Here is a 42,977-nt window from a genome sequence, read left to right on the forward strand (position 1 = left end):
ACACCCAGGAGGGACATTTCCTTCCGGTTCCCCACTGTATGAAAGGAACCGACGGATGGAACCTGATCCCGGAGCTTGAAAAGATTTTCGTGGAGCGCGACGCGGCGATGTATGAGAAGATCACCTTCGGATGTCCGGAGTTAGCGGAAGACCTTCTTGAGAGAAATAAGAAGACACCGATCGAGTCCATCGAGCTTGTGGGACTCTGTACGGATATCTGTGTGGTTTCAAACGCACTCCTCATCAAAGCGTTCCTCCCGGAGACCCCGGTCTTCGTGGATTCCGCATGTGCGGCAGGCGTGACGAGGGAAAGACATGAGGCGGCTTTAGAGACCATGAGAAGCTGTCAGATCGTTGTGAAGTAAGAAAATTAAAGATTTAGAGTGAAATGATGTGCAGATATGGAGATCCTTTTATGGAGGGGACCTATATCTGCACATTTTTGTATATAGGAAAATTCGAGGAATGCACTGCTATACCAGAGGACGATAACGTATCAGGAATACGCATCTGCGCGAAAATACAGACTGCTGCGGCGCGGGAATGCGTTGAGATATAGGATAGGAATCTTGCCCGCATAAATTCTCAAATTCTGTAATAAGATGGTAAAAATATCATCGAGGGGCAACCCTATGAAGGAATATATTGAAGAACGGGCGATCCAGATCGCGAACTATATTATTGACGAGAATGCGACGGTGAGACAGACGGCGAAACGGTTTGGAATCTCAAAGAGTACGGTACACAAGGATGTGACGGATCGTCTGATCCATATCGATCCGTCCCTGGCGGCACAGGCGAGAGTGGTTCTGGATATCAACAAGGCGGAGCGGCATATCCGCGGCGGGCTTGCGACGAAGGAGAAGTACGAGCATGAACATCAGCTGCAGGCCTGCAGCAGGGTGGAGATGTGAGAGGGAAATTGCTGCGGATTGCCGCGGATATTTTGAGAGAAAAAATCTCAGTATCGACAAAAGGTCTGAAAACTGTGGAAAAATCCGATTGAATTTTCGAAATACATGCGATAGAATGGGAGCAGGACTGTTTCTGCAAGGGGAAACCCGGAAAAGATTCCTTCCGGAACAGCCTTATCAGAGGCAGAAAAAGTGACATGAAAGAAACGAACGGAGGAATAAATCATGAGCAAAATAGAGGAAATGATCGAGAAAGTTAAAGCACTTATCAACGCGCCATCCTGCTGTGCGGAGGCAAAGGAAGCTGCAAACAAATGGCTTGAAGCCGTCAATACAGAGAAACAGGACGAGGCAGCAAAGGCGCTGATCGAGGAGATCGCGGCAGATATTATCCCGATCGACGGCCTGATCGCTTTTGCGGGATCTGAGGATGGGAAGAAGATCTTTGGAGAGGAAAAGGCAGCAGGAATCGAGGCTCACGCGAAGAAGATCAAGGCAGAGGGCGCGAGATTCTGCGACTGTCCGGCATGCACAGCTGTTGCTGCAATCTTAGCTGACAAAGCAGACCTCTACGCACCGACATACAGCCTCACATGGACTGTTACCGATGACATGACCGCAAAACGCATCGGCAGCGCCGGTTCCAAGATCCTCTCCACCCCGAACATGGTGGCTCTTATGGAGGACGCAGCCCTGGAACTTGCGAAATCCTACCTCGAAGAGGGACAGACGACCGTCGGCGCGGAGATCCACTGCCGCCACCTGGCACCGACACCGGTGGGAATGAAAGTGACAGCTACCGCGAAGCTCCGCAGCATCGAGAGAAGAAAGCTCTGGTTCGACATTGAAGTGAACGATGAAAAAGGCAAGTGCGGAGAAGGTTCCCACCTGCGCGTTATCGTAAACTCCAAGGCGATGAGTGAGAAGGCGGAGAAGAAAGCAGAATAATCCGACAGCAAAGGAGAGAAGACACATGGGAAAACACACCATCGATCCGCAGATCAGCGCGGAACACCTTGCGGGTGCGGTCCGCTTCGCAACCGTATCAAACGCGGACAATTCACTGACTGACTACACAAAATTTGACGCGTTCCACGAGTATTTAAAGGAAACATACCCGTTAGTACATAAACACCTGACCCTGGAACATACCGGACAGGCAGGACTTCTCTATCACTGGAAAGGAACCGGAAAATCCGGTGCCGCGCCGCTTCTCTTAATGGCGCATCAGGACGTTGTCCCGGAAGGCGACCTTGAAAAGTGGACATATCCGCCATACTCCGGAACCATCGCCGATGGAAAGATCTGGGGCCGCGGATCCAGTGACTGCAAGAGCAACCTGATCGGACAGCTGGAAGCCGTTGAGGCACTTCTGGAAAAAGGCTACGGGCCGGACTATGACCTTTACCTTTCCTACGGATACATGGAGGAGGTCGCAGGCGGAAAGATCCCGGCGGAGACACTCCGCGGAACCGGCATCCGCTTCGGCGCCGTCCTTGACGAAGGCGGCGGAGTCCGCCCGGGAAGTGATTACGGAATCGACGATAAGGGACTCTGCACCATTGGCCTCTGCGAAAAAGGATATGTGGACTTTGAACTCTCCTACACCGCAAAAGGCGGACACTCCAGCCGCCCGGGCGAGAATTTCGCGACGACCATGATTGCAAAGGCACTGATCGAGATCCAGGAGAATCCGATGCCATATCGCGTGACGGATACGATCCGACGCCGCTTCGAGGTCCTTGCGCCGTATATGGCGAAGGAAAATCCGGAGCTGGCAAAGCTGCTTGAGAAACCGGATGAGAATCTGGAAAAGCTTGTTCCGTACTTTAAGAAAGATCCGGCCCTCGACGCGATGTTCCACACCACCGTCGTTCCGACGATGCTTTCCGGATCTGCCCAGGCGAACATTCTTCCGGCGAAGGTCACCGCAGTTGTAAACAGCCGTATCCTCACGGGAGATACCGTTGAGAGCGTAAAGAAACACCTGGAAGACATCGTGCCGGATGAGGTGGAAGTGCGCGTCCTCAAAGGCAGCAACGCGTCCCCGACATCCCTGTACGACGGAGCCATCAAAGACCTTCTCGTTGAGATCAGCGGTAAGATCTATGGCGATGTGATCCCGTGTCCGGAGATGATGCTCGGCGGAACAGACGCGAGATTCGTCTACGATCTCAGCGACCGCGTATACCGCTTCTCAACGATCTACGCACGAGAAGACCATCATGTCCATGCAGCGAACGAGTTCACAGGAGTAGAAGAGCTGGCGGACAGCATCGACTTCTATATGGAACTGCTGACCAGATATGGGGAGACAGCGAAATAATTATATGAAAATCTTTTAAGCTGACCAAAACAAACTCAGAGCCAGGGATATAAGTCTCTGGCTCTTTCTGATTATTATTAATCTAAATAACTTTTCATTGCCTTTAAGGCATTTTTTTCCAGACGGGACACCTGCGCCTGACTAATTCCAACTTCCCCCGCAACCTCCGTCTGCGTCTTCCCCTCAAAAAACCTCATATCAATAATCCGCCTCTCCCTGACCGGCAGCCTCTTCATCGCCTCACTCAGAGAAAGCTGCTCCACCCAATTCTCCTCCCGGTTCTTTTTATCACTGATCTGGTCCATCACACAAAGCGGATCCCCACCATCCGTATAAACCGGCTCATAAAGACTCACCGGACTCTGGATCGCATCCATCGCATAGGTGATCTCCTCTTTCGAGATCCCCACCTCATCCGCGATCTCCATGATCGTAGGTTCCCGCAGATTCCTCTTCGTGAGAAGCTCCCGCGCTGAAAGCGCTTTATAAGCCGTATCCCTGAGCGACCTGCTCACCCGGATCGAATTATTATCTCTCAGATACCGCCGCACCTCCCCAAGGATCATCGGCACCGCATAAGTTGAAAACTTCACATTCTGCGACAGATCAAAATTATCGATGGCCTTGATAAGCCCGATGCACCCGATCTGAAACAAGTCATCCAGATTCTCACTGCTCCCTGAAAACCTCTGGATCACACTTAGAACAAGCCTCAGATTCCCCTTAATATATGTTTCTCTTGCGTCCGTATCTCCATTCTGGATCCGTCTGAAAAGGTCGGTTTTTTCCTCATTCGTCAGAAGCGGGAGCTTAGAAGTATTCACCCCGCAGATCTCAACCTTATATCCTGCCATGACAAGAACCTCCGCAAATTATTTTCATAGAAAATGATTCACGAAAACAGGACAGTTTATACATGAAAAAAACGGGAGTTATTTCCTGAGAATCATTCCTGATTTTGACATCTTATGCGGAATTTTGACATCTTGTGCAGAAAGAATTGCGGGTGGAACAGAAAAAACGTATAATAAAATCAACTATGAACCGTGGAATGGTCTGAAATTTTGCAAGTATAATCCGAAAGAACCTGTCATAAAGGGGGAAATGAATATGAGAAAGAGAAAATGGTATGAACGTATGTCCGCAGCAGTCCTGATTGCTGTCCTTCTGGTCAATCATGGCGATATGGGAATTATGGCGAATGCGGAGACGATAACTGCGCTGGAAGAAAATCTGGAAAAAGAGAATAAAAAAATCGAGGCCGAGACAGCCAGCGCGTCCAATGCGGACGAGAAGCGGGATACAACTGTGGATTCAAACGAGACGACCGAGTCCGACCTTGAGAAGGAGACCGCGACAGCATCGAATGGGAAAGAGAACCCGGCGACGAAGAGAAAAATGGCTAAGCGTGCGATGAATGCGGAGTCGGTTACGGAAGGAATATATACGATCAGCCAGCCAACAGAAGGAACGTTTCAGGTTAGTGGCGGAAGTCTGGAAAGCGATGGGATGAAGGATCTGACGGATGCGATAGATAAAATTTTGGAAAATAGTGCGAATGAGAAAGTAACGATTAATTTTGAGAATATCAATATTAGTAGCGGAGCGCCAAAACTTACAAAAGGCTGCGAATTGACTTTGAAAGGCACATATACGAGTGCAGGTGAAGCATTTATTATTGGCTCAAATGACACATTTATTATACACAATGAGGCTGATATAACAACAAGTTCGTACGTTATTCGTAGGTCGTCGAATGCTAAGAATTCTACAGCTATTTTTGAACAAAATGGCGGTACTGTTAAGTCTGTAGATGGCTTTTATATGTATGAAAATGATGTGATTTCTTTAAATGGAGGAATAATTAATGGAAATGCCAGAGGAAACGGTGGAACAGGCAGTATTAAAATAAAAGACGGTACATGGAATGGACAACTGGCACATATAAAAGATATAGATATATGTGGGGGACAACTCAATAATATAAAAGATGATACGAGTACGATTACTGCAATTAGCGAAAGCGAAGAGGTTTCTATCAGTGGTGGAAAAATTTATGCCAAGAACACTAATTCATCGGGAAGAGCTTTTGCAATTTCAATGTTAGATAAGACAAAATTATCATTATCAGATAATATTGATATATCTGCTGAAGGCGGAAATACGAATGGATCGATATATTATGGTAGTATGACTAATTCCTGTGCTACTATTGATGCTGTGAATTTAGAAACGATAAATGACTCATTCAAATTTGTGGTAAGTGACCTTGCAATGAAGGCCAGTTCTTCATTGAAAAACTGGATCAAAGGTTCATACACGAACATGGAGAAGTTAGTCAAAGGGATTCATTTAAGCATTGTCAATCATAATTCTGATAGTGGATATGCGGATCAGTATCAGAGTTACGAAGCGAGAGCTGTGGGCAACTATATCCGTATTATGGATCCAAAGGCTGAATCAAGTTTGATTCCGGCAGGAAATATTAAAAGTGCAGAAATCCAGTTACCTTCCGATACGGAAAAGTATCAGGTTAAGATTACGTATGACAAAACTGAGGATGGGACTGAGAAAGTAGAGACGGTCAAGTACACTAAAGCCGAAGTTACAGTATCCGGAATTATAGATGAAATTCTGTTGAGAAACACTGGAACGGATGGAGTAGAAATCAGTGTGGGAACAACAAAAAATCCAATTGCTGGAGATATTACAGTAGATTCAGGCAACGCTGACGATAAACCAGTTTTGCTTAAGGGAAAGATCACTGGAAAAGTAAATGTTGTTGGAACGGGAACTTTGGAATCTGAAATTAACTGCAGCGGTTTCAATGGAGAGACAAAAAGTACGATCCATATTACAGGTGGGGAGATTATTGGAACTGTGAATGCAGATAATGCGAATGAGTCTGTTATCACATTGACCTCTGCAGATCTGATTGTAGATGGTAACGCGCATATTGTAGATCAGTCCGCTTATTCTTCGCAAAATCGATATGCGATCAGTGCAATTGGTGGAGTATCAGTAACAATTAAAAATGGACTGATTGAGTCAACAAATAACACAGCTGTTTATATAAACAGACTTGGAAGCAGTGGATTACAGGAAGACCATGCTAAGTTCGAGATGACAGGGGGAACGATCAAAGGCGGAGAGTATGGCTTAAAGCATACCCAACTTAATGAAATTACCTTGTCAGGCGGAACAATTTCCGGTGGTAAGAATCAGCCGGATGTTTATATGGCTTGGGAGAAAAACAGTGTCAGCGGGACTGCAAAATTTACGGTTAAAGGAAATTTCCCGTTCGCATCTATGAAGATCGAAAGTGCATCAAAAATAAATGAGATCGATTTTACAAAGGCAACGGCAACAGGAGAAGAAAACCTTCAAATTAATCTCCCGTGGGACGGAAATGAAACAGGGGCGAACATGAAGCTTTTCAAAGCCTCGACCTCAAATTATCGGGATCTCCTTAAACATATTACACTGTCAGGCGGAAAGACTCCAATCTTTGCAGTATATAATGAGCGTATGATTTCTGAAAATCCGGAAACCACTGAGATTTATGCGTTCAGCGCACCAAATCTTTATACGGTTCACGTGAAGTATTATACTAAAAGCAGCGAAGCGGCTCCGTTTTACGATGAATATCTTCTGAATCTTGACAATAGTCATCGAAGCTATTTGAGCAATCTCGGGTTGCCAGATGGTGCGGCTTTTTCAGTATGGAGGTACAAAGAAGATTCAAACAGAAATGGTACTGCGACAGATACAACAGTAACAGTGAATCATCTTGTCGAAGATAGGTTAAATCCACAAGGTCAAATACCGGAAATTGAACTTTACGCAGGATATCAGGTTAAGTTTGACGCAGCAATATCATCTGATGATATCAAAGAGAATTTTGCGACTATAAAGGGAACTTCAGATGGAACAAAAGTATACTATACAAATTCTAATTATCAAGGATACACTGGAGAAGCGCTCAGAGCAGAAGCAAAGAAAGAGGATAGTAAGGCGAGCTTTGCAACAGTAGATGTAGAAAATGGTAAATTTTCTATTGAATTGAATAATCTCTCTGTTGATACGTCATATACATATTATCTTGTAGCAGAGAATGATAATAATGATGTGTCGGAAATGCAGACAGTCAAATTTAAGACTCTCAAACGCACGCTGACAACGGATGATTTCCAGATAGTTGGATCCACTGAATTTACCTATACACATAATGGTGATATACATGAGATAGAAGTGCGACCTGTAGAGGGAAAAGAAGGATCGTTTGGCATCGGTGCTGTTCAGTATAAGGAAAAAGTTGGTGCAGAGGATGCTGATAATTTCATCGGTGCTCCGGCGGCAGCAGGAACCTATGGAATCTATGTAAGCACCAATAGTGAAAATGGAGTTGAACGTGTTACAAATTTGCGGATTGGAGAGATAACGATCAAGAAAGCCACGTTCAATCCTGACTGGTTTCAGACTGTAACAAGCATCGACTATGGAAAAGATGAAGAGGACTACCTTAAACCGAGAATAAAGGACGCTTATTCCGTTGGCGGACATACGGTGACAGGTTATGGAGAGATCCGGTTTGAACTGTATCGTGACGCAGAGTTGACCCAGAAGGTTTCGAGAAATGCAGAAGGACATTATGAGGTCAATGCAGATCCGGATCAAGAATATGCAACTTATTATATGGGAATTACCAGCAGCGGTGGAAAGAATGTGGAAGCGCAGAAAAATCCTGTACGCATAGGGACAGATTTAAAGATCTATCGCGCTTCAAACACAATCTCCACAGTAACATGCCCGGATATCCGCTACGGAGAAACACCGAAGCCGGAGCTCACGGCAGCGGACACCACAGGAGAAATTAAATACACTTACAGTAGTACCGAAAACGGTGAATATAAGGAATGGAATGCAGAGAATAAACTTGGACGCTGGTATGTAAAGGCAGCCGTAAGCCAGAGCCGGAATTACGAGAAAGCGGAAAGCACCCCGGTCGCATTTACAGTCTCCAAAGCGCTGCTCGATCCTTCTGTAAACACCCTCCAGTCAAAGACTTATGATGGAGGTACAAAGGCTGAAGGAACGCTCACCCTCAGCTCCACTGACGGAAACCCGATCCTCTCAGAGGATGCGGTGGCATTAGAGGCAAAGGGAACCTTCACATGGACATCCAAGGACGCTGGAACAAACACTGTGAATGTTACAGGCATTGCGTTGGATTCCAAATTTGAGGATCGCTATGAACTTACAACGAGTGAACTTTCCAATGTTTCCTGCAGCGGTGCAAAGATCGAAAATGCCCAAATTAAGAATGTTTCTGTACGGCAGATGATGGAATTGACCTACAATGGAAGGGAACAGTTGCCAGAAGTCACGGCGACAGGAAGTACGATCGGTGGCACGGCTATTACCTTCCACTACGGCCTCACAGCAGAACAGGCTGCAGACGAAAATGAGTGGTTAAACTATGTACCTGCCTTCACCGATGCCGGCACCCATACGGTATACTACACCGCATCTGCAGTAAATCATGATTCCGTATACGGCAGCTTTGAAATCAAGATCAAAAATGCCTCGATCACAGGCGTCGACGCAGCCGGATATACAGGAATCTACGACGGACAGTCCCACGGAATCAAGATCACCCTTTCCGGAAACGCTGGAGACGGTGAGATCCTTTACGGTGAGTCCGAAGATAACTGCACGCTCACAGAAAGCCCTGTATACAAGAACACAGGCAGCTATACCGTATACTACACGGTGACAAAGAAAAACTTTGACACCATAAGCGGCTCCGCAACCGTTGCGATCACCCCGGCACAGCTCACTGTGACGGCAGAATCAAGAAACGTGACCTATAAGGACGAACCGCCGGTATACAGCAGCACGTTCGAAGGTTTCGTAAACGGAGAAAACGCAGAAGTCCTCGGCGGAACACTCTCCTACGAGTGCGCTTATGCGGCTGGCAGCGATGTGGACGAGTACAAGATCATCCCGTCCGGCCTCACAGTGGAAAATGGAAACTATGTGATCACATATCAGCCAGGAAAACTGACCGTATCCCAGGCGAAGCCGGAGTTCGAACTTCGAAATCTGGATCAGTTAAACCGTGTCTATGATGCGAAAAACACCGCGCCGGAGGCATGGACGGACAGCGATGGAAACGTGACCGTGACGATCAAAAAGGGCAGCGAGATCTTAACGGAAGCGCCGATGAATGCCGGAACCTACACGGTGGAAGTTCATACGGAAGCCGGAAAGAACTACGAGGCTGGAAGCCAGACATTCTCCTTTGAGATCAAAAAAGCACTACTCAGTGTAAAAGCAGTGGATCAGAATGTTACAGTTGGAGATGCGATTCCGGAGTACACAGTCCTCTACGAAGGATTTGCAGGAACAGATACCGCGGATGTGCTGAACGGCAGCCTGCAGTTTACCTGTGAATATGCGCCAGACAGCGCGGCGGGCGATTACGCGATACAGCCGTCTGGTCTGACATCTGAGAATTACGAGATCCACTTTGAGAACGGAACACTTCATGCAGTCCGCAAGGCAAGCAGTGGATCCGATGATTCCGACAATTCCGGCGGTTCCGGCAGCACAAAGAACCCGGCGGCAACGAACTTCGGAAAGAATGTTTCTAACAGCAGCTCTTCCGAAAACGATGCACAGGGAACCTGGAAACGCGATGAAAAGGGCTGGTGGTTCGAATTCAAGGACGGCACCTATCCGGCAGGAGAAAAGACCAGTGATCAGAACGGTGAAAAGCTGGGCTGGATCCAGAAAGACGGAAAATGGTGGGTTTTCGGTTCTGACGGCTATCTGAAGAGAGGATGGGCACAGGATAACGCCAGCGGAAAGTGGTATCTGATTGACGAGAACACCGGAATGCAGACAAGCTGGCATTACGATGAGTCAGACCAGCATTGGTATTATCTCGATCCGGCGAGCGGAGCGATGCTCACAGGTTGGCAGTTCATCAATGGAAAATGGTACTACTTGTCAAAGACATCCGGAGCTGTGCCGCTTGGCTCCATGTACAGAGAGATCAGGACACCAGATGGATATTATGTCGACAAAGACGGTGCATGGGATGGACTTGAAGCAAAAGAAAAATAAGACATGAACAAAAAAAATCCGCAGGATCCTAAAAATGGGAACCTGCGGATCTTCATGTTTATACGGATAATACGTAAAACGGAACGTGGAAGCTTTAACCAAAGATCCGGAAAACTCCGATAAAGGAAAGAACAACGCTCATCACGATAAAGCTGACATCCGCAAGCAGCAGCTGGTTGTAAAGCTTATCTTTGTCAACAGACTCCGGCGCACAGCCGACACAGATGCCGCCGACCGTGGACGGCGGACTGATGATGACGCCGTTTGTTCCGACGATGACACCGCAGGTATTGACGACGCTGATCATGACTCCGCAGACGGAATTAAGATCACTGATGCGTAGAACATTCCGTTCTTCCATTCAAAACGCGCATCTCCACGGTGTCGTTCAGCGATGAGCCGGATGGACTGGGTGCCTATGCCGGGGCCACTGTGCTTTGTGGAGAGAAAACGCTTTCCTTCAAGAACTGGCGGCTTTCTGCAAGGATTGTCCACCGTGATGGCTATGAGGGACGTGCCGGTCTGGCGGATATGGACCTTGATCGCGCCGCTTTCTTTGTTTTCCCGACATGCGTCCACCGCGTTTTCCAGTAAATTTCCTAAAAGCACGCAGAATTCCGGCTCCGGGACCGGTATTTCTTTTTCCATCTGAGCCTGAATCTCCAGAGTAGTACCGGCGTTTTCTGCAATCTGCGCGTAGTAGCTAAGGATCGCGTTGATGGCATGATTTTCACAGTAAGCAGGCAGCCATTCCGGCATCATATGTTTCCGGAAGGACGCGAGATAGTCTGAGATCGCGTCAAGATCTTTGTTCGCCGCGTATCCCGAGAGCACCGTGAGATGCTGCCGGAGGTCATGGCGGACGATCCGTGTCTCGTCGATGGAGCGCTGGAGATTGCGGTACTGGGCGCTCTGGAGCTGCAGGAGCTCATTTTCCCTCAAAAGTCTCGTATTCTGATTCATCTCCGATGCCATCAGGTAGAACATAAAATAGAAGAGCAGGAGGAATGTCAGGAGCGCCAGAATTAAAATCGGGTAAAACTTCATGACCCGGTTCGTGTAGAGCGTCTCATAGTAGCGCGGACGAATCAGGCGGTTCAGCAGAAAGAATGCCGCCGGGAATACCCAGAATATATACCAGGTCTTCGCCATTTCGATATCGTCCACCAGCCATTTTGCGGCATGGGTTGCCGGATACCATACGATGGCCACGATGAGAACGGAGAGCAGCAGGTGAATCCCCGAGCCCGGAAGCGTGAACAGACCGGAGGTGTTCGTCCGGTCAATGAGGGCATCCGCGAAGAGCGTCAGGTTTGTGATGCAGGAGAAGACCGCGCAGACGGAGAGCAGGATACTGAACGGCTTCCAGAGGGCAAGATCACAGACCCGATGGAAGAATACTGCAAACAGGATAAAGGACGGCAGGATCCAGAAGTCTCTCGGAATCCCGAAATCTGCGCAGACGAGGCCTCCGGCGAAAGCCCAGAGGAGCGAGAGCGGGATACCGGTGAGAAAAAGGTTCAGTGGTTTTCTACGAAGCCGGTCCTGGACCGGAAGAAAGCAGAGAACCGCGCAGGGCACCATGGAAAAAAACTCCAGAAAATACCGCATGACAAGGGACCAGAATGGGCTGTTCATACTCAACATTCTCCTCTCGTTTCTATATGGTCCATTATAACAAAGTTTTACTGTCTGGAAAGTACAACTCATGCAGAATTTTGACATCTTGTGCAGGGATGAGAAGTTTTAGGATACACAGAAAAAACGTCTGTAATGGATCAGGCAGATCCTTGTCAATGAGGCAGGAGTCTTATATGGATGAGATAAAATCTGCGGCAGAAATCCGGTGAGTGGAATATCATCGGATTCTGCCGCAGATTTTTTCAATATGGAACGTTTAATTTATTAGTGGAACGCCTCTTTCGCATACTGCTCCAGCTCATCCCTGAAATCCGGGTGCGCGATCGCGATCATGGACTCGGCGCGCTCTCTTAAGGTTTTTCCAGAGAGGTTCGCGATGCCGTACTCGGTCGCAACGCTCTGGATCATGGTACGCGGTGCGGAGACAGTGGAGCCGCCCGGAATGAACGGGACGATGTTGGACTTTAAGGTTCCGTCCTTTGTTTTTCTCGCAGAGTTGATGCAGATGTATCCCTTTCCTCCAACGGAACGGTAAGCGCCCTCAAGGAAATCCATCTGGCCACCGATGCCGGAGAGCTGGCGGGTTCCTGCGGACTCAGCATTCTCCTGACCCATCAGGTCAAGCTGCACGCCGCCATTGATGCTGATGACGTTCTTCATGGTTCCGATGCGCTGCGGATCATGGGCATAATCGAGATCAGCCGGGTGGAAAAGTTTCGGATTCTCCGCGATCCAGTCATAGAACTCCTGGGAGCCCATCGCGAGATTCCAGGTGGAGAGACCGGTATCGAATTCTTTCTTCGCGTTTGTGAGCTTTCCGGCTTTCCAGAGGTTTAAGTAAGCGTCACTGATGGTTCCGGTATGACAGCCAAGGTCTTTTAGGTCAGACTCTGCCAACATATTTGCAACGGTGAACGGAACGCCGCCGACGCCGAGAGAGAGAACCGCGCCGTCCGGAATCTCGTTTACGACGAGCTTTGCGATCTGGATATCTGTCTCAGACGGAGCTTTGTAGGTTCTTACCGGAAGCGGCTCATGAGCGCCCTCCACAATATAATCCGCCTCGGAGAGATGGACACGGTGGGAACCGTCCACACCCTGAAGCTTCGGATAATGTTCATTGATCTCAAAGATCACAGTTCTTGCACTCTCAAACATGGTTCTCCATGCGAAGTTTGAGATGCCGAGACCGCAGTAGCCGTTCTCATCCGGTGCGGATACCGGGACGAAGGCAACATCTGTCCGGATATAGCGCTGGCGGTAGAGCGTCGGGAGAAGGCGGAGTACCACAGGCATGAATTTTACGAGACCGCGGGTCTGGAGTTTCCGTTCGTAGTCACCGATATGCCAGCTGTAGTAGGAGAAGCTTTCCTGTTCCGGGTCAGCCTCAACGACCTCGATGCGCGGACGGATCACGAGACCGCCGCGGATCTTAACATCCCTCAAATGCCCTTTTCTTGCAGCAAGTGCTTTATCAAGAAGTTCCGGGAATCCGCCGCCGAATCCATAATCGACCCAGTCGCCATCTTTTACGGCTGCCGCAACGGCAGCTTCCGCAGTTACGATCTTGCTCTTGTAATTTTCCATATGAATCCTCACTCAATATAAATTTTTTTTTACGCGAAAATTTTTCGATTGCACCACACATGCTCATTATAGAAGGTTTTTGGGTTTAAAACAAGAAGATTATCAGGAGTTGAGATATGGAATCGATATAGATTGTATCAGAAATTAGTATATGTTATACTGAAATTGCTGCCGAACCTCCAGCAGAAAGGAGGTGGGTCGTATGGAAGATATTCTTTTCACATTTCTTGTCTCTGTTTTAGCAGGTGTAGTTAGCTGCTACATATGCAAATGGCTGGACAGGGATAATTAGGCAGCAGCAGCCTGAACGGAATAGCTCACCGTGAAGAGCGAGAAAACCCCAGAGGATGACGGCCTCTGGGGTTTTCGTTTTGTCGCATGGGATCTTTTCACATTCCTTAGCTGATTACATCATATTCTATTTAGTCAAAATTGTCAATATACATGTGAGGGAACTAAATGGGTGTTTGAGAGGAAATAACTTTATTTTTCATTAGAAATGTAATATAATGAACCTATCTTACTGGTGGCTGGAATTATATTTTCCGCCCCGGAAAATAATGCATGAGGGGAGTCAAAACATGAAGGATTACATGAAGATCTACCAGGAATGGCTTGCCAATCCGTACTTTGACGATAAGACAAAAGAAGAGCTTCGGGCAATTGCGAACGATGAAAACGAAATTAAGGAACGTTTCTATATGGATCTGGAATTTGGTACTGCGGGACTTCGCGGAATCATTGGAGCCGGAATCAACCGTATGAATATCTATACAGTCCGCCGCGCGACTCAGGGACTTGCGAACTATATTATCAAACAGGGTGGAGCCGACAAGGGCGTTGCGATCGCTTTCGATTCCCGCCATATGTCCCCGGAATTTGCCATGGAGGCGGCAATGACTCTGGCTGCAAACGGCATTAAGGCGTATAAATTTGAATCCCTTCGCCCGACACCGGAGCTGTCCTTCGCAGTCCGTGAATTAGGCTGTATCGCCGGTATCAACATCACCGCGAGCCATAACCCGCCGGAATATAACGGATATAAAGTATACTGGGAGGACGGCGCGCAGTTCACACCGCCGCACGACAAAGGTGTGACAGCCGAAGTTCTTGCAATTGAAGATCTTTCTACCGTTAAGACAACGACGGAAGAAGAAGCTTTAAAGAGCGGAAAATTCCAGGTTATCGGAAAAGAGATCGATGACAGATATATCGCCCAGGTAAAAGCACAGGTCGTTAACCAGGAAGCGATCAACCGCATGCAGAAAGACATCACGATCATTTACACTCCGCTTCACGGAACCGGAAATATCCCGGCCCGCCGCGTGATGAAGGAGATCGGCTTCGAGAACGTCTATGTTGTGCCGGAGCAGGAACTCCCAAACGGCGATTTCCCGACCGTCAGCTACCCGAACCCGGAAGCGGCCGAGGCATTTGAGCTTGGCTTAAAGCTTGCGAAGGAGAAGAACGCGGACCTCGTTCTCGCTACAGACCCGGATGCTGACCGTCTCGGCGTCTATGTAAAAGATACAAAGTCCGGCGAATATATCCCGCTGACCGGAAATATGTCCGGCTCTCTGTTATGTGACTATGTGTTAAGCCAGAAACAGGCAGCAGGAAAGATCCCGGCTGACGGCGAGGTCGTAAAGTCCATCGTTACCACAAATCTGGTTGATGCCGTCGCAAAACACTACGGCTGCAAGCTCGTCGAGGTCCTGACAGGATTCAAATATATCGGTCAGCAGATCTTAAAAGAAGAGACAACCGGCAAGGGAACCTACATGTTCGGTATGGAGGAGAGCTACGGCTGCCTGATCGGTACATATGCCCGTGATAAGGATGCGATCTCCGCGACTGCTGCCCTCTGTGAGGCTGCTGCTTACTATAAGGAAAAGGGCATGACCTTATGGGATGCGATGGTTGCCATGTATGAGAAGTACGGTTACTACAAGGATACCGTAAAATCCATCGGCTTAAAGGGCATTGAGGGACTTGCGAAGATCCAGGAGATCATGGAGAACTTCCGCAAGAATCCGCCGAAGGCGCTTGGCGGCTACGAGGTAACTTCTGTCCGCGATTACAAGAAGAACACGATCACAGACGTCGCGACGGGCGAAGTAAAGGAGACAGGTCTTCCGGAGTCCAATGTTCTCTACTATGATATGAATGACGGCGCATGGCTCTGCATCCGTCCGTCCGGAACCGAGCCGAAGATCAAATTCTACTATGGCGTTAAGGGAACCTCCCTTGATGATGCTGAGGTGAAGTCCAAAGCCGTCGGTGATGAGCTGATGGGCATGGTGGATAAGATGATGTGAGATTCCCGGATGTGGGGATAAAGGCAGAGGATATCAGAACGATGTGAAAGATATGAAATGAATCATTGTCTGGACTGGCTGTGTAAAAACAGCCGTCCGGGCGGACATAGAAAAGCTCCCGGAGAGACTGCAGATCAAAAGCAGTTTTTCTGAGAGCTTTTTAGCTTCCGGGTATTTTTTAGAAACTCGCCTAAAGGGCGATTCGTTACTGTTCACGCCTTGCGCAAACAGTAACTGATTTTGCCGATGCTTCGCATTCCAAATCGGCAAAATCCACTACCACCACTGTACTGTACGGAATTTTCAGTTCAGAAAATTCCTACCCGTGTGCAGTAACGGCGATCCTGCAGATTTCAACGAAACAATTCTACAAGCTTTTGTTCTTCGAACATTCTTCCTCATACCCTGAATCCGGACCGTAAAACTGTTCCAGAAACGTGATATACGCCCTGGCTGCCTTCGGCAGCTGGATACCTTTCTGGAAGATATAGGCGCTGATAAAATCGCCATACCGGTCGGCTTCCGGCCGCATCCAGTCCGGGAGCGGGAATGAGACGATATTATAGTTTTCCACCTGCTCCCGCATCGGGATCATTCCGATTCCGAGATAGTCGGAGCGCTGGATCACGTTGTGGAGCAGGGCGCGGCTGTTGACATAGATGACCTGGGAGATCCTGTTCCAGTGGATGAGCTGCAGTGTTTCGTCATTGTAAACGCTCTCGGCGGCCCGGGTCTTTGTGCTCTCACTTGGGTAGAGGACGAAGTTGTACTGATACAGCTTTTCCGGTGTCAGGTTATCCAGTTCCTTTAGAATCGGATGTCCGACCCGGCAGAAAAACTGTGTCGGGGACTGGAACAGCGGGCGCGCTTCCAGATGGCGGAAGGTGAGAAGCTCCTGGATCTTGTCTGCTTTATGGGCCGGATACATAATAAAGCCGATGTCGGCGCGGTTCGTGTAGACATCCTCGATGACTTCATTTCCGGTCATTTCCCGGTAGAAAAAACGGAACGGCGTGTCCGCAAGAGAGTTCACCATGCGGATAAAGGCATCGCTGGAGTGGGAACAGCTGCTGGAGGAGACCCGCAGGCGGTAAGCTTCCGAATGTTCCTTAAAGGTGGTCTTAAAATGTTTCGCGTGCTCGATGAGGTCCCGGCTCATGTCGAGAAAGAGACGCCCGGATTCCGTCGGGATAATTCCGTTTTTTCCGCGGGTAAAGATTGTGAGCCCGTATTCTTTTTCCGTCTCCCTGAGGACCTTGCTGAGATAGGGCTGGGTCACGAAGAGGCGTTTCGCGGCGGCGGAGATGGAACCGCAGTTTGAGATCTCGATGAGGTATTCCATGTTCTGAAGATTCATAGGGGATAGTCTCCTTTCTGAAATAAAAGCCAGCCGCCCTGTGGATGTAATCCGGGAACATGATCTATAATATCACGGATATATCACAGCCCGGATAAATACTGACTTATAACGTTTCAGTTATAACGTGATGAAAACGGGAAATTTGTAAAACTCTGTAGAAATAGTATAATCAAGTGTATACCAATCAACCGGATATGTCAAACCAAACAGATATAGAAACTGGCGAGTGATCTGTAACTATTGCATTCCGGGCTATACATAAGGAGGAATCACTATGAGTACGCATCTGCAGTTAGCAAACAGTACGACGATGGCAATTCTCTGTGGAATCACCATCCTGATCGTTCTTCTCCAGCCGGTGATCTTTATGATCGTGGCATTCAAACGCGGAAAAGAACTGAACATGACAGACCAGGAAATGAAGGAAGCCGCACGAAGCAGCGCGATCTTCTCTATTATCCCGTCACTCCCGATCATCGTGAGTTACCTGCTCCTGGTTCCGTCCCTGGGCCGTTATTTCCCGTGGCTCCGCTTAAGCGTTGTAGGTTCCGCAGCATATGAGACCATGGTCGCGAATATGGCGGCAGAGGCGCTGGGCCTGGAATCCATCACCGTCCCGGACATCCCGGCTGATACTTTTGTGTTTATTCTGTTTGTTGTAACAATTGGAATTCTTGGCGGAAATATCTTCAATGTTTTCTTCTTAAAGGCATACGACAAGAAAGTCGAGTCCATCAAGAACAGCAACGCGAAGCTCGTTCCGATCATCACGACAGCAATGTTCCTCGGTCTCTATGGAACCATGGCAGCTCCGCATTTCACAAATATCGCGAACATTCCGGCGGTTGCAGCGATCCTGGTTGCCGGTATCACATCGATCTTCGTAAACAAGTTTGCGGCGAACCACAAGAAGTTGAAAGAGTTCGCATTCCCGCTCAGCATGATCGTTGGAATGCTCGGTGCATGTGTAGCGAATCTGCTTATTTAGGAGGAAAAACGATATGAAAGATAACAGCTTTTATAATAAGATCCACAGACTTGGAAGAATCACCGTCGTCTGTGCCCTGATCAGTTTCATGGCGGTTCCTTTCGGACTTGCCGCAACAAATGGAATTTCCATGAATATTCCGGAAATTCTGAAAAATGCGATCCCGCTTCTCCTGACATTCAGCATCAGCGGTATCTGTGAGAACCTGTCCTTCATGCCGATCATCGGAAGCGGCGCGCTCTATATGTCCTGCGTTACCGGTAATGTCAGCAATATGAAGGTTCCGGCGGCGGTCAACGCTATGGAAGTTGCAGGATACACAGCCGGAAGCGACCGCGCCGATGTCGTTGCGATCATCGCCGTTGCGGCATCCACATTCGTGACAACAGCCATTGTATTCCTGGGAATGCTGTTCTTAGCTCCGCTCTTTGAACCGATCTACAACAACGCGTTCTTACAGCCGGCATTCCAGAACATGGTTCCGGCACTTATGGGTGCCCTGTTGTTCCCGTTCATCTTAAAGGCCCCGAAGCAGGCCATCATTCCGATCGCGCTTCCGATCATCGCGATCTTAGTGATCGGCCGCAAGGTGTTCTCTTCAAACCAGAGCTATATTATGGTGGGTGTGATCATTTTGTCAGTGATCTACTCCCTGGCACTTTATAAAAAGGGAAAGATCAGCGCGTAAAGGGAAAATAAGCGTCCTGGCCGGTGGAAAATATGAAAACGTGCGGTACAGGCGCAATTTCCTGATAAATTTAGGAAAGGAAGATCCGGAAATTCGGACAAATAATATGGATAAAAAAGAATTTGTCTTAAAAGCAGTTGCAGATAAAAAGGCTCTGATCGTTGATGTCAGCGACAAAATTTTCGACTACGCAGAGGTCGGATTCCATGAATTCAAGACCGCGAAGCTCTACGAGGAAGTCCTGAAAAAAGAGGGATTCCAGGTGGAGATGGGAGTCGGCGGCATGCCGACGGCGTTCAAGGCTGTATACGGAAGCGGAAAGCCGGTGATCGGTTTCCTCGCCGAGTATGACGCCCTGCCGGAGCTGTCCCAGGAAGGCGGCTGTACGATGCGAAAGAAAGCCGCAGGGGACAACCCGGATGGACATGGATGCGGACATAACCTCCTCGGCGCGGGTGCCATGGCGGCAGCGCTTGCTGTAAAAGCTTATATCGAGGAACACCCGGAAGCGGGAACTGTGATCCTTTTTGGATGCCCGAGTGAGGAAAAGGGAGACGGAAAGGCAATCATGGCACGAGAAGGTGTATTTGACGGTGTGGATGCTGCTTTTACATGGCATCCGGGCGATAAGAATGCGATCTGGTCCGAGTCTACACTGGCGAATGTCAGCGTGTTCTTCAACTTCAAGGGTGTGACCTCCCACGCGGCGGCAGCTCCGGAACTTGGACGTTCCGCACTGGACGCTGCGGAGCTCATGAGCGTCGGCGTCAACTACCTGCGGGAGCACATTATCTCCGACGCAAGAGTCCACTACGCGTACCGCGATGTGGGGGGAATCGCCCCGAACGTTGTCCAGGGACACAGCAGAGTCCACTATTTTATCCGTGCACCAAAGTCATGGCAGGTGAAGGAAATCTACAAGCGTGTCGTTGATGTGGCAGAAGGCGCTGCAAAGATGACGGGAACCGAGATGACATACGAGCTTTACGCCGGACTTTCCGACTATATCCCGAACCATGTCCTCTCAGAAGTTCTCCACGAGTCCATGGAGGAGATCGGTGCCCCGAAATACGACGAGGCGGACTTTGCCCTGGCATCAAAATTCTTCCATGAGACCGCGACGCCGGATGAGATGGAGGCAAAGCGCGCCAATATGCGCAGAATGTTTGGCGCAAATCATATCGAGGAGATCGAGGCGCATCCGCTTCATACCGGAATCGCACCGCTTGTCTGGAACGGTAAGGTCCAGGCCGGATCTACAGATGTCGGTGATGCAAGCTATGTGATCCCGACTGCGATGTGTACGACTGCGACTGCAACTCTTGGGACTGCAGCACATACATGGCAGATGACTGCTCACGGAAATACCGGGATCGCCCATAAGGCGATGTTAAATGCCGGCGAGGCGATGGCGTTAGCAGCATTAAAGACCATGGAAAGCCCGGAGATCCTGAAAAAAGCTCATGACGAGTGGATGGCGGAGACAAACGGCGAGTACGATTGCCCGATCCCGAAAGAGGTTGGACCGAGACTGGAAGATTAAATTTCTGATTCCGTAACATAACATGAATGAAGATAAGAACCAGAGGGAGAATGAATCCTTCTGGTTCTTTTTTGCAGCTGGAAATATTTTTTCTGAATCAGAGAGAATCGCGAAATCACCTTGGCATTTCCGGCTCCTGATGCTAAGATACATATAAAGCGAGCGCGGAAAAAGGAGCGGAGTCAGGGAGATGAAGAAACACAAGGTCTACTTACAGGAGCTGTCAGCAGAGTTTTCGGAGGCAGATTATTCAAAGTTTTATGAAGTTGTCATGCGGCGGATCGAGAACGGAGAGCTTGTTCCGATGAAAAGTGCAAAGAATAACGGGAGGAAGCCGGCATTGCCGCTATGCTTTTGGGAATACGAAAAAGAAGCGGATTATACGGAGCTTTATGAGGAACTGAAATATCGGTATCATCCCAGGATCAATACGTTCTATTACCGAGAACATCCGGAATGCTACGAGAGGGACAGAGAGAAGCTGCAGCTTTTGAGCGATTATCTAAAGGATCATTCGGAGCTTTTGTTGGTTCAGGAAACAATGAATGAGCGCAGCTTTGAGATTTTCCACAGGGAGAAGTATTTCCAGAGAGAGGGCGGTCTTGAGCTTTGTAAGAGAGTTGCGATCACTCCGGAAACGCTGGCTTTTTATGAAACATCAGAGCCGCTTTCTTATTATTCCTGTTCCAAGCAGACACCGCAGAATATTCTGATCATAGAAAATAAGGACACCTTTTTTGATATTCGGAGATATATGAATTCCGGAAATGACAGGATCATGGGAAGGGAGTTCGGTACAGTGATCTACGGAGCCGGAAAAGGAATCTGGAAGACCTTTGAGGATTATGTCAATGGTGCGGAACGATACTTCCTGGGAAAGAATGCATTGTTTTATTTCGGTGATCTTGATTTTGAGGGCATTCTGATCTTTGAACATTTGATCGAGCAGAAGCAGTACCGGGAGAGCGGAATCCATATTTTTAAAGAGGCGTATGAAAAGATGTTAGATAAGGCATGGCAGCTTGGGTTTTCCATACTACCGGATATGAAGGAAAAGCAGAACGCCAACATCGGAACCAGCTTTTTGTCGGCATTTGATGCGGAGCGGAGGCATCAGATCCGGGAGCTGCTTGATATGGGAAAATACATTCCACAGGAAATTTTAAATGAACATGATTGGTGATAAATGATGATCGATAAAGATTTTTTGAAAAATTTTGATCAGAGAATGAAGTGCGTCGGCCGATATTCGGTGCTTTGCAGCAACAGCTTTGATAAAAAGCTCTGGAAAGAATATGGGATCGAGACACGGGATGAGCAGATGAATATGCTGTTTACATTGCTCCTTTTCATTATGGAGTATTCTCTGCGGGAAGAAAACTGCACGATGGACGAGATCGCATCATTTGTGGAGGACATCAGCTACGGATATTACGGGCGGAAATTAAACTTTGAGAAAAGTCAGGAATTTGCAAGGTTTATGGTGGAAGATATCCTTGGGAACAGCGGTTCTTCCATGTATTTTAAGGCCTTTGATTATGAAAAACGGACCTATCAGGACATCAATATCCGCTATATTGATAATAAGGTCGTGTATCTGGAGAATGGAGTCAGGAGAACCTCCTATTATCTGACGGACGAGGGATATAACATGCTGCTGGCAACAATGGAAATGGAAAATAATATGAAGCTTTCTGTTCACGAAATGCTTTTTAAAATGCATTTGGAAAAGGCAGATTATAACCGGGCTGTCGATGACATCAAAAATATTTTCGGTCAGCTGCGCAAACAGAGCCAGAAGATCGAGGAGGCAATGTTAGCCGTCCGGAGGAACGCTTTATCCTATTCCGTGGAAGAGTATGGAAAATTGGTGGAGGACAATATCAGCACCGTGGTGGAGACTAGGGAAAAGTTCCGGCTCCACCGTGACTTTATTGAAGAAAAAATTGAAGAATTCGAAGAAAAGCAGATGAATGCGGAAGAATTCACGGAAAAAGAAAAAACGAATCTGGGTAATCTCAGGACGATCGGACGGTACCTGACGCAGACGCTGGACGAGCATCAGCGGATCCTGGGACAGCACTTTGACCTGAAGAAACTGTACGATGAGGAGCTGGAAAATTATTCCAATATGACATTGGTGCAGCGGTTTCCGTTCCGGAGTGATGTCTATGACAAGATTTTGAAGGATGCGTCACTTCTGAAAAACGCGGATAAAATATTTGCGCCCCTGTTTAGCAGCCGGATCAATAAGATTTTCAACCCTGAAAAAATGATGGAATATCAGAAAAAGCTAAAGAAATCAGATGTGGAAGACGAGTCCATGGAACTGGATTTTGATGAGGAAGAATACAACCGGGAAAAGGAGCAGCGCAGGCAGGAACGGACGAAAAAATATGAGGGCTGCGTCAATGTCATTCTGGAACAGCTGGTAATCCATAAGGAAATGACACTGGAAACATTAAATATCAGCTGTAAAGAGGAAGAACGGGAACGGCTGCTTCCAACTGCGGAAATATTCAGGGAAGTCATCATCGAGTTCCTGACAGCCGGAACGATCGATATCGGGACGATTCAGAAAGAACAGACCGACTATCTCATGGATGCCTCAGAGGGCTTTGTACTGAATGAGATGCTTCTGGCTATTCTGGAAGACCGGAGATACCGGAAAATCGGGAAGATCCATATATTCCCAATGGAAGACGGGAAACATGTACATTTTAAAAACGTGATGGACGAAGCCGGGAACCGGAGAAATTTCAAATGTTCCAACGTGGGATTTTGCTATGAGGAGAGATAAGAGATGGCATACGAAGCAGAGATGATCACATACAGCCAGAAAATATTTTACTACCTTTTGTGCCATGGTGCGTTAAGCGATCTGGACGCGGGAGTCAATGATCTGTACCGCGCCTATGTGGAGCACGAGGAGGTCATGAATTTAGTGAAAAATCAGGCGGAGATTGCGGATTGTAAGATCGAGAGATACGGAACCACGATCTATCTGATGCCGGATATCGACAATAAATATCTTGGATTTACGAAGGCAGATCTGAAAAAAGAATTGTGTAAGCCCAATGCCACGGACCGGGACTACTATCTGGCTCAGTTTGTGATCCTGACGCTGCTTGCAGAATTCTATGACGGTCAGGGAAGCACCAGCAAATCCAGAGAATTCCTGAAACTCGGAGAGCTGCAGAATATCGTGTCGGAGCGGTTGAAGGCGGGACTTGCACTTGAACAGGAGAGAGAGCAGGATGGAACGAATCTTTACACCGAGATGTACGAAACGGTTCTGGATTATAAGAGCATGAGTGAAGCTTATGAATCGTTAAAGAGTGTGGAGGCAGGCAGCCGGTCAAAGTATACGAAGGAAGGATATGTAAGCATTATCTGCAATTTTTTGGACCGACAGGAGCTGATTATCTTTATCCCGGAAGATGAGATGATCAAGACCACAGCAAAACTCGACAACATTATGGAATACAAGATCCTGAACAAGGAAAATTACGCAAGGATCATGGAGACATTGGGGGAGACACATGAGTAAGATATCGCGGATCCGGATTTTAAACCTGAATTACAATAATAATACCATAAAGATCGACGACGAAACCTTTGATCTCGGTGGTCAGAATACGCTGATCTCCCTGCGCAACGGCGGTGGGAAAAGCGTACTGGTGCAGATGATCGTGAGTCTTTTTGTGAACCGGACATACCGGGATTTCGGAGATCGGCCGTTTAAGAGTTATTTTACGACGAACCGTCCGACGTTCCTCATGACGGAATGGATCCTTGACAATGGAATCGATCGTTTTCTGGCGGGGATGATGGTGCGGAAAAACCAGAAGGAAGATAATGACACGGAAGAGCTGGAAATGTACACATTTACCGGGAGCTATTCGAATGGCTGTAAATATGACCTTGACAATCTTCCAATCATTCGACAGGACGGAAATAAAAAGATCCTGAAGGGCTTCGGAGAATGCAAAAATCTTCTGGAAGAGATCAGCAGGAGTGAGCCGGGGAATTTCCGCCTGTATGATATGGCGAGCCAGTACGGGAGACGCCAGTATTTTTCCACACTCCGCCAGTATCAGATCAACAATAAAGAATGGGAGAGCATTATCCGGAAGGTAAACCAGAAGGAGTCCGGGCTTTCGGAGCTGTTCCAGAACGCAAAGGATGAAAAGGATCTGGTGGAAAACTGGTTTCTGCGTCCCATCGAGGATAAATTAAATCAGGAAAAGAATAAGATCGACGAGTTCCGGAAGCTGGCATTCCAGTTTATTGAACAGTACCGGAGCAATCAGTCGAAGATCCGCCGCAAGGGGATCATTGAACAGTATTTTGAGGACACGAAACCGCTGAAAAATATGATTGATGATTATGCGCAGAAAGACCGGGACGCTGTGAACCTAAGAACAGAGATAATCCTCTATGCGAAATCGCTCCGGAAAGAACTGGATCGGCTGCAGACAGAGATCTCTGCCGGTCAGGAGAAGTTCGAACAGATCGAGAGAGAGCAGAGACAGATCGTTTATGAACAGCTCTCCTACCAGATCTATCTCAGTGAGGACCAGAAAACAGAGATCCTTTCACAGAGAGCGCAGCAGGAGATCGAGATCACAAGACTCACGTCTCTGAAGAATCATCTCTTACGAAAGATCGATACGTATGATCTTCATAAGATCTATCTGGAATTAAAGGACTTTGAACGCCAGAAGGCGGAGGTGGACGCGAAACTTCAGGTACTTTTACAGAAAACGGAAGAATCGAAGGATGAGATCGAGAAGATCGGATGCCGCTTATATGCGCTGTATTCGGAAAATGCCAAAAAGCTGAAGGATCAGAGACAGTCGGAGGAGGAAACACTTGCGGAAACGGAAAGAGCCCGGGAAAATGCACAACGGGAGCGGGACGAGAAGGAGCGGGAGATCCGGAAATTAAGCGGAGATATTGGAGCGAAAGAGAGCAGAGTCAGGAGCTATGATGAGGTGGAAGACTCCTTTAACAGGGAGTTTGGCGCCGACCTCAGGAGAAATCTCCTTGGGCTTTATGAAGATGGAGCGCTGGAGATTTTCCGGAAGGAGATCGATGCGGGACTGCAGGAGAAGAAAAATAAGTCGGTGAAATACGCCCGGAAACTTATGGAACAGGAACAGACCCGGAAAAAGCTTTCGCAGGAAGCTTCGGACGGAACTGTGACGTTAAATGACATTGCCCATAAGTTCGACCATGTTTCTGAGAAACTTGCAGATCTGGAAAGACAAAAAACGGAACGTCTGCGGATCATGAAATATGCCAATGTGGACGAAGAACATCTTGACAGAAGAGATCTGATCCTGGATCAGCTTGACGGAAAGATCAGGGAATTAGATGTCGCGAGAAGCAGACTGATTCGGAAAAAGGGGGATCAGGAAAAACATTTCAGACAGTTAAAAGAGGGAAAGATCACGGAGCTTCCGGAAAACATCAGGACTTATATGGAGCAGAACGGGATCGACCTTGTATACGGAATGGAATGGCTCTCAAAAAATGGCAGGACAGCCGAAGAAAATGCCGAACTTGTGAAGAAGAATCCGTTTATTCCCTACTCGATCCTGATGGAACGGTCGTTCCTTGAGCGATTTCAAAAGAACGGGGAGGAATTATATACAAGCTTCCCGATTCCGATCATTGTGAAGGAAGAGCTGGAACAGGAGCAGGAACATGTAGATTCCAGATTTGCGGCTTATGGGAATGTACATTTTTATGTCATGTTCAACACACATCTTCTTGACCGGGAGGAGCTGGAAAAGATTCTGGGGAAGATCCGCCGGGAGATCGAAGATCTGAAAAAGGCGGTGGAGGACAAGGACGCCGATCTTGAGACCTACAGAAGCTACCGGAGTGTGGTTGAAAATCAGACGTTCAGCACGGCTCTCTGTCAGCAGACAGAAAAAGAGATCAATCGTCTGAAGGATGAGAGGACAGCCGTAAAAGGACGTCTGGAAGAGATCTATCGGGAGCAGAGCAGGCTGGAAGAGGAGAAAAAAGAGATCGAAACGCTTGCGGATACGGTAAAGGAACAGATCGATGGCTTAAAGAGAATGGACGTACAGTTTGAGATCCTCCTCAAAAAATATGATCAGTATGAGACGGACCGGACAAGTCTGGAACGTCTGAAAAAGGAGAATCGTGAACTTACGGAGAAGCAGACAGCGCTTTCCGTGCGTCTGGGTGAACTCCGGGAACAGGAGATGGGACTTAGGGCACTGGTGAAGGAATTTGCGGAGAAGATCGACCGCGAGGAGAAGAAACAGGCGGAATTTGAAGAGATCGCGAGAACAGCGGAGAACAGGGATCTGTCTTCTTTGACGCAGATGACCTCGGAAGAGCTGGAAGCGAGATACTATGCGCTGACGAAGGTGATATCGGACAGTGTGGAAGAGCTTCGAAAGTCACAGACGGACTGGATCGGAAGAATCAGCGGGAAGAGGACAGAGCTCAAAAAGAAAAATGAGGACAGTCAGATCCCGGAGAAAGAATACCAGAGTCTCGTGTGCCCGGAAGAACAGTATGACGCATGGAAACGGCAGAAAAAGCAGACGGAGAGGGAACTCAACAAAGCGAATGAAGAAAATACGGCTCTTGGAAGAAAAGAAGGTGCGCTGACAACAACGATCACGCTCTATATGAGGAATCTGAAAAAGGAAACCGGATATGAGCAGCCGGCAGAGAGAAAGACGATCACAGATACGGAATTCGAAAAACGTCTGAATCTCAAGGAATATGAGCTTACGGCACATCAGAAAAAATTGAGTCAGCTTCGGGAGAGAAATATACAGATAGCTTCGCAGGCGGCAGGCGTGGAGGAGTATGTGGATGAGCCGATTCCTGCAGAGTTGATTTCTGGAGATGGCCTGAGTTCCGCAGATGAACGGATGTCTGTGGAGCGTTCGATCGCGTCAGGTGGTCTGATTCCAGAGAGTGGGGCTGACGCGTATTCGGAAACCGGAGAGAATAAAATTCTTTTGTCCATTCAGGAGCGGATCCCGGATGTGCGGAATGAGGAAATGGATGTCATAAAAGGGTACCAGAAGGAGATCCGCAGGAAGATTACGGAGAGTTCCAAGGCACTGGACCGGTGCAGGGGTGACGTATCAGAGATAATCCGTGAGATTGCGTCCGGAAAAACGTACGCGGATGATTACTTTAAGAAGACTTTCGAAAGTCTGCTCTCCCAGACAGCCAGCCCGCGGAATCTGTTCAGGCAGTTTGAAATGAACCGGCAGGCGTACGAAAATCAGCTGGAAAAACTGAAGATCGATCTCGCCCATATCGATGACGAACAGAAAAATCTGGAAATGATGTTTCTGGAATACGTTGAGCAGATCAATGCGAATATCGGCATGATCGATAAGAACTCTACGATCTCTGTGAGGGGAAGAAGTCTGAAGATGCTGCGGATCCAGGTGCCTGACTGGGAGACGGAGAGAGAGCATTTCCGGCTGAAGCTGCATGACTATTTTGAAAATATCGTGAAGCTTGGAATCGAGACGATCGAAAAAAATGGAAACCTGACAGAGTTTCTGGGAAGAGTGATCACCACCAGAAAACTGTATGACGATGTTGCAGGGATCCAGAACGTGAAGATCCGGCTGTACAAGATCGAGGCGGAGCGCGAAGTGCCGATCTCCTGGTCCGAGGTATCCGCCAACTCCGGCGGCGAAGGCTTCCTGTCCGCCTTCGTGATTCTGACCTGCCTTTTAAGCTATATGCGGCGCGATGAGACGGATCTCTTTACCTCCGGAGAGGAAGGAAAGACCCTGATCATGGACAACCCGTTTGCCCAGACAAATGCGGAGCATCTCTTAAAACCCCTGATCGAGATGGCAAAAAAGACAAACACGCAGCTGATCTGTCTTTCCGGCTTAGGCGGCGATTCCATATACAACCGGTTTGACAATATCTATGTATTAAAGCTTGTTGAATCCAGTATCCGGAATGGGGTACAGAGGGTGGATGTGACCCATATGAAGGGTGAGGAGACGAAACGGATGGTATTGTCGGAGTTTAAGATGGAGCAGATGAGTTTGTTTGAGATGATGGAGGAGTAATAGCCAGGGCATATTTCCAGGACAGAAAAGGAGTAAGAATGTTTTGAACATACAGATTTTTGGCACGAAAAAGTGCAATGATACAAAGAAGGCAGAGCGGTTCTTTAAAGAGCGCGGTATCAAATACCAGTTTATTGACATGAAAGAGAAGGGAATGAGCAAAGGCGAGTTTCGTTCAGTTGCAGAGGTCAACGGCGGAATCGAAAATATGGTCAACTGGGATGGAAAAGATAAGGATACGCTTGCACTGATCAAGTATATCGCGGATGAGGATAAGTTAGAGAAGATTCTGGAAAGTCCGTCCGTGATCAGGACGCCGGTTGTAAGAAACGGGAAACAGTCCACACTGGGGTATCAGCCGGAGGTGTGGAAGGAATGGAAGTAATAAGCGGCAGATAGGAGCAGGATGGGAGTGGCTTATCTGCTCATGCTCAGAACACAACTGAAATGAGATCATTTACTGGAAAAGAGGAAATTTTTATGAAACAGGAAACCATAGACAGAATCCGCAAATTCACCGATGACCGCGACTGGGAGCAGTTTCATTCTGCCGAGAACCTTGCGAAATCCATCGTCATCGAGGCAGCAGAACTCCTGGAGTGCTTCCAGTGGAACGATGAGGAGTATGACCTGCAGCATGTAAAAGAGGAGCTGGCGGATGTGATCGTATACTCCCAGAACCTTTTGGACAAGCTGGGACTTGACGCAGATGAAATCGTGAATATGAAGATGGAAATGAATGAGAAGAAGTATCCGGTGGAGAAGGCGAAGGGGAAGTCGGCGAAGTATGATTGCTTGTGAAAGAGTGTAGATATCGCCCAATGGACTGATTCTGAACAGAGGTTATCGCTGGGCATTTAGAATGAAAGAAGCACCAGAACCGGTGAAATGCCGGAAATGGTGCTTCAAGTCTATTTTGAGGTTCAGGCTTCCCTGTCCTTAAGATATTCTGCAAGACTGTAATACAGCTCTCCCTCTCTTCCGCGTGTCTGTTTTGCTGCCGTCATGGAATTTAAGATCGCTTCCTGTTCGGCTTCCGCCGCAGCAAGAAAAGCCCGGTTGATCACATGCTCCGGAATTGCTGATATCTGGAGCAGTTCCTCCTCGCGACCGGACGGGATCCGATTTGCGGTTGTAAAGCCGATCATGACTTCCCCGCTTCCATGTCCCGTATAACCGCCGGTTCGTGCGATGCCGACCCCTGTTCTTTTCAGAATCCGTTTGAGCTGACGGCTTGTCAATGGGAGATCGGTAGCCAGAATGCTCATGATCGAACCTTTGTCTTCTTCGGATGCAGCCATATCATTCTTTTCCTGCTTCCATTCCAGAATTTTTGGACCAACAGCTTCTCCGTTCAGCACAAAGTCTTCGGTTGCACCAAAGTTTGACTGAACCAGAACGCCGATGGTGTATTCCTTTTCACCAATACAGATCACGCGGGACGCAGATCCGATTCCGCCCTTCATGCCGTAGCAGATGGTACCGGCACCGGCGCCGACATCCCCTTCTTCGAACTCCTCGGCAGCGACCGCAAAAGCCTGCCGCACTTCTTTTTCACCAACTGCACGTTTCTGGATCTGGTTGATCCGGCAGTCATTGCACTCGCCAACGACCGGATTGATGCTCATGGGTTCCAGCCCATCGTTCTGGCACTGCTCGATCACGATACTGGCAAGTGCATCCCAAACCTTTCCGACATTTAACGTATTTGTAAGGGCGATCGGCGTTTCAAGGGTCCCAAGCTCTTCTACCTGTACCAGACCGGCACTTTTTCCAAATCCATTGTGGACATAGGCTGCCGCCGTATAGTGATTTGCAAATGCATTGTCCGGTCCAGGGATGATCACGGTCACACCGGTATGATTTTCTTCTGTGTTCACAGTACAGTGTCCTACCAGTACACCAGGTACATCCGTAATCGCATTTCTTTTTCCTGTTTTCACTCTTCCGGGTACGATTCCAAAGTCCCGAATCCGTTTTTTCTCCACGTTGATTTCCTCCTTGGATTTTGTCGGCTATTTCTAATGATTGTATCATAGTTTGTGAGAAATAAAAACAGGATGAGGGGAATTTTTACACCAATCGTATTTATAGGATATTTTATTTACCAACATCCAACGGTGAAATGTTGTCGATAAGTACTTTGCCATTTTTTATGTTAATAGGAAGAAAGAACTATTAAATACGGCAAAATAAAAGTTGAATATTCATAATAAAATGGATTTGTTGCCGATATTATGGTATACTTATAAAAATAGATTTGTGACTGGAAAAGTGATCGCATGAAGAATGTGAGGGAAACTATGCTTGAAAATAAATTAGGTATTACAGATTCTACAGAATTAGCAAGAATGGAAGAAAGAATCAGTAAGCAAAAAGCGCTTGAAATGTTTGAAAGTGGCTTTTTTGAGATATTAGAACCAGGGACTTATAAAAGTCTTGCGATGATCCATCAATGTCTTTTTGATGAGATTTATGATTTTGCCGGTAAATTACGAAAGGTTAATATTTCAAAAGGAAATTTTAGATTTGCTCCGCTGATGTATTTGGAAACAGCGTTACAGAATATAGACAAAATGCCACAGTCAACTTTTGATGAAATTGTCGAAAAATATGTTGAAATGAACGTGGCTCATCCGTTCCGAGAGGGAAATGGGAGAAGTACAAGAATATGGCTTGACTTGATGTTGAAAAAAGAAATCGGCTATGTGGTTGACTGGAGCAAGGTGGATAAAGAAGATTATCTGCTTGCCATGGAGCGAAGTTTTATCAAAGATATCGAAATAAAGTTTCTTTTGAAAAATGCACTTACGGATCATGCAAATGATCGAGAAATTTATACGAAGAGTATTGATCACAGTTATTACTATGAAGGTTATTATGTGTTTAAGATGGAAAATTTGACGGACACAAAGGATTAACTTGATTTAGCGTTAGAAAAGTGGAGGGATATGGATGCAATATCGTTCAGTTAATGAAATAGCGAAAAAATGGAATGTGTCGGAACGAAGCGTTCGAAATTACTGCGCTCAAGGACGAGTAGACGGTGTGTTTCTTAACGGCAAGACTTGGAATATTCCCGAAAATGCAGAGAAGCCAGAGCGTTCCAATAAAAAGAAAGAACAGCCGATTACCTTGCTGGATATTTTGCAGGAGCAGAAGGTAAGTAAGTATTCCGGAGGCATTTACCATAAGACACAGATTGATTTAACATATAACTCCAATCATATCGAGGGCAGCCGTTTGACCCATGATCAGACCAGATACATCTTTGAAACCAATACCATTGGTGTAGAAAAAGAAGTGCTGAATGTGGACGATGTGATTGAAACAGCAAATCACTTCCGTTGTATTGATATGATTATTGGTCATGCAAAGGCAGCACTGACAGAGAAGTTTATCAAGGAACTTCACTTGATTCTGAAAAGTGGTACAAGTGATTCCAGAAAAGATTGGTTCGCTGTAGGCGATTATAAAACAATGCCGAATGAAGTTGGCGGCGTGGCAACCGCACTTCCGGAAGAAGCTGCCGATAAAATGAAGGCCTTGCTGACGGAATATAACGCCAAGGAAGAAAAGTCCTTTGAGGATATTCTGGACTTCCATGTGAAGTTTGAGCGGATCCATCCGTTCCAGAACGGCAATGGCCGTGTGGGCAGATTGATCATGTTTAAGGAGTGCCTGAAATACAATATCGTTCCGTTTATCATTGAGGATAATTTGAAGCTGTCCTATTATCGTGGATTGAAGGAATGGGACAACGAAAAAGGCTATCTGACAGATACCTGCCTGACTGCGCAGGACAAGTATAAGGAGTATTTGGATTATTTTAGGATTGCTTATTAAAAGTGGTTCAAAGAGTAAAGTAAAAGGGCAAATTCGCACTTTGAGATAATTAGATGACATACATTTTAAAGACAGGAGTAAGTACATGTTCTATACCAAATATAGATTGATAAGGATGGAATAAAAAGCATGGAGAAATTGATCTTTTCGCTGGTTTTGCTATTGACTACAAAAATCATTTATCTGATCACAGGAAGAAACCGACGGCAGATAGCGCGTATCCCCAAAGGGATGGCAATCTTATGCCAGCCGCCAGGACGACGGTATGTCGCTTATGCAGTAGGCGTATTCCAACTTCTTTTTGTTGCCTTTTTCCTCGTACTTTACATAAAAGACGGCGCACCTGCAGAAGCGCGGCTGATGTGGAGCCTGCTCGTCATAACTTCAATCTTGAGCTGCATGCTTCTGATTTTCAGCGGGAATGTGGCAGGTCGGGACTGCGTTTATTTTAACAGCAGGGAAGTCCGGATTGAAAAGCCCTTTCGCAAGTCCAGAACCTTTCAGTGGGAGGAAATCCGAAAAGTAGACGGTAACTTTGACAATGCAGTCAACTTATATCTTCTGGATGGAACCAAGGTTCTTACCGCAAGGCTCGGAATGGTAAATTATGATGTATTTTGCGATATGATCAAGAAAACATGCCCAGAAAAGATTGCCAGCTACTATCGTTCCCATATGTACGAAGAATCGCAAAAATGTATTCTGCGCTATGGCTCCGAGTATTATCTTCTGGCAGCTATGGGCATCGGCATTCTCCTGATTTATATGGCAAGTCTGGTGCCCGCAGCAGCGGAGAACAGCATCATACAGCAGTTTCTGCAGGGTGATTTCTCCCAGAAGTTTGCGCTTTGGTTTGCACCTGTCTGCGGAGTCATCAGTATCGTGTTCCTGGTCGTGATGCTCAATACAAATATCCGGTATTCACAGGAAAAAATGACCATCAAATACCCACTGCACAGAAAACGTGAACTTTACTGGAGAAACATCCAAAGAATCGAAATGGCTGCAGTGGAAAAAACGGAAAAAGCGGAATGGATGAAGCTGCGGCTGTACACACGGGAAGGTACTTACAAGATCAGTTTCAAATTCCTGACACATGGAAAAGATGAATTTTTATCCATGCTTTTCAAGATGATTCAAAAATATGGAATTTCCTGCATGCAAACAGATAAATAAACAGAGTTAAGACGGAGATCGGAGCGACTAAGCGAAAGAAAATCCGTACTGTGGACTTCTGCGACACACTGGCGGCAATTCTTAAGACAGCCAAAGCCGAACAGCACAAAAACTGCTTCCGATACGGAGAACTGTACAGCCTCAACTATTACAGTGAGGTCAAAGAAAAAGACCGTACTTATTACGAGGTTTACAGTCTGCCGAGAACGGAAGAAGTCCCTGAGGGATATATTGCCAGATAAAATAAATGCACTTTGGGAATAGATTCTTTTGTTAGTTATATGACGAACAGTACATAAGCCTTGAGGTTTAAGGAGACAGAATGGTATATTGTGATTTCAGTAATAGTTTATATAAACAAAAGATACGATTATCGGAGATGCAGATTATTTTACAGCGTTAAATGATGTTGAAAAATATGCTCTCGATTCAAAGAAAGATAGCGTTTTAGTTAAGGGACTTTCATTAAGTGAATTGGAAAGTTTAAGGGGATAAACATTTCAATCAAATTGAAATTTGCGAAGGAAGTGCAATGATAGAATTAAATTCTAAGATTAAGAATGCTCTAATTAAAATTGGCTTTATTGAGCGATATGAAGAATTATCTAATAAATTTAATGCTAAAAGAACACCTTCAAGTAATCGTTTGGCTTATATTGATAGTGAAGAGGTCATGGAGACAATTCAAGATTTAGGCTATTCTCCGGTGTTTGATGTAAAAGAAAAATTTTATAAAATCAAGGAAGAACAAATTGGAAAGATTACTTTGGAAGTTCATATTATTCTGAGATATGGAATGGTAGATTTAGTTTGGATAGTCAGAGAAAATGGAGAATTGCTTCTTGGGGCTCCTTGGGGAACATATTCAAGGAGACTTATTGATAATAATTACAGGATAAAAAAACCTATCATAGGAACATATGAGGATTTAGAAGAAATTTTGAAAATTACTTTTAAAATGTATGAAGACTTTAAGAGTACATTAACTGGTAATTAGCTTATTTAGCCATTCTGGCAAAAGATTAAAACTAGAAGGATATAAACAAGCATCATTAGCTGTATTTTATGTCAAATTATATAAATATATGATTTGTATACGAGGATAGAGAACAATGAATTCTGATATGACAAAGTATTGTTATCAACATTTTGAAAATGCTTACAATATTGGGTGGAATACAAATTTTGATAGTACAGTGGAAAGTAAAGAGACATTTGATTCAATATTCATAGAAAAGTTGACTTCTTATTGTGAGAATCCATTAAATAGCGACTTGAATGGTGTATGTCGTGAAACAGAGATTGATGGAAAAAAGTATGTAAAAGGGTTTGGAGAAATACGTATCATTGATTTAAAAAAGAAAATAAGATATGCAGCTCCTAATGTTATTATAGATGATATATTAAGTGGAAAATATATACCGCCAATAGAATTTATCGATGCAGTTTTAACAGGACCGACTTTTGATTCTGAAGAATATCAGGAATTTTATTTGAATTATTCGGAAAAAAACTTTTGGGGAGAAAACGAAGAAAATTTTGAAAAAATAGCTAAGGTATTGGAATTGGCAGGAGATTTGGAGGGCTTTAAAGATTATATTTTGAATAACGATTTAATAAATATAGTTGTCCCTGAAGGTTCGTTACTTAATTATGCAATCACAGAAGGGAAAGAAAAGGAAGCACTTTGGCTTATTGAAAATGGTATAGATATTAATGCTTTTGACGGTTTGGAACTTATGACGGCAATAAAAAAGAACAATAATATAATTGCAAAAAAATTAATAGATGAAGGTATTGTTATTAATAGTAGAGAGATGAACGATAATCCTTTAGTTAGTGCGATTCGTTTTTCAAATGCCTTTCTTGTAGAGGAACTTATGAAAAATTACAGGGATTTGATAGTAGCTTATTCAAACGAATATGTAAGAAATTGTAGTGTTTTAGATATTGCTGAAAGAACGAAAAATGAAAAAATAATAAATATAGTTAAGAAGTATTTAGTATGATCTATTGATGTTAACATAAATTCAAAAAATTTGATAATAGTTGCTTTTCAGGTTTAAGTTCGTAAGAGAATAATAATTTTTTGATATGTTTATAGGTTGCTATGGAGATTAAACTAATAGAACAATTAGGACTTAATGATTTAGATGTAGTGGAAGCGTTGATAGATGATTTAGAAAATGCCGTAAGTTTATTTAATTGATTGGAAAATATAAATGTGAGTAAAAATGTAAGAGAGTTTTTTGAAAAATGCAAGAATTTTTTCCCTCAACGAAGAATGCATACATTGAAAGTGTAGAAGAATATGGAGAAGTATTAGAAACAGTTGTAATAGAAGATATTTTTATGCCGGAGCTTTTAACATTATTAGCTAAGAATGAAGATGCTGAATTATTAAGCAATATGTTTAATTATTTTGAAGAAATATTAAATAAGAATGATTCACATTTGATTAATATTTTTTCTGTTACTGTGTTAGAAATTTTAGGAAATGATAAGGCAATTCTAAAGGTGGCTAAGCAATATATGGGGGAAAAAACTGCATTGCTCCAAATGAAAGTTGATAACGAATTGGGAAGATTATAAAAAAAATGGCGTCCCAGCTTGGACTTCCGTTAGTGCCGGACACTAGCTATTATTATCACCGTTTTTATCTTGGACTGCTGGAAGGCGAGTATAGTGGTCCTTTTGACAGAAAGGATGGTACAGCCAATGGATAAGCCCACAGTACAGGATATTTTTCATCGTTTTTATCCGGCATACCTTGATCAATATTCACCTTCCCCTGTACAGGCAAAGGTTGCACATAACATCATGAACTGCAAGACCGGTGCCTATGGTGCAAATGTATGTGTATGTGAGGATTGTGGCTTCGTACAGATTCATTACAATTCCTTCCGTAACCGTTGCTGCCCCATGTGTCAGGCTGTTCCGAAAGAAATGTGGATGGATGCACGCAGAGAGGATGTCCTTGATGCTCCTTATTTCCATCTGGTTTTTACGGTTCCTGATATTTTAAACCCTGTCATTTACAGCAACCAGAGACTTCTTTATGATGCCTTATACCATGCAGCTTCTTCCACAATCAGCGAACTGACTGCCGACCCAAAACGTCTCGGCGCAAAGGTGGGATACATCTGCATTTTACATACATGGGGTTCTGAAATGAACTTTCATCCCCACATTCATACCATCCTGCTGGGTGGAGGACTGGCTTCCAACAACCAGTGGAAGGACAATGGTGAAAATTTCTTTCTTCCCATCCGGGTCATCTCCAAAGTGTTCCGCGGAAAATATCTGGAGGAACTAAAGAGGCTGTGGGAAGAGGATAAGCTGGTATTTCATGGTACTGCAGAAAAATTTCGTAACCATTATACGTTCAAGGAGCTTTTAGATTCCTGTTATGGTATGGACTGGATTCCTCATTGTAAAAAGACATTCAATGGTGCTCAAACAGTAATGAAATACCTTAGTAAGTATACTCATCGCATTGCCGTCAGCAATCACCGCATCGTCCGTATGGATGATGATACCGTTACATTCTTAGTAAAGGATTACCGTAATGAGGGACAGTGGAAGGAACTGACCATTTCGGGTGTAGAGTTTGTCCGGCGGTTTCTCATGCATGTACCACCAAGGCGTTTTGTCCGCATCAGGCACTACGGACTGCTATGTTTCCGTACTAAAAACCAGAAGCTCACCCTTTGCAGAAATTTACTTGGATGTAAGAAGTATCTTTCAAAGCTTCGTGACATGGAAATGCCTGAAATATTGGAACATCTTTATGGCATCAAAGTTTGTGCGTGTAAAGCATGTGGTGGGCATCTCGGAAAGCCACAGATGAGAATGCCACTGCGCTGCTAAAGAGCAACATCTAATACTTTCAAAAGCCTCAGTTTCTGAGGTTTTATCGTCATGCCCATTTGCCTGTTTTTTATAAAATGTTGTAGCTTTCATACCGAGAATCATATATAATCATGGACAGGAACAAAGAATTGAAAGTCCATAGGTTGCGGCTACCCGGACGCTCACTTTGTTCAATTAGGTCAACTCGAAAATGGTGTAAACGAAGGGGCAGTTCTCTGCAATGTCAAAACTGCTTTTTCGTTTACCCCATCATCGATTGTAACCTAAAGAATTAAAGGAGACATTTTTAATGACTATGAACAAGGGTGTTTCCGTAAGAATAAACAGGATAAATCTCAATAGGGAGAAGAGTGAAAAATGATAGAGGCGCTTTTGGATTTCTTTCAATTATATACGGCGGATGCCGATTATTTACCAGACTTTTGGCTTACAATGATACTTCTTTATCTGAATGCAGGTCTGTATCTTAACGACCTATATAATCTGGTGAAACGCAAGTCAAAAGCGGAAACATTCAGTCTGATGGCGATACCAGGAGTCTTTGCAGTAATTTTCGTGTCGATGCAATCAATTTTTGCGCATGTACCGAATCTGCAGAGCATAGCTTCACAGGCCAAACGCCTGAGCCTGCTTATAACGGCAATACAGCCACAAACGAATCTTGCGCTGCTTCTTATTGTATTTCTTTATCCGATTCTATGGGGAATCGGGCTCTTACGACAAAGGAGGCATGAACACGGCAGCCGCAAACGCTGGGTGCTGTCCTGCATTCCTGATTATATTGCATGGATCATACTGATATTGGGCATCGGTTATCACCTGTTTTTCGGGGAAAATATCCTGAATAGTGTTCTGGAAAATGCGAAGGAGGGAGATTTACTGGCCCTTTATGGCTCCCGCAGAACCTGGCTCTATATATGGATGTATGGAATTTATATCCTTGTATGCAAGGAAGCGGTGCTGCTTGTCGGCCTTTTGTCTGAACTTTTGCTTATGCGAATTCCGCTTCGCTACCATAGTGGGCAGAATGCTGTTACCTTTGTCAGCTTTTATTATCTGTTTTGCCAGAATGCCATTTTTCGTGGTATCTCCCTGCTGGAAGCTGCGTTGGTGATTCCGCTTTGCGGAGTGATGCTTCGGGAAGTGGCATCGCCTTTCAGCGATCACTCGTCGACTATGATATACGCAGCCATTTTGCTGCTGACAGGCGCAGTGTTTGTTGTTCTTATCGCCATTGGTCCGGTCATGCGGACACTTTCCTGCTTCGATGCATGGGGACAGCGCAAGCAGATCAGAGAGCTTTTCTGTACGGAATATTTTCTCATGCAGCCAGTTTCCAGCAACAGATCGTTCACGGTCACTCATCATTTTATCATTGACGAACAGGACGCCGCCGGTGTTTACTATCTTCCGCTTCTCACAGACATCAGCGGATGGGCCTCCCCGGGAAAGAAAGCAGGCAAATGGAAAATGCTCTCTTTCGCAGATGGCAGAACCCTTGAATTGTCAGAACACGAGGCAGAAGCCGCCAAGGAAATGCTCTCTTATGCATCCAACCGTCTCTATGCCCAGAAGATAACTGGAGAAAATTGGAGCAATAAAAACAATATGCCTGGCACAGAGGAAACCTGGAACCCACTCATAAGTCCGGCAACAACGATGTATCAGAAACTGGTCAGGATATTTTTAGGTCTGATGGTTATTCTTTTTATGATGAGCTATCAGATACTGAAGTAATTGAAAAAAGAAGAAGCAGGCAAACGAGTATATAACTATCAAGAGGGCGATTATATGAAGCTTTGGATTGAATAACATACAATTTCAAGTTTGTCGGATTGTAAAGACAGAGCCTTATGCAAGGGGCAGGAGAAAGACACCGCTCGGGTTAAGGGCGAAGCGCCTTAGCTGGTCAAGGGTGCAACCATTGACCAGTTAGTGGCGTTTCGCCACTAAGTACCGGGTATTGCTTGTAGCAGAGCTTCACAAGATGAATCAACTATAGTGGTTCAGCATGGACACATTAGCCCGTATCTGCGAAACGCTGAATTGTGAGATTACCGATGTGATTGAGTTAGTACCAGACGAGCCTGCATCCACAGGAGGTAAGGAACATGAGCGAATTGAAACCAAGAATAACAGAAAACGGAATTGATTATATCCTTGTCGGAGATTACTACATCCCAGATTTGAAACTGCCAGAAGAACACCGCCCCATCGGAAAGTATGGACGGATGCACCGGGAATATTTGAGAGAAGTCCACCCAGCCAGATTGAACACATTGATATTGACTGGAGAGCTATGGACATATCTTGCAGACCTGAACGAACAGGCACAGGAACGGATAGACACCATCATAGAGCAGATGAAAGCTGCCGAGGGCGTGACCGAGGAATTAAAGCGTACCTGTCAAATGGAATGGGTGCGGCGTTGCAATAACATTCACAACCGGGCAGAAGAAATTATTTTGCAAGAGATGATTTATTCATAACGGTATGATAGAATGATTATGACAAATCGGAAGTTGTGGAGGTGCCTATGAGCAGGAAAGTTAGATTGTGCGCAATTATTGTGTTTATAATAGCTTTAATCATTTCAATAATCCGTATTTTGATTGATTTCAATTATGGAATAGAAAGAATCAGTCCACTTATCCCGGTACTTGATATTGCAAGTGCTATTGTGTGGGTAATTTGTATTGTTGTTAATTGCGTTCTGTATCAAAAGAAAGATAGATGACAATTCAAGTTTGTGTGTGGAGGTGATGGTTGTGAAGAAAAAAGTAACAATAGCGTTTGTCATCATTGGCATTCTTGCTATAAGTACAATGATTATATTTTCAACATATAAGTCTTCGGAAGCCTATCGAAAAGCAAAAGCAAAGACACAGTGGGAGTGTTCTGTGGTCTGTGCGGAAAAGTCAACGCCTGATTCCTATGTAATTACATATTCTGACGCAAAAATTTTGTCTAATACAGGCGTGTTGACAGTCCAGAACAGAAACGATTTTGACATTACTGTACATCTGCTCTGTGAAGGAAAACAGGAACTTGTATCTGACAGTATTCCTGCTGGCGGTTGCTATTCTTTTCAGAATGTTACAAATAAAGAATACACGGTAGGTATTCACGCTGAGGTTGATGAAAATACGGATATAAAAGCATTTGTATATGATGGAAAAGACACTGAACCATATACAAGATAAATGGTTTCTAATTGCAAGATAAATTCCAGTTTGTCGTGCTAAAAATTCAACTGAATAATCCCAGCAAAAACCGCTGCTACATGGAAGCCAACAAACCATGCAACAGCGGTTTTTCTTTATCGTTTTTTCCTCTGGCTGATAGGCGTTCCCATTTTCTTTGACTTTTTGAGAATACGAATGAGCCAGCGAAATTCTTCGTCTGACAGATTTTTATAGTTGATACCAAGCTGCTTGCAGTAAAGTACAACGAGCTTTTCATCCCGGCTGCCCTTGAAATTTTCGACCGCTTCCAGATTTTCTTTCAGTTCATCAGCAACGGTGGTCTGGGGTGCACTCTCGCTGTCCTTTTTGTGAGCTTCCCGAATATCCCGGATAATCAGGTTGAGGTCATCCAGAACCATGTGGCTGAAATATTCATCATCGCTGATATGGGCGGCTTGCAACACTTTCAAATGGGGGTCATCTTCGCCGGGGCGATACCGTTCAATGATTTCATGCCGGACGGTATCGACAAGGGCGTTGAGGTTCTGAATCTGCATGGTGGCAATCCCATCCACATAAATCTCAATGTCCGCAAGAAACTTGATAAAATCTTTATGTGTGGCAAGCTCACAGAGCAGGCGGTTGTTAATCCGACCGCTTTTCAAAAGTGCCACCATCTCATCATTCAAATGCAGCTCTGTTAGTGGCGTGTTGATCTGCTCTCGGTTCTCTGTCCGGCACAGCAGATAATCAACGGAAACCCCATAGAAGTCTGCCAGCGTGACAAGATAGCCATGATTGATTTCCTTAACATTCTCTTTTTCATAACTTCCAAGAGCTGATTTTGAAATGTCCGTCAGCTTTGATAATTCTTCCAGATTTAAGCCTTTATCCTTGCGGAGTTCCCAAAGGCGTTCCTGTATGCTTGTTGCTCCTTTCATGGGCGCACGCTCCTTTCCAACGGTTTCATTGCTGTCGCTTAACTGGATTATATCACACTTTCCGCAATCGTGGAAATTTCCGCTTTTTATCCTTAATTCCTACTTTGTGGACATACGGCACAGGGCACAAAAATGTTCTATGATACAGGTAGTTCATCGATGGATTATTCCAATCGAATGACCAGCCTGTGTGGGATATGCTTCCCCGGCGATGTAGTGCCATGACTTTTGGCAGGGATATGGAGGAACCCTGACCAAAACGAGCGTACCAAAGGGAGCGATACGCCGCTGTGAGATTCAGGGGAGGAACGACACCGGGGAGAACTGGCGAACTGACACCGAAATGATACCGAAACACGACAATCTGATAGGGGGATAGTCTACCCTATCGCTGATACTTCGGTAGATTTTAGGCGGTTCTATGACTGTAATTTTGCCGAAAATCGCCCCGAAACCATACACGAAAACGGGAGGAAGCGCAATATGCCGAGAATGAGCAAAAAGAGGAAGCATGAGCTTTCTTTTTACCTCAATGACCGGGGGCGTGTCACTTACAACGAATTATGCCGGAAATGCCAGCATGGGTGCAAGCAGAGCTTCCGGGCGGTTGTGATTGACTGCCCCCGTTATTTATCCAAACGAGCAAAGAAAAAGGAGGAACACACCGAATGAATTTTGAATTTATGACGATAGACACACCATTGCCGCCCTGTATGGCTTTTCCAAGAGCGTTGACAGGGTTTCCAGTCAGCAGCACCGCAAAGGTCATGTACTGCCGGATGTTGGACGCTATGCTCTCCAATGGGCAGGAGGACGAGAACGGAATCCTGTTTGTCTGCTTCCCTGTCACAGCCATTGCCGCAGTCCTGTCCCGCAGCCCCATGACGGTCAAGCGTTCTTTGAATGAACTGGAAACCGCCGGACTTATCATGCGGGTGCGTCAGGGAGTTGGAGAACCAAACAGGATTTATGTGCTGATACCGGGAAAGGAGGATGCTGCCCTTGCCTGATACCTCAAAGCTGGAAAAGCTCAACCGGGAGCTGGAAAAAAGCGAAAAGAAGCTGCGGAAAGCCATCAATGATGAAAAGGCGTTGCAGCACCAGTTAAAGCAGCTTACCCGAAAGGAACGGACGCACCGGCTCTGCACTCGTGGCGGTATGCTGGAAAGTTTTCTGCAAGAACCGGAACGCCTGACAGACGATGATGTCATGCTGTTGTTGAAACTCATTTTTCACAGACAGGACACGCAGGAACTATTGAAAAAACTGCTGGAACGGGAGAAGCCGGAAACCCCTTAGTTTACTAAGGGCGCAATTATACACCACCCAGAGGTTGGTGCATTGCGTTCTCCGAAGGC

36 protein-coding genes and 1 pseudogene (1 of these 37 only partly in view) are annotated in these 42,977 nt (G+C 45.8%); 30 read left to right on the forward strand and 7 right to left on the reverse strand.

Annotation, left to right across the window (positions count from 1 at the left end; all coding sequences use genetic code 11):
• From ABCW45_RS12070 to ABCW45_RS12085, 4 genes are all read left to right on the forward strand, one after another.
• Window positions 1-365, forward strand: the 3' portion of a protein-coding gene (locus ABCW45_RS12070) for a cysteine hydrolase family protein (protein WP_015552652.1). Its footprint begins 166 nt before the window's first position; only the last 365 of its 531 coding nucleotides appear in the window; its start codon lies off the left edge, out of view; it ends in the stop codon at window positions 363-365.
• A gap of 267 nt (window positions 366-632) precedes the next feature.
• Window positions 633-914, forward strand: a complete 282-nt coding sequence (gene spoIIID / locus ABCW45_RS12075) for a sporulation transcriptional regulator SpoIIID (RefSeq protein WP_015552650.1) — start codon at window positions 633-635, stop codon at window positions 912-914.
• A gap of 225 nt (window positions 915-1,139) precedes the next feature.
• A complete protein-coding gene (locus tag ABCW45_RS12080) occupies window positions 1,140-1,862 on the forward strand; it encodes a thioesterase family protein (RefSeq protein ID WP_021905225.1) in 723 nt (240 codons plus the stop codon).
• A 25-nt stretch (window positions 1,863-1,887) separates the two neighbouring features.
• Window positions 1,888-3,240: a M20/M25/M40 family metallo-hydrolase gene (locus tag ABCW45_RS12085; RefSeq protein ID WP_117515790.1), complete on the forward strand. Its 1,353-nt coding sequence runs from the start codon at window positions 1,888-1,890 to the stop codon at window positions 3,238-3,240.
• Between the two features lie 77 nt (window positions 3,241-3,317).
• Here ABCW45_RS12085 and sigG read toward each other — a convergent pair whose 3' ends face one another.
• Window positions 3,318-4,094, reverse strand: coding sequence for an RNA polymerase sporulation sigma factor SigG (gene sigG, locus ABCW45_RS12090; protein ID WP_021905227.1), 777 nt, complete (start codon window positions 4,092-4,094; stop codon window positions 3,318-3,320).
• 256 nt (window positions 4,095-4,350) lie between these two features.
• On the opposite strand from sigG, the gene ABCW45_RS12095 reads away from it, so the two are divergent.
• Window positions 4,351-10,371, forward strand: a complete 6,021-nt coding sequence (locus ABCW45_RS12095; protein ID WP_343220920.1) for an MBG domain-containing protein — start codon at window positions 4,351-4,353, stop codon at window positions 10,369-10,371.
• Between the two features lie 94 nt (window positions 10,372-10,465).
• Here the strand turns inward: ABCW45_RS12095 and ABCW45_RS12100 are convergent, their stop codons facing one another.
• From ABCW45_RS12100 to ABCW45_RS12110, 3 genes are all read right to left on the reverse strand, one after another.
• On the reverse strand, window positions 10,466-10,732 hold the full coding sequence (locus tag ABCW45_RS12100; RefSeq protein ID WP_147326970.1) for a hypothetical protein: 267 nt from the start codon (window positions 10,730-10,732) through the stop codon (window positions 10,466-10,468).
• Window positions 10,675-12,009, reverse strand: a complete 1,335-nt coding sequence (locus ABCW45_RS12105) for a sensor histidine kinase (RefSeq protein ID WP_343220921.1) — start codon at window positions 12,007-12,009, stop codon at window positions 10,675-10,677. Before ABCW45_RS12105 ends, ABCW45_RS12100 begins: the two co-directional genes overlap by 58 nt.
• A gap of 267 nt (window positions 12,010-12,276) precedes the next feature.
• Window positions 12,277-13,599 carry an acetyl-CoA hydrolase/transferase family protein gene (locus tag ABCW45_RS12110; RefSeq protein WP_117513820.1) on the reverse strand — a complete coding sequence of 441 codons (1,323 nt, stop codon included), beginning with the start codon at window positions 13,597-13,599 and terminating at the stop codon, window positions 12,277-12,279.
• 581 nt (window positions 13,600-14,180) lie between these two features.
• Here ABCW45_RS12110 and ABCW45_RS12115 point away from each other — a divergent pair.
• Window positions 14,181-15,917, forward strand: coding sequence for a phospho-sugar mutase (locus ABCW45_RS12115; RefSeq protein ID WP_117513822.1), 1,737 nt, complete (start codon window positions 14,181-14,183; stop codon window positions 15,915-15,917).
• 367 nt (window positions 15,918-16,284) lie between these two features.
• Here the strand turns inward: ABCW45_RS12115 and ABCW45_RS12120 are convergent, their stop codons facing one another.
• Complete coding sequence (locus tag ABCW45_RS12120) at window positions 16,285-17,274, reverse strand: LysR family transcriptional regulator (RefSeq protein WP_343220922.1); 990 nt, start codon at window positions 17,272-17,274, stop codon at window positions 16,285-16,287.
• Between the two features lie 277 nt (window positions 17,275-17,551).
• Between ABCW45_RS12120 and ABCW45_RS12125 the strand changes: the two genes are divergently transcribed.
• The 9 genes from ABCW45_RS12125 to ABCW45_RS12165 all read left to right on the forward strand — a co-directional run bounded on the left by ABCW45_RS12125 (window position 17,552) and on the right by ABCW45_RS12165 (window position 29,399).
• The gene (locus tag ABCW45_RS12125) at window positions 17,552-18,265 is read left to right on the forward strand and encodes a DUF5058 family protein (protein WP_015552637.1); all 714 of its coding nucleotides are present in this window, start codon (window positions 17,552-17,554) and stop codon (window positions 18,263-18,265) included.
• Between the two features lie 13 nt (window positions 18,266-18,278).
• Window positions 18,279-18,953 carry a hypothetical protein gene (locus tag ABCW45_RS12130; RefSeq protein ID WP_343220923.1) on the forward strand — a complete coding sequence of 225 codons (675 nt, stop codon included), beginning with the start codon at window positions 18,279-18,281 and terminating at the stop codon, window positions 18,951-18,953.
• 106 nt (window positions 18,954-19,059) lie between these two features.
• Window positions 19,060-20,496: an amidohydrolase gene (locus ABCW45_RS12135; RefSeq protein WP_117470064.1), complete on the forward strand. Its 1,437-nt coding sequence runs from the start codon at window positions 19,060-19,062 to the stop codon at window positions 20,494-20,496.
• A 190-nt stretch (window positions 20,497-20,686) separates the two neighbouring features.
• Window positions 20,687-21,679 carry a Wadjet anti-phage system protein JetD domain-containing protein gene (locus ABCW45_RS12140; protein WP_343220924.1) on the forward strand — a complete coding sequence of 331 codons (993 nt, stop codon included), beginning with the start codon at window positions 20,687-20,689 and terminating at the stop codon, window positions 21,677-21,679.
• 3 nt (window positions 21,680-21,682) lie between these two features.
• Complete coding sequence (locus ABCW45_RS12145; protein ID WP_343220925.1) at window positions 21,683-23,296, forward strand: hypothetical protein; 1,614 nt, start codon at window positions 21,683-21,685, stop codon at window positions 23,294-23,296.
• A 3-nt stretch (window positions 23,297-23,299) separates the two neighbouring features.
• A complete protein-coding gene (locus tag ABCW45_RS12150) occupies window positions 23,300-24,046 on the forward strand; it encodes a DUF6063 family protein (RefSeq protein WP_343220927.1) in 747 nt (248 codons plus the stop codon).
• Complete coding sequence (locus tag ABCW45_RS12155) at window positions 24,039-28,598, forward strand: hypothetical protein (RefSeq protein WP_343220928.1); 4,560 nt, start codon at window positions 24,039-24,041, stop codon at window positions 28,596-28,598. Before ABCW45_RS12150 ends, ABCW45_RS12155 begins: the two co-directional genes overlap by 8 nt.
• 43 nt (window positions 28,599-28,641) lie before the next feature.
• Complete coding sequence (locus tag ABCW45_RS12160; RefSeq protein WP_343220929.1) at window positions 28,642-28,983, forward strand: arsenate reductase family protein; 342 nt, start codon at window positions 28,642-28,644, stop codon at window positions 28,981-28,983.
• 95 nt (window positions 28,984-29,078) lie between these two features.
• Window positions 29,079-29,399 carry a nucleotide pyrophosphohydrolase gene (locus ABCW45_RS12165; protein WP_343220930.1) on the forward strand — a complete coding sequence of 107 codons (321 nt, stop codon included), beginning with the start codon at window positions 29,079-29,081 and terminating at the stop codon, window positions 29,397-29,399.
• Window positions 29,400-29,521: 122 nt separating this feature from the next.
• Here the strand turns inward: ABCW45_RS12165 and ABCW45_RS12170 are convergent, their stop codons facing one another.
• A complete protein-coding gene (locus ABCW45_RS12170; RefSeq protein WP_343220931.1) occupies window positions 29,522-30,586 on the reverse strand; it encodes a P1 family peptidase in 1,065 nt (354 codons plus the stop codon).
• Between the two features lie 315 nt (window positions 30,587-30,901).
• Between ABCW45_RS12170 and fic the strand changes: the two genes are divergently transcribed.
• The 12 genes and pseudogenes from fic (at window position 30,902) to ABCW45_RS12230 (ending at window position 40,696) form a co-directional block, all read left to right on the forward strand.
• A complete protein-coding gene (fic, locus tag ABCW45_RS12175) occupies window positions 30,902-31,519 on the forward strand; it encodes a protein adenylyltransferase Fic (RefSeq protein WP_343220932.1) in 618 nt (205 codons plus the stop codon).
• A gap of 34 nt (window positions 31,520-31,553) precedes the next feature.
• Complete coding sequence (locus ABCW45_RS12180) at window positions 31,554-32,444, forward strand: Fic family protein (protein WP_343220933.1); 891 nt, start codon at window positions 31,554-31,556, stop codon at window positions 32,442-32,444.
• A gap of 129 nt (window positions 32,445-32,573) precedes the next feature.
• Window positions 32,574-33,620: a hypothetical protein gene (locus ABCW45_RS12185; RefSeq protein WP_117503412.1), complete on the forward strand. Its 1,047-nt coding sequence runs from the start codon at window positions 32,574-32,576 to the stop codon at window positions 33,618-33,620.
• Window positions 33,621-33,670: 50 nt separating this feature from the next.
• Window positions 33,671-33,862, forward strand: a complete 192-nt coding sequence (locus ABCW45_RS12190) for a hypothetical protein (protein ID WP_425518605.1) — start codon at window positions 33,671-33,673, stop codon at window positions 33,860-33,862.
• Window positions 33,863-34,152: 290 nt separating this feature from the next.
• Window positions 34,153-34,617 (forward strand): hypothetical protein, encoded by a 465-nt coding sequence (locus tag ABCW45_RS12195; RefSeq protein WP_117470055.1) that lies wholly within the window; start codon window positions 34,153-34,155, stop codon window positions 34,615-34,617.
• A gap of 115 nt (window positions 34,618-34,732) precedes the next feature.
• Window positions 34,733-35,629, forward strand: coding sequence for a DUF7919 family protein (locus tag ABCW45_RS12200; RefSeq protein ID WP_117567012.1), 897 nt, complete (start codon window positions 34,733-34,735; stop codon window positions 35,627-35,629).
• Window positions 35,630-35,876: 247 nt separating this feature from the next.
• The gene (locus ABCW45_RS12205) at window positions 35,877-36,212 is read left to right on the forward strand and encodes a DUF7674 family protein (protein ID WP_343220934.1); all 336 of its coding nucleotides are present in this window, start codon (window positions 35,877-35,879) and stop codon (window positions 36,210-36,212) included.
• Between the two features lie 126 nt (window positions 36,213-36,338).
• The gene (locus ABCW45_RS12210) at window positions 36,339-37,490 is read left to right on the forward strand and encodes an IS91 family transposase (protein ID WP_120040885.1); all 1,152 of its coding nucleotides are present in this window, start codon (window positions 36,339-36,341) and stop codon (window positions 37,488-37,490) included.
• A gap of 360 nt (window positions 37,491-37,850) precedes the next feature.
• The gene (locus ABCW45_RS12215; protein WP_343220935.1) at window positions 37,851-39,230 is read left to right on the forward strand and encodes a hypothetical protein; all 1,380 of its coding nucleotides are present in this window, start codon (window positions 37,851-37,853) and stop codon (window positions 39,228-39,230) included.
• A gap of 271 nt (window positions 39,231-39,501) precedes the next feature.
• Window positions 39,502-39,645, forward strand: a pseudogene (locus ABCW45_RS12220) (helix-turn-helix domain-containing protein); the annotation flags it as partial.
• Window positions 39,605-39,982 (forward strand): TnpV protein, encoded by a 378-nt coding sequence (locus tag ABCW45_RS12225; RefSeq protein ID WP_117485172.1) that lies wholly within the window; start codon window positions 39,605-39,607, stop codon window positions 39,980-39,982. The pseudogene ABCW45_RS12220 and the gene ABCW45_RS12225, both read left to right, overlap by 41 nt.
• A gap of 273 nt (window positions 39,983-40,255) precedes the next feature.
• Window positions 40,256-40,696, forward strand: coding sequence for a hypothetical protein (locus ABCW45_RS12230; RefSeq protein ID WP_117485159.1), 441 nt, complete (start codon window positions 40,256-40,258; stop codon window positions 40,694-40,696).
• Window positions 40,697-40,812: 116 nt separating this feature from the next.
• Here the strand turns inward: ABCW45_RS12230 and ABCW45_RS12235 are convergent, their stop codons facing one another.
• The gene (locus ABCW45_RS12235; protein ID WP_303661845.1) at window positions 40,813-41,619 is read right to left on the reverse strand and encodes a helix-turn-helix domain-containing protein; all 807 of its coding nucleotides are present in this window, start codon (window positions 41,617-41,619) and stop codon (window positions 40,813-40,815) included.
• Window positions 41,620-42,102: 483 nt separating this feature from the next.
• On the opposite strand from ABCW45_RS12235, the gene ABCW45_RS12240 reads away from it, so the two are divergent.
• From ABCW45_RS12240 to ABCW45_RS12250, 3 genes are read left to right on the forward strand one after another with little or no spacing between them, the layout of a single operon-like run.
• The gene (locus ABCW45_RS12240) at window positions 42,103-42,291 is read left to right on the forward strand and encodes a hypothetical protein (protein WP_002304353.1); all 189 of its coding nucleotides are present in this window, start codon (window positions 42,103-42,105) and stop codon (window positions 42,289-42,291) included.
• On the forward strand, window positions 42,288-42,629 hold the full coding sequence (locus tag ABCW45_RS12245) for a DeoR family transcriptional regulator (RefSeq protein ID WP_002594809.1): 342 nt from the start codon (window positions 42,288-42,290) through the stop codon (window positions 42,627-42,629). The genes ABCW45_RS12240 and ABCW45_RS12245 overlap by 4 nt, the downstream gene beginning before the upstream one ends.
• Window positions 42,622-42,918, forward strand: a complete 297-nt coding sequence (locus ABCW45_RS12250; protein ID WP_002594808.1) for a DUF3847 domain-containing protein — start codon at window positions 42,622-42,624, stop codon at window positions 42,916-42,918. Before ABCW45_RS12245 ends, ABCW45_RS12250 begins: the two co-directional genes overlap by 8 nt.
• Window positions 42,919-42,977 lie beyond the last annotated feature (59 nt).

Source organism: Pilosibacter fragilis (assembly GCF_032490495.1).
In the GTDB taxonomy this organism is placed as follows: domain Bacteria; phylum Bacillota; class Clostridia; order Lachnospirales; family Lachnospiraceae; genus Pilosibacter; species Pilosibacter fragilis.

Excerpts from the sequence above, each read along its gene's own strand:
- ABCW45_RS12200 (WP_117567012.1), top strand. The coding sequence starts at position 34,733 with ATGAATTCTGATATGACAAAGTATTGTTATCAACATTTTGAAAATGCT.
- ABCW45_RS12125 (WP_015552637.1), top strand. The coding sequence starts at position 17,552 with ATGAGTACGCATCTGCAGTTAGCAAACAGTACGACGATGGCAATTCTC.
- ABCW45_RS12185 (WP_117503412.1), top strand. The coding sequence starts at position 32,574 with ATGGAGAAATTGATCTTTTCGCTGGTTTTGCTATTGACTACAAAAATC.
- ABCW45_RS12100 (WP_147326970.1), bottom strand. The coding sequence starts at position 10,732 with ATGGAAGAACGGAATGTTCTACGCATCAGTGATCTTAATTCCGTCTGC.
- ABCW45_RS12095 (WP_343220920.1), top strand. The coding sequence starts at position 4,351 with ATGAGAAAGAGAAAATGGTATGAACGTATGTCCGCAGCAGTCCTGATT.
- ABCW45_RS12205 (WP_343220934.1), top strand. The coding sequence starts at position 35,877 with ATGCAAGAATTTTTTCCCTCAACGAAGAATGCATACATTGAAAGTGTA.
- ABCW45_RS12130 (WP_343220923.1), top strand. The coding sequence starts at position 18,279 with ATGAAAGATAACAGCTTTTATAATAAGATCCACAGACTTGGAAGAATC.
- ABCW45_RS12135 (WP_117470064.1), top strand. The coding sequence starts at position 19,060 with ATGGATAAAAAAGAATTTGTCTTAAAAGCAGTTGCAGATAAAAAGGCT.
- ABCW45_RS12145 (WP_343220925.1), top strand. The coding sequence starts at position 21,683 with ATGATGATCGATAAAGATTTTTTGAAAAATTTTGATCAGAGAATGAAG.
- ABCW45_RS12195 (WP_117470055.1), top strand. The coding sequence starts at position 34,153 with ATGATAGAATTAAATTCTAAGATTAAGAATGCTCTAATTAAAATTGGC.
- ABCW45_RS12150 (WP_343220927.1), top strand. The coding sequence starts at position 23,300 with ATGGCATACGAAGCAGAGATGATCACATACAGCCAGAAAATATTTTAC.
- ABCW45_RS12180 (WP_343220933.1), top strand. The coding sequence starts at position 31,554 with ATGCAATATCGTTCAGTTAATGAAATAGCGAAAAAATGGAATGTGTCG.
- ABCW45_RS12110 (WP_117513820.1), bottom strand. The coding sequence starts at position 13,599 with ATGGAAAATTACAAGAGCAAGATCGTAACTGCGGAAGCTGCCGTTGCG.
- ABCW45_RS12105 (WP_343220921.1), bottom strand. The coding sequence starts at position 12,009 with ATGAACAGCCCATTCTGGTCCCTTGTCATGCGGTATTTTCTGGAGTTT.
- sigG (WP_021905227.1), bottom strand. The coding sequence starts at position 4,094 with ATGGCAGGATATAAGGTTGAGATCTGCGGGGTGAATACTTCTAAGCTC.
- ABCW45_RS12215 (WP_343220935.1), top strand. The coding sequence starts at position 37,851 with ATGATAGAGGCGCTTTTGGATTTCTTTCAATTATATACGGCGGATGCC.
- ABCW45_RS12115 (WP_117513822.1), top strand. The coding sequence starts at position 14,181 with ATGAAGGATTACATGAAGATCTACCAGGAATGGCTTGCCAATCCGTAC.
- ABCW45_RS12245 (WP_002594809.1), top strand. The coding sequence starts at position 42,288 with ATGAATTTTGAATTTATGACGATAGACACACCATTGCCGCCCTGTATG.
- ABCW45_RS12230 (WP_117485159.1), top strand. The coding sequence starts at position 40,256 with ATGGTTGTGAAGAAAAAAGTAACAATAGCGTTTGTCATCATTGGCATT.
- ABCW45_RS12155 (WP_343220928.1), top strand. The coding sequence starts at position 24,039 with ATGAGTAAGATATCGCGGATCCGGATTTTAAACCTGAATTACAATAAT.
- ABCW45_RS12210 (WP_120040885.1), top strand. The coding sequence starts at position 36,339 with ATGGATAAGCCCACAGTACAGGATATTTTTCATCGTTTTTATCCGGCA.
- ABCW45_RS12235 (WP_303661845.1), bottom strand. The coding sequence starts at position 41,619 with ATGAAAGGAGCAACAAGCATACAGGAACGCCTTTGGGAACTCCGCAAG.
- ABCW45_RS12120 (WP_343220922.1), bottom strand. The coding sequence starts at position 17,274 with ATGAATCTTCAGAACATGGAATACCTCATCGAGATCTCAAACTGCGGT.
- ABCW45_RS12085 (WP_117515790.1), top strand. The coding sequence starts at position 1,888 with ATGGGAAAACACACCATCGATCCGCAGATCAGCGCGGAACACCTTGCG.
- ABCW45_RS12165 (WP_343220930.1), top strand. The coding sequence starts at position 29,079 with ATGAAACAGGAAACCATAGACAGAATCCGCAAATTCACCGATGACCGC.
- ABCW45_RS12080 (WP_021905225.1), top strand. The coding sequence starts at position 1,140 with ATGAGCAAAATAGAGGAAATGATCGAGAAAGTTAAAGCACTTATCAAC.
- ABCW45_RS12140 (WP_343220924.1), top strand. The coding sequence starts at position 20,687 with ATGAAGAAACACAAGGTCTACTTACAGGAGCTGTCAGCAGAGTTTTCG.
- spoIIID (WP_015552650.1), top strand. The coding sequence starts at position 633 with ATGAAGGAATATATTGAAGAACGGGCGATCCAGATCGCGAACTATATT.
- ABCW45_RS12240 (WP_002304353.1), top strand. The coding sequence starts at position 42,103 with ATGCCGAGAATGAGCAAAAAGAGGAAGCATGAGCTTTCTTTTTACCTC.
- ABCW45_RS12225 (WP_117485172.1), top strand. The coding sequence starts at position 39,605 with ATGAGCGAATTGAAACCAAGAATAACAGAAAACGGAATTGATTATATC.
- fic (WP_343220932.1), top strand. The coding sequence starts at position 30,902 with ATGCTTGAAAATAAATTAGGTATTACAGATTCTACAGAATTAGCAAGA.